The 55778-nt window shown below is 70.5% G+C and carries 61 protein-coding genes and 1 CRISPR repeat array (1 of these 62 only partly in view); of the genes, 35 read left to right on the forward strand and 26 right to left on the reverse strand.

Going from position 1 to position 55778, the window contains the following annotated elements; translation table 11 throughout:
- Positions 1–15: 15 nt before the first annotated feature.
- A CRISPR array of direct repeats spans positions 16–349; the repeat unit is 29 nt; unit sequence CTGCTCCCCGCACCCGCGGGGATGGACCC.
- 203 nt (positions 350–552) lie between these two features.
- Positions 553–924, forward strand: a complete 372-nt coding sequence (locus ABZZ79_RS28730; RefSeq protein WP_356693527.1) for a hypothetical protein — start codon at positions 553–555, stop codon at positions 922–924.
- A gap of 68 nt (positions 925–992) precedes the next feature.
- On the opposite strand, the gene ABZZ79_RS28735 is transcribed toward ABZZ79_RS28730, so the two are convergent.
- The 9 genes from ABZZ79_RS28735 to ABZZ79_RS28775 form a co-directional block, all read right to left on the reverse strand.
- Positions 993–1550, reverse strand: a complete 558-nt coding sequence (locus ABZZ79_RS28735; protein WP_356693529.1) for an XRE family transcriptional regulator — start codon at positions 1548–1550, stop codon at positions 993–995.
- 9 nt (positions 1551–1559) lie between these two features.
- The gene (locus ABZZ79_RS28740) at positions 1560–3815 is read right to left on the reverse strand and encodes a transcriptional regulator (RefSeq protein ID WP_356693531.1); all 2256 of its coding nucleotides are present in this window, start codon (positions 3813–3815) and stop codon (positions 1560–1562) included.
- 433 nt (positions 3816–4248) lie between these two features.
- On the reverse strand, positions 4249–4461 hold the full coding sequence (locus ABZZ79_RS28745; RefSeq protein WP_356693533.1) for a hypothetical protein: 213 nt from the start codon (positions 4459–4461) through the stop codon (positions 4249–4251).
- A gap of 88 nt (positions 4462–4549) precedes the next feature.
- Complete coding sequence (locus ABZZ79_RS28750; protein ID WP_356693534.1) at positions 4550–5257, reverse strand: hypothetical protein; 708 nt, start codon at positions 5255–5257, stop codon at positions 4550–4552.
- Positions 5254–5778, reverse strand: coding sequence for a sigma-70 family RNA polymerase sigma factor (locus ABZZ79_RS28755; RefSeq protein ID WP_356693536.1), 525 nt, complete (start codon positions 5776–5778; stop codon positions 5254–5256). Before ABZZ79_RS28755 ends, ABZZ79_RS28750 begins: the two co-directional genes overlap by 4 nt.
- A 483-nt stretch (positions 5779–6261) precedes the next feature.
- Complete coding sequence (locus ABZZ79_RS28760; RefSeq protein ID WP_356693538.1) at positions 6262–7134, reverse strand: hypothetical protein; 873 nt, start codon at positions 7132–7134, stop codon at positions 6262–6264.
- Between the two features lie 11 nt (positions 7135–7145).
- Positions 7146–8027: a helix-turn-helix transcriptional regulator gene (locus ABZZ79_RS28765; protein ID WP_356693540.1), complete on the reverse strand. Its 882-nt coding sequence runs from the start codon at positions 8025–8027 to the stop codon at positions 7146–7148.
- On the reverse strand, positions 8024–8248 hold the full coding sequence (locus tag ABZZ79_RS28770) for a hypothetical protein (RefSeq protein ID WP_356693542.1): 225 nt from the start codon (positions 8246–8248) through the stop codon (positions 8024–8026). The genes ABZZ79_RS28765 and ABZZ79_RS28770 overlap by 4 nt, the downstream gene beginning before the upstream one ends.
- 402 nt (positions 8249–8650) lie before the next feature.
- Positions 8651–9661, reverse strand: a complete 1011-nt coding sequence (locus ABZZ79_RS28775; RefSeq protein ID WP_356693544.1) for a hypothetical protein — start codon at positions 9659–9661, stop codon at positions 8651–8653.
- A gap of 89 nt (positions 9662–9750) precedes the next feature.
- Here ABZZ79_RS28775 and ABZZ79_RS28780 point away from each other — a divergent pair, with 89 nt between their 5' ends.
- The 10 genes from ABZZ79_RS28780 (at position 9751) to ABZZ79_RS28825 (ending at position 17839) form a co-directional block, all read left to right on the forward strand.
- Complete coding sequence (locus ABZZ79_RS28780) at positions 9751–10155, forward strand: DUF6233 domain-containing protein (RefSeq protein WP_356693546.1); 405 nt, start codon at positions 9751–9753, stop codon at positions 10153–10155.
- Positions 10152–10352 (forward strand): hypothetical protein, encoded by a 201-nt coding sequence (locus ABZZ79_RS28785; protein WP_356693548.1) that lies wholly within the window; start codon positions 10152–10154, stop codon positions 10350–10352. Before ABZZ79_RS28780 ends, ABZZ79_RS28785 begins: the two co-directional genes overlap by 4 nt.
- 147 nt (positions 10353–10499) lie before the next feature.
- Entirely contained in the window at positions 10500–11444 is a 945-nt protein-coding gene (locus ABZZ79_RS28790) for a Ku protein (RefSeq protein WP_356693550.1), read from the forward strand.
- A gap of 144 nt (positions 11445–11588) precedes the next feature.
- Positions 11589–11795 carry a DUF6207 family protein gene (locus ABZZ79_RS28795; RefSeq protein ID WP_356693552.1) on the forward strand — a complete coding sequence of 69 codons (207 nt, stop codon included), beginning with the start codon at positions 11589–11591 and terminating at the stop codon, positions 11793–11795.
- Positions 11796–12452: 657 nt separating this feature from the next.
- A complete protein-coding gene (locus ABZZ79_RS28800) occupies positions 12453–12758 on the forward strand; it encodes an endonuclease domain-containing protein (protein ID WP_356693740.1) in 306 nt (101 codons plus the stop codon).
- Between the two features lie 274 nt (positions 12759–13032).
- The gene (locus ABZZ79_RS28805; RefSeq protein ID WP_356693554.1) at positions 13033–13353 is read left to right on the forward strand and encodes a hypothetical protein; all 321 of its coding nucleotides are present in this window, start codon (positions 13033–13035) and stop codon (positions 13351–13353) included.
- A gap of 345 nt (positions 13354–13698) precedes the next feature.
- Positions 13699–14874, forward strand: a complete 1176-nt coding sequence (locus ABZZ79_RS28810; protein ID WP_356693556.1) for a hypothetical protein — start codon at positions 13699–13701, stop codon at positions 14872–14874.
- A gap of 648 nt (positions 14875–15522) precedes the next feature.
- Complete coding sequence (locus tag ABZZ79_RS28815; RefSeq protein ID WP_356693558.1) at positions 15523–16362, forward strand: hypothetical protein; 840 nt, start codon at positions 15523–15525, stop codon at positions 16360–16362.
- A gap of 59 nt (positions 16363–16421) precedes the next feature.
- Entirely contained in the window at positions 16422–17672 is a 1251-nt protein-coding gene (locus ABZZ79_RS28820) for an IS256 family transposase (protein ID WP_356693560.1), read from the forward strand.
- Positions 17669–17839: a hypothetical protein gene (locus ABZZ79_RS28825; RefSeq protein ID WP_356693562.1), complete on the forward strand. Its 171-nt coding sequence runs from the start codon at positions 17669–17671 to the stop codon at positions 17837–17839. Before ABZZ79_RS28820 ends, ABZZ79_RS28825 begins: the two co-directional genes overlap by 4 nt.
- Positions 17840–17908: 69 nt before the next feature.
- Here ABZZ79_RS28825 and ABZZ79_RS28830 read toward each other — a convergent pair whose 3' ends face one another.
- The gene (locus tag ABZZ79_RS28830) at positions 17909–18913 is read right to left on the reverse strand and encodes an NADP-dependent oxidoreductase (protein ID WP_356693564.1); all 1005 of its coding nucleotides are present in this window, start codon (positions 18911–18913) and stop codon (positions 17909–17911) included.
- 100 nt (positions 18914–19013) lie between these two features.
- Here ABZZ79_RS28830 and ABZZ79_RS28835 point away from each other — a divergent pair, with 100 nt between their 5' ends.
- A complete protein-coding gene (locus tag ABZZ79_RS28835; RefSeq protein WP_356693566.1) occupies positions 19014–20066 on the forward strand; it encodes a LysR family transcriptional regulator in 1053 nt (350 codons plus the stop codon).
- A gap of 321 nt (positions 20067–20387) precedes the next feature.
- The gene (locus tag ABZZ79_RS28840) at positions 20388–20600 is read left to right on the forward strand and encodes a hypothetical protein (RefSeq protein ID WP_356693568.1); all 213 of its coding nucleotides are present in this window, start codon (positions 20388–20390) and stop codon (positions 20598–20600) included.
- A 430-nt stretch (positions 20601–21030) separates the two neighbouring features.
- Here ABZZ79_RS28840 and ABZZ79_RS28845 read toward each other — a convergent pair whose 3' ends face one another.
- Positions 21031–21471: a DnaB-like helicase C-terminal domain-containing protein gene (locus tag ABZZ79_RS28845; RefSeq protein ID WP_356693570.1), complete on the reverse strand. Its 441-nt coding sequence runs from the start codon at positions 21469–21471 to the stop codon at positions 21031–21033.
- Positions 21472–21685: 214 nt separating this feature from the next.
- Between ABZZ79_RS28845 and ABZZ79_RS28850 the strand changes: the two genes are divergently transcribed.
- Entirely contained in the window at positions 21686–22021 is a 336-nt protein-coding gene (locus ABZZ79_RS28850) for a trypco2 family protein (protein WP_356693572.1), read from the forward strand.
- 21 nt (positions 22022–22042) lie between these two features.
- Entirely contained in the window at positions 22043–24790 is a 2748-nt protein-coding gene (locus tag ABZZ79_RS28855; protein WP_356693574.1) for a trypsin-like peptidase domain-containing protein, read from the forward strand.
- A 96-nt stretch (positions 24791–24886) separates the two neighbouring features.
- Here ABZZ79_RS28855 and ABZZ79_RS28860 read toward each other — a convergent pair whose 3' ends face one another.
- The 6 genes from ABZZ79_RS28860 to ABZZ79_RS28885 form a co-directional block, all read right to left on the reverse strand.
- On the reverse strand, positions 24887–25372 hold the full coding sequence (locus ABZZ79_RS28860) for a hypothetical protein (RefSeq protein ID WP_356693576.1): 486 nt from the start codon (positions 25370–25372) through the stop codon (positions 24887–24889).
- Between the two features lie 173 nt (positions 25373–25545).
- A complete protein-coding gene (locus ABZZ79_RS28865; protein WP_356693578.1) occupies positions 25546–26301 on the reverse strand; it encodes a hypothetical protein in 756 nt (251 codons plus the stop codon).
- A 77-nt stretch (positions 26302–26378) separates the two neighbouring features.
- Positions 26379–26555, reverse strand: coding sequence for a hypothetical protein (locus ABZZ79_RS28870; protein ID WP_356693580.1), 177 nt, complete (start codon positions 26553–26555; stop codon positions 26379–26381).
- Positions 26556–26732: 177 nt separating this feature from the next.
- Entirely contained in the window at positions 26733–27485 is a 753-nt protein-coding gene (locus ABZZ79_RS28875; protein WP_356693582.1) for a GntR family transcriptional regulator, read from the reverse strand.
- A gap of 207 nt (positions 27486–27692) precedes the next feature.
- Positions 27693–28817 (reverse strand): hypothetical protein, encoded by a 1125-nt coding sequence (locus tag ABZZ79_RS28880; RefSeq protein WP_356693584.1) that lies wholly within the window; start codon positions 28815–28817, stop codon positions 27693–27695.
- Positions 28818–28826: 9 nt separating this feature from the next.
- Positions 28827–29498 (reverse strand): phosphoglycerate mutase family protein, encoded by a 672-nt coding sequence (locus tag ABZZ79_RS28885; protein WP_356693586.1) that lies wholly within the window; start codon positions 29496–29498, stop codon positions 28827–28829.
- A 48-nt stretch (positions 29499–29546) separates the two neighbouring features.
- On the opposite strand from ABZZ79_RS28885, the gene ABZZ79_RS28890 reads away from it, so the two are divergent.
- The 5 genes from ABZZ79_RS28890 (at position 29547) to ABZZ79_RS28910 (ending at position 33481) form a co-directional block, all read left to right on the forward strand.
- Entirely contained in the window at positions 29547–30491 is a 945-nt protein-coding gene (locus tag ABZZ79_RS28890) for a phosphotransferase (RefSeq protein ID WP_356693588.1), read from the forward strand.
- Positions 30484–31500 (forward strand): hypothetical protein, encoded by a 1017-nt coding sequence (locus tag ABZZ79_RS28895; RefSeq protein ID WP_356693590.1) that lies wholly within the window; start codon positions 30484–30486, stop codon positions 31498–31500. Before ABZZ79_RS28890 ends, ABZZ79_RS28895 begins: the two co-directional genes overlap by 8 nt.
- 25 nt (positions 31501–31525) lie before the next feature.
- Positions 31526–32341 carry a class I SAM-dependent methyltransferase gene (locus ABZZ79_RS28900; protein WP_356693592.1) on the forward strand — a complete coding sequence of 272 codons (816 nt, stop codon included), beginning with the start codon at positions 31526–31528 and terminating at the stop codon, positions 32339–32341.
- Entirely contained in the window at positions 32338–33120 is a 783-nt protein-coding gene (locus ABZZ79_RS28905) for a class I SAM-dependent methyltransferase (protein ID WP_356693594.1), read from the forward strand. The genes ABZZ79_RS28900 and ABZZ79_RS28905 overlap by 4 nt, the downstream gene beginning before the upstream one ends.
- Positions 33121–33313: 193 nt before the next feature.
- Positions 33314–33481 carry a hypothetical protein gene (locus ABZZ79_RS28910; protein ID WP_356693596.1) on the forward strand — a complete coding sequence of 56 codons (168 nt, stop codon included), beginning with the start codon at positions 33314–33316 and terminating at the stop codon, positions 33479–33481.
- A 36-nt stretch (positions 33482–33517) separates the two neighbouring features.
- Here ABZZ79_RS28910 and ABZZ79_RS28915 read toward each other — a convergent pair whose 3' ends face one another.
- The 7 genes from ABZZ79_RS28915 to ABZZ79_RS28945 form a co-directional block, all read right to left on the reverse strand.
- A complete protein-coding gene (locus ABZZ79_RS28915; RefSeq protein ID WP_356693598.1) occupies positions 33518–33784 on the reverse strand; it encodes a hypothetical protein in 267 nt (88 codons plus the stop codon).
- A gap of 162 nt (positions 33785–33946) precedes the next feature.
- The gene (locus tag ABZZ79_RS28920; RefSeq protein WP_356693600.1) at positions 33947–34825 is read right to left on the reverse strand and encodes a hypothetical protein; all 879 of its coding nucleotides are present in this window, start codon (positions 34823–34825) and stop codon (positions 33947–33949) included.
- 105 nt (positions 34826–34930) lie between these two features.
- Complete coding sequence (locus ABZZ79_RS28925) at positions 34931–35764, reverse strand: DUF721 domain-containing protein (RefSeq protein ID WP_356693602.1); 834 nt, start codon at positions 35762–35764, stop codon at positions 34931–34933.
- Positions 35761–37884 (reverse strand): hypothetical protein, encoded by a 2124-nt coding sequence (locus ABZZ79_RS28930; protein ID WP_356693604.1) that lies wholly within the window; start codon positions 37882–37884, stop codon positions 35761–35763. Before ABZZ79_RS28930 ends, ABZZ79_RS28925 begins: the two co-directional genes overlap by 4 nt.
- A 1295-nt stretch (positions 37885–39179) precedes the next feature.
- Complete coding sequence (locus ABZZ79_RS28935; protein WP_356693606.1) at positions 39180–40412, reverse strand: XRE family transcriptional regulator; 1233 nt, start codon at positions 40410–40412, stop codon at positions 39180–39182.
- 240 nt (positions 40413–40652) lie between these two features.
- Positions 40653–41240 (reverse strand): ATP-binding protein, encoded by a 588-nt coding sequence (locus ABZZ79_RS28940; protein ID WP_356693608.1) that lies wholly within the window; start codon positions 41238–41240, stop codon positions 40653–40655.
- The gene (locus ABZZ79_RS28945) at positions 41237–41995 is read right to left on the reverse strand and encodes a GntR family transcriptional regulator (RefSeq protein WP_356693610.1); all 759 of its coding nucleotides are present in this window, start codon (positions 41993–41995) and stop codon (positions 41237–41239) included. Before ABZZ79_RS28945 ends, ABZZ79_RS28940 begins: the two co-directional genes overlap by 4 nt.
- A 352-nt stretch (positions 41996–42347) precedes the next feature.
- Here ABZZ79_RS28945 and ABZZ79_RS28950 point away from each other — a divergent pair, with 352 nt between their 5' ends.
- From ABZZ79_RS28950 to ABZZ79_RS29010, 13 genes are all read left to right on the forward strand, one after another.
- Complete coding sequence (locus ABZZ79_RS28950) at positions 42348–42956, forward strand: hypothetical protein (protein WP_356693612.1); 609 nt, start codon at positions 42348–42350, stop codon at positions 42954–42956.
- Between the two features lie 109 nt (positions 42957–43065).
- On the forward strand, positions 43066–43608 hold the full coding sequence (locus ABZZ79_RS28955) for a hypothetical protein (protein ID WP_356693614.1): 543 nt from the start codon (positions 43066–43068) through the stop codon (positions 43606–43608).
- Positions 43609–43787: 179 nt separating this feature from the next.
- Positions 43788–43952 (forward strand): hypothetical protein, encoded by a 165-nt coding sequence (locus ABZZ79_RS28960; RefSeq protein WP_356693616.1) that lies wholly within the window; start codon positions 43788–43790, stop codon positions 43950–43952.
- Positions 43953–44034: 82 nt separating this feature from the next.
- Entirely contained in the window at positions 44035–44223 is a 189-nt protein-coding gene (locus tag ABZZ79_RS28965) for a hypothetical protein (protein WP_356693618.1), read from the forward strand.
- Positions 44224–44384: 161 nt separating this feature from the next.
- A complete protein-coding gene (locus tag ABZZ79_RS28970; protein ID WP_356693620.1) occupies positions 44385–44699 on the forward strand; it encodes a WhiB family transcriptional regulator in 315 nt (104 codons plus the stop codon).
- Positions 44700–44810: 111 nt separating this feature from the next.
- Positions 44811–45170 (forward strand): hypothetical protein, encoded by a 360-nt coding sequence (locus ABZZ79_RS28975; RefSeq protein WP_356693622.1) that lies wholly within the window; start codon positions 44811–44813, stop codon positions 45168–45170.
- 239 nt (positions 45171–45409) lie between these two features.
- Positions 45410–47314, forward strand: coding sequence for a DUF2637 domain-containing protein (locus tag ABZZ79_RS28980; RefSeq protein ID WP_356693624.1), 1905 nt, complete (start codon positions 45410–45412; stop codon positions 47312–47314).
- A 114-nt stretch (positions 47315–47428) separates the two neighbouring features.
- Positions 47429–47908 (forward strand): hypothetical protein, encoded by a 480-nt coding sequence (locus tag ABZZ79_RS28985; protein ID WP_356693626.1) that lies wholly within the window; start codon positions 47429–47431, stop codon positions 47906–47908.
- Positions 47905–48213, forward strand: a complete 309-nt coding sequence (locus tag ABZZ79_RS28990) for a hypothetical protein (protein WP_356693628.1) — start codon at positions 47905–47907, stop codon at positions 48211–48213. Before ABZZ79_RS28985 ends, ABZZ79_RS28990 begins: the two co-directional genes overlap by 4 nt.
- A gap of 129 nt (positions 48214–48342) precedes the next feature.
- The gene (locus ABZZ79_RS28995) at positions 48343–50511 is read left to right on the forward strand and encodes an ATP/GTP-binding protein (protein ID WP_356693630.1); all 2169 of its coding nucleotides are present in this window, start codon (positions 48343–48345) and stop codon (positions 50509–50511) included.
- Positions 50512–50532: 21 nt separating this feature from the next.
- Positions 50533–50952, forward strand: coding sequence for a conjugal transfer protein TraB (locus ABZZ79_RS29000; RefSeq protein ID WP_356693632.1), 420 nt, complete (start codon positions 50533–50535; stop codon positions 50950–50952).
- Between the two features lie 81 nt (positions 50953–51033).
- Positions 51034–53175, forward strand: a complete 2142-nt coding sequence (locus ABZZ79_RS29005) for a chromosome segregation protein ParM (protein WP_356693634.1) — start codon at positions 51034–51036, stop codon at positions 53173–53175.
- An 80-nt stretch (positions 53176–53255) separates the two neighbouring features.
- The gene (locus ABZZ79_RS29010; RefSeq protein ID WP_356693636.1) at positions 53256–53444 is read left to right on the forward strand and encodes a hypothetical protein; all 189 of its coding nucleotides are present in this window, start codon (positions 53256–53258) and stop codon (positions 53442–53444) included.
- Here the strand turns inward: ABZZ79_RS29010 and ABZZ79_RS29015 are convergent, their stop codons facing one another.
- A complete protein-coding gene (locus ABZZ79_RS29015) occupies positions 53445–53606 on the reverse strand; it encodes a hypothetical protein (protein ID WP_356693638.1) in 162 nt (53 codons plus the stop codon).
- Between the two features lie 151 nt (positions 53607–53757).
- Here ABZZ79_RS29015 and ABZZ79_RS29020 point away from each other — a divergent pair, with 151 nt between their 5' ends.
- Complete coding sequence (locus ABZZ79_RS29020) at positions 53758–54309, forward strand: hypothetical protein (protein WP_356693640.1); 552 nt, start codon at positions 53758–53760, stop codon at positions 54307–54309.
- 117 nt (positions 54310–54426) lie between these two features.
- Positions 54427–55221 (forward strand): hypothetical protein, encoded by a 795-nt coding sequence (locus ABZZ79_RS29025; RefSeq protein WP_356693642.1) that lies wholly within the window; start codon positions 54427–54429, stop codon positions 55219–55221.
- Between the two features lie 354 nt (positions 55222–55575).
- Here ABZZ79_RS29025 and ABZZ79_RS29030 read toward each other — a convergent pair whose 3' ends face one another.
- On the reverse strand, positions 55576–55778 hold the 3' portion of the coding sequence (locus tag ABZZ79_RS29030; protein ID WP_356693644.1) for a hypothetical protein. It continues 364 nt past the right edge of the window; only the last 203 of its 567 coding nucleotides appear in the window; its start codon lies beyond the right edge, outside the window — the gene reads right to left on this strand; the stop codon is at positions 55576–55578.

Here is a 55778-nt window from a genome sequence, read left to right on the forward strand (position 1 = left end):
CGCAGGTCACCGAGACTGCTCCCCGCACCCGCGGGGATGGACCCCGCGCCCTGCTCGACCTGCAGGGCAACCGGGTCTGCTCCCCGCACCCGCGGGGATGGACCCAGCATCCACGTACGCGGCAAGTAGGCCACCGGCTGCTCCCCGCACCCGCGGGGATGGACCCTGGTGAAAGACCCGGACTTCGACGACCCGAGCCTGCTCCCCGCACCCGCGGGGATGGACCCGCGTTCTGACTGCCGCTGCTGTACGCGGTCAGCTGCTCCCCGCACCCGCAGGGATGGACCCGGCCCGCCCCGACGACAGGCCCCGTGAAGGACCTGCTCCCCACACCCGCGGGGAGGACCCTGGTCGAGGTCGAGGAACGTCATCGCGTCCTTCTGCTCCCCGCACTGTGACTGAGCGCTGCAGGTGGCGAGTTTCGCCAACTGAAGCGCTCAGCGTGCCGTGCCTCCCCCGGCGGGCATGGTGGGACGGCGGCGTCCCAGCCCCTGGCAGTTTGCTGCGGCGCCGTGACATCGTCAGCAGGTGACCGACGCTGCTGATGGGGCAATGACCTTGAGACGGCCGGACGACCGCGCTGCGTCCGCCCTGCGCTTCGCGACGGAACTCGTCGCGTGGGTGGCCACCCCCTGGGCCCTGGCCAGCCACTCATCGCTGCTTGCCGCCCTGTCCGTGCTGGCCCTGATCGGCCTTCCGACGTTGTTCTCCACTCCTGGGGACAAGGCCAACGTGATCATCGCGGTGCCGGGCTGGGTCACGATCCTGCTGGTGCTGCTCCAGCTCGCTGCGGCCGTGGTCTTCTCGTGGCTGGCCTGGCCCGCCTGGGCGGCGGCCCCCGCGACTCTGCTGGCCGCCGCCACCCTTGTCACGGAGCGTCGGCGCTGGCGGTGGCTGGTCTCCGCGAACCGACTCGCCGACTGAAGCGCTCACCCGCCAACTGGGGCGCTCAGTCACACATCCAGCGGTTCGGGCCCTTGCTGCTGGGAGATCTACAGGTCGAACTCGAGGTGCTCGATGTCCGTGAACCGGACCTCCTCCAGGGAGCCGGCGCGGCGGCCGCCGTCCTGGAAGTACACCTCCTTGAGGGCTTCGGCCGCGATCTCCTGCAGTCGGGCGTCGCTGACGCCGGCCTCCTGGGCGTCGAAGAGGCGGGCGGCGTAGGGCGGGGGCAGGGCGACGGTCAGGTGCCGGATGCGGTCCTGGTCCGTGGACCCGATCGGCGCGGTGTAGCCCATGCGGGCGCGGGTGTCGATGACGATGCCGCCCGTGCTCGCTGCCTTCGCCTTGGCCTTCGCCCGGACCTGCGGCTGCCACCGTTTCTTCACCTCGCGCTCCAGGCGCGCGGCGAGGTCCGGGCGGGGCTTCTTGAGCTGGTCCTTCACGTACCGCTCGACGGTGCGCTGGGAGACCCGCAGCATCTGGGCGACCGCCTTGGTGCTCTTGAGCTGCTTGACCAGGTAGCGCATCTGCGCGCCGGCCGACTTCGGTGCCGGGCGGGTGAACGCCTTCTGCACCGCGGCCTCCAGGCCGTCCCCGAACAGGCTCATCGCCTACTCCTACTCTCCGTTGTCGACGTCGGTGACGGTGCCGTCCTTGATGTACCGGGCCAAGTTGAGTTCCGGCGCGTTGAACCGCTCCCGGACCTCCTCGCCCCACAGGACCTCCTGAGTGCCCTCGTGCTTGACCAGGCCGGGGTTGATGCCGAGCTTGAAACCGCCGGGCAGCGGCTTGCCCTCCCGGTAGGGCAGAAAGTCCAGCGGGCTCTCGCCGTTGGCCGCGTAGACGACGCAGTCGGACAGGATCGCCACCGGGTACTGGCCGGTGAACGCCGCGTGCTTGACGATCTTGCGGTGCAGGTTGATCCGGGTGCGGGAGATGACCGCCGCCCGGATGTCCGGCCGCCACGTCGGGCGGGACAGCGCGCGCCACGGCTCGCCCGGCCGCCAGCCCTCCCCGCGCGGGCGCTCGCGCAGCTTGCCCAGACCGCCCTTCACCGTCGCCTTGACCGCTGAGACGACGATCGCCAGGTCCGGGTCACGGCTCTTGCAGCCGTCCATCGCCGCCAGGAAGTCCGCCGGCTCCATGTCCGCGTGCACGCCGAGGTCGGCCATCGTGGCGAGGTAGGCGTCGCGCAGCCGGTTGTACCAGCCGTCCAGGTAGCGGCCGTTCTGGTAGCGGACGTACGCCTCGAGCGGGCGCGCCTCGTAGCCGAGCTCCACCGCGTAGGCCACGGTCGGCGTCGCGTACCAGGCCGGCCCTTCGGGGCGCTCTCCCTTCGGCGTGAACGGGGAGGGCAGCAGCGAGCCGTCCAGCTCCACCCACTCCTTGCCGACCTTCACGCGGGACAGGTCGACATGGCTCAGGTCCACCAGCCACGAGCCGGGCAGCTTCGGGTCGAAGACCGGGTTCGTGACGTGCGTCGGCGCTCCGAGGCCGACGTTCAGGCCGTTCGCTCCGGCGGCGAAGGCCATGTTGACGTCGATGCCGACCAGGTGGCGCAGGGTGCACTCGGCATCGGTCATCTGCCGTGCCCAGTCGTACGCCTCCTCGAACAGCTTCTCCGCCGGGCCGCGCACGTGGAAGCGGGGCAGGTCCTTGAGCAGCGGGTGACCGTCCGGGGCCTCGCACGGTGCGCAGTCCACCGGGTCCTTGCCGAGTGAGCCGGGGTTGTGCTCGGAGTGCCGCTTGCCGTCGGCGTCGGGCTCGGAGGCGCGGGTCGGCGGGTGCAGCGCGGTCATCAGCTCCAGGCCGGTCACGGCGGTCGATCCGCGCGGCGTCATCACCCGGGACGCGTACACGCCCAGGAGCCGGGCGAGTTCGGCCGGCCCCAGCTGCCCGGCCGCGCCCCAGTGCCGGGTGTCCAGCGCGTTCCACGACGGGATGCACAGCTGCACGCAGGCCCGCTCCGAACCGGTCGCGGGGCGGTAAATCCGCGCCCACGGGCCGAAGCCGCGCTTCGTCAGCTGCCACTGCGCGCGGGTCAGCTGCTTGATGACCTTGTGGCCCTCCGGGATGCGCCCCGCGAGCCTCTCCTCCTCCGTGAGAGCGGCCGGGAGGCCGTAGCGCTCCAGCGCGGCCCCGGTGAGCACGAGCAGCGGATCGGCGTCCTTGCCAGGGCCGGAGAGCTTCGGCGCCCCGAGCTTCGCCTCCTTCAGCGTCCAGTCCACCAGGGACGGAAGAGACTTGGCGGGCACGTCCAGGACCAGGCCGCCGGTGCAGTACGCCCGCACCTGCCCGTCGGCGTCGACGTCCAGGACCGCCAGCGGGCCGTTCTCGAACCGCGGTTCGGCGCCGCCCGCCGGGGTACCGGCCGGGGCAGCCTTCCGCGCGCCCGGACGGCGCGACGTCGACGACGGCCTGGCGGTGCTCGCCGGGCGCCGCGACGATGCGGCGGGCTGTACGGGGAACGCCTGGTCAATGGCGTCGTCCGGAACCGGTGGCATATCGGCTACCGGGGCGGGAGTGGGCGGCCTCAGGCTTTCGACCATTTCGTCGATCGCAGCGTCCGGCACTGTCGGCAGTTCGCCTGCCGGGTCGGGCGCTCCGGTGAACGTGGCGGGCACCGGGGCCGGGTAGAGCTCCGCGAGCTGCTTGAGCAGTCGCGCGTACGCCTCACGCTCCGGGCCTCGCGGCTCGGTCGGCTTCTTCGTCGACTCCCAGGCGGACACCGTGGCCCGACGCACCTTCAGCGCGCCGGCGACGTCGTCCAGCGTCAGGCCGTGCGCCGTGCGCAGCCGCTTGCGCTCCTCCGCCGACGGCAGAGCAGAGCGGGACGCGACCAGCGCGTCGACCGCATCGAACATCTCGGACATGGAACACCTCCTGACCCACACTCTACCCCATGAACCGTAAGCTTCGCGTACATCTACCGTACAAACACCGTACGAGCCCTCTTGAGGGTGAGGCGACGTTTCATGCTGACGTCCTCACTCTCAGGCTCACTCTGCAGCCCATCTACCTGGGGAAACAGGCTGTGAGGCTCAAGAGAGCGAACCGAGTTGCTACGAACGCCGGGGTGGGTGTTTTGCGGAGGCAGGCTTCTGGGTGCGCCTACGTCAGAACAGGATGGGGTGGGCAAAGAGCAGCCGGTCTGCTTGGTCGCAGCAATGGCTGTCTCACCCGCATTGCCGGGCAGGCGCCTAGCTCCCAAGGCCGCACGACTGCCCGCCCCCAGAAGCCGCCCGCCGCCCCTGAGGGGCCGCACCAAGAGGCTGCGGCCCGCCGAGTGTCTGAGGTCCGTAGGAGTCAGATCTGCTGTTGGATCAGGTAGAAGCCGAGACCGATGGTGCCGGCGCCGGTGGCGTATGCGGCGCCGCGCAGGGCGTTGTAGATGAGGGCGCTGCGTCGGCGGGCGATCCAGCGGCGGCCGCGGCGGAGCCGGGAGGGCTTCTGGGTGGTGCTGGTGCGGCGGATGCGCGGGGTCTGGTCCGCGGTGCGGGTGTGGCGGCTAGTCTTCACGTAGGTGCTCCGTTCTTCGGGGTGCTGGTGTGGTCCGGCGGGGGCTGGGCGGCCTAGGAACCTTCGGCCCCGCGCCGGACTTCTGCGTTCAGGGGCGGCCGGCGAGTTCGTGGATGCGGTCGGTCAGGCGGGCGTCGGGGCGGCAGACCAGGCCGTCGGCGGTGTGATGGTCGGCCAGCTGGTCGACGTCGGCCTCCAGTCCGCCGGTCAGGACTGCCCGGCTGGCGTCGCGGCGGGCGGAGTCGTTGGTGAAGTGCTCCAGCGCTTTGAGGAACGCCTGGGTGTCGACTTCGCGATCTCGGGGCGCGTCCGGGCAGAACAGAGCGGTCACCTGCCGCTTCCAGAACCTCGCCTCGCGCTCGTCGCCCAGAGCAAGGTGGTCGAGGTAGAGGCAGTACGCCGCGCCGCTGGACCCGGCGCCGGCGGCGAAGCACCACCAGAAGCGGGCGCTTTCAGGGTGGTGGGCGAGGTAGAGCATGCAGGCGAAGACCTGGACGCCCTCGATGTCGACGCCGTCGGTCCAGCCGTCGAACTGCGCGACGGTGCCGTCGCCGCCGAGCAGCGCGGTCAGCTCCTCCATGTGGGCGGCCGCGCCGGCCTGGGTGACCACGACCCGGGTCATGACGCCGAGCCGGCGCCGGGCGCTGGGGTGGCCTCCGAGGGGTGCTGCGGGGGAGGGGAGGTGGGCGGTGGCGCGGGCGATGCGGCGCAGCCCGGCGCCGACGTCGAAGGCGCGGCGGGGTTCGCAGACGCCGTTGTCGGCGTCGGCGAAGAGCTGCTCCCAGGTGTCGCTCACTGGGCGTCCTCCTTCTTGATCGGCCGTGTGGCGCGGCGGTGGATGGGGGCGAGGCGTTCCTGGGCTTTGCGGATGTGGTGGGTGACGGTGCCGGGCGTGAGGCCCATGTACCAGGCGATCTCCTTGGTGTCGTACCGGCCGATGAACCGCAGGACGATCGCGTCGAACTGGCGCGGGGGCAGCTTGGCGAGGGCCGGGTAGAGGCCGATGCCGCTGTCGCGCGCGGCGAGTTCCTCGCGGCAGCCGCCGATCAGTTCGTCGATGATGGCACGGCGCAGGATCTGCCAGGTCTGTGTCTGCAGGTCGGGCTCGGTGAGCAGGGTGTCCCAGCGGGTGCGGATCTCCACGTAGGCGCGGTGGACGGCCTTCTCCGCCCGTTCGTTGGTCAGCAGGATCTTCAGCGCAAAGTCGTGGAACGTCTCCTGGTTGGTGAGGTAGTGGGCCTCGAACTCCATGGGGAGCTGGAACGGGGCCTCCTCGACCACAGGCATGCGGCCGTCCTCACGAACGTTGTCGGTCATGGGGTGTCTTCGGTCCTCTTCGTTGAGGGCTGACGGAAAGAGCGGCTCCCGGGGCACCGCTAGGGATCACTCAACCGGCCCAATCGGCCGAACACGCATGCGCGGCCTCACGAATTTCACGCGGTGTGGTCGACTCAGTGCTCAAAGTGATCGTCAGGGCGGTAGATGCCCCCTCTGACCTGCGTCGACAGTCACTCAAAGGCGCAGCGCATGCGCACTGCGTGATCGACGTCACAAGGGGACGCTCCCGATGCGTGAGCGGCTTCTCGCCACCATCGAGTGAATTTCGCCAAACCCCACACGTTGATAGACGAGTTGCGCTCCGGGGGTCCGCCCCGCTTTTCGGCCCGGCGGCCCCATTTCTCTAGGCCGCACTGTCAGACCAGCGGCACACGGGCTCTGCGGGAGTTGTCGCGGCCCCGTGCAGCGTGCGAAGCGGAACACGGGGCCGCGCGATCCCGCTGTCACGTCCCAGCCGGGTAGTCAGACCATGCGCTGAGCCTGGGTGGATCCGCCTGCCCAGCGACGCGGAAGAGTGACCGGTATAGCACTTTCACCGCTGCGCGCCCTGAGCGGCCGCGTCCCGGGGGCGTTCGGTGTGCCGGTAGCGGTCTGCTGGCGCCTGGGCAGGACACAGCTGAGTAGGCGGCTGGCGCGCGCCCAAGGTGGGGTGGAGGAGAGGATGTAGGCGATGCGTGCGGCGAAGGTGGCTTCGGGGATGGGGATTTCGATGTCGGGGTGACGGCGGTAGCCGCGGGTGACGGCCAGGGCGACGTAGCTGGCGAGTTCCTCGGCGCGCCGCGTGCGGGCCGGGTTGGTGCGGGCCGCCAGGAGGCTGAAGACGCGCAGGACGGTGGGGATGCCGGCGTCGAAGCGGAAGCGGGTGAGGGGCGGGGTGATGCCGGTGACGGTGATCGTGTCGCATTCCACTGCTTCTTCTTCCAGGCCGCTCTGGGCGTACCAGAAGCCGGCGGCATGGTCTTCGCCGCGGGCGGTGTGGTGCAGGGAGAGGCAGTAGGCGGCGGCCGGGTGCGGTGCTGCGGCGGCGAACTGCCACCAGAAGCGTGCGCCGTCTGCGATGCCGGCGAGGTGGAGCGCGCAGCCCAGGAGCCAGGCGCCGTGCGGTTCGGGGATCTTGTCGGTGACGAACTCGAGGTCGTTGGGGCCTACGGTGGCGACGATGGCTTCGCACAGGTTGTTCAGGCAGTCGGCGACGGCCGGTTCGGTGTCCCGCGCGGCTGGGTCGTGGACACCGGGGCCGGCGCAGGGCGTGTCGGGATAGGGGACGGTGTCTTCGGGGACGCCGGGGTAGGGGTTGAGGCGGGCGCGGGCGAGGAGAGTGTCGATGGGGGGCATGAGGGGCGGGTTCACTCCTGAGTGAGGTCGGGGAGCAGGTGCTCGAGGGCGGCTCGGGCGTGGTGGTCGGTGGCGTGGGTGATGACCTTGCTCAGGCCGACGATGCCGGGGATGGCATGGGCGGGGACGGCGCACAGGTAGCGCAGGACGGTGATGTCCATCTGGTCGTCGGGCAGGCGGCCGATGGCGTCGAACAGGCGCGTAAGTTCGCTCAGGGCGACGAGGTGGCCTGGCATGTCGTCGTGGACCTTGTTGGCGGCGAACGCCGCGGCCCGCAGGTCGGGACGCCCGCGATGGTGGTGCACGCGCGCCATGACCCGCTCGCGCAGCAGCAGCCAGGCGAAGCGGGGAAGGCTGTCGCTGGCGACGGCCTCGTTCCAGGACACCCACAGGAGGTCGAAGGTCTCGGCAACGGCGAGGGCAGCGCGACGATCGGCGAGGAGGAAGGCGCGGGCGTAGGCGGTGTAGGCCTCGCGGACGGAGTCGGTGAACGCCTCGTAGGGCAGGGGCGCAGGCTCGGCCTGGAGGGCGACCTGCTGGATGCTGCGGTCGATCCAGCCGTCCGGCTTCCCGGCTTCCTCAGCGCCCGCGATCCACAGCCGGAACATCGGTTCCAGGGGCAGACCGAGCGCGCGGATGACACTCGAGGTGATCTCCCAGGCGGGGTAGTAGCCGTTGCCGCGCAGGAGTTCGCTGATGCGGGTCTTGGAGAAGCCGGCCCGCTGGGCGAGATCGTCGAGCGTGATGCCGCAGGCGCGCTGGAAGGCGCGCAGCGGCTCGAGCCAGGCGCGGTGGGACAGGCCTGCCGCGGCGGCGATCGGGGCGGGCGGGCGGCCGCGCCTGGCGGACGTGTCTGGTGGGAGCGGCTCGTCGGCGTCCAGGGGCCAGGTCATCGGGGCGGCTCCTGTCCGCCGCCCTCTGATGCCGGGCTGGGGGTGTCGGCGGGGCGTGGGCCGTCGGGGGCGGTGAGGACCTGGACGATCTGCTGCACGAGCAGGCCCAGCGAGGGCACGACGACGGCGACCGCCGTCTCGTAGCCCAGCACGGCCATGACCGTGCTCCATGTGAGGACCACCGCCAGGACGGCGACGGTCATCACCTTCTTACATGCCATGAAATCTGTTTTCTCCTGCGATAGCTCCACGTGCCCCCGCACCACAACAGCCTTGTCTGACAACGGTGCTGAGGCGTCGTCAGGAAGGCGAGCTCAGCATGGACCGGCCCGCAGGACGTACGCCACGCGATCAAGCGGTTGCGGAACAATGCGGGGCGTTAGCCACCCCTCGCCAGACCCCGCCACCCGGAACACGGGCCTAAATAGCCGCCGATTCAACCATTTGGGGGGGGGAACACCACCTCCGGCACCGCTCGGCCGCTCGGGGCGCAATGATGGAAAACGAGGGCGCCACATCGACGCCGCACCACCGTGCGGCCCCCTGTGCTGAAGTAACACCCAAGAAGGGGGCCGCACGGCCAACCCACAGGCTGCTGAACACCCGTCGGCCCCTTACGCGGATCAGGACGCACGCAGCAAGGCGGCCGCGGGGCCGATCACACCGGGGCCGTACTTGGAGCGGATGCAGTCGACGGTGTGCTCGGCGACCAGCCGGGCTTCCCGGCTGCTGTCCAGACTGATCTGCTCAGCCACCTGGTCCGCCCCTATGAGGTCCTCGGCCGTGAGAACCAAGCCGGTGAGGCGGCCGCGCTGCAGGCCCGCGGCGTCGAGCAGCCGGTAGGCAATGATGCGCAGGTCCTCGTCATGCCCTGATGCCGCGGGCAGCCGCCGGGTCTTCTCCCAGCTGCTGCCACCGGCGAACCTCAGCGTGAGGGTCACAGCGCGAGCGGCCTGGTCCCGGTGGCGCAGGAGGTGCCCGAGCCGGACGACCAGGTCCAGGAGAGCCGCCCGGACCGAGGCCCCCGCCAGGGTGTGCCGCTCGAAGCGGCACCGGACCGCAGCGGTCGCGGGCAGGGCGCGGGGGACAACGGGGCGGGGGTCGATGCCGCGGGCGCGGTCGGCGGCGAGACGGCCGGCGCGGCCGCCGAGGAGGCGCTGCACGGTGGAGGGCGGCGCGGCGGCGAGCAGGCCGACGCAGTGGATGCCGTACTCATGGAGCAGTTCGGCATGGCGGGGGCCGATGCCGTGCAGGGCCTCCACCGGCAGCGGCGCCAGCCAGCCGGCGGCCTCGCCGGGGGCCACGGCCAGGACGCCGCCAGGGGTTGGGACCTGGCCGGAGGCTGTGGCCGCGACGGTGACCGTCGGGCCGACGCCCACCCGCACGTCGACACCGAGGCGCGACAGGGTGCGTACGCGCAGCACCTCTCCCAGGCGTCGGCCGTCCATGCCGTGGTAGCGCAGGGCGCCCTTCAGCTCCACCAGGGCAGCGGTGGGAGGCAGGGACTGCACCACGGGCGACAGTTCGTGCAGCAGCTCCAGCACCTGCCGGTATGTCTCCTCCGGCAGGCGGTCCGGGCAGCGCACATGCATCACCGTCGGCACCCGGCCCGCCAGCTCCGCGTCCGTGGTCATCGCGCTCACCTCCCACCCACCACGTTATCGAACAGAAAATCGAACATGCGAGTGCGCCGCAAGTGATCGTTGAGCATAGAATCAAAAATGTGTTCGATGACCTGCCGCCCGACCTGGACCGCCTGCGCACTCTGCGGGTGTGGCACGCGCTGTGGCTGCGGCGCATCGACACGAAGATCGCGTCCCTTGAGCAGCGGCAGGCGGAAGAGGAGCATGGCCGCCGGGTGCGGCCCGAGCCGCCGGAGTGGATCGTCGAACTCGGCATCGGCAGCGGCCGCCCGCCCGTGCAGGTCCATGCCGGTACCTGCCACATGGCGGGCAGGCGCCGCCAGCCCATCGGCCGCGACGAAGCCCGCCGGCTCCTGGCGACCGGGCTGCGGGCCTGCACCCACTGCGAGCCCGACACCCAGCTGCGCATCACCGGCTTATCCCGCGCCCCGCCCATGACCCCCACCGCAAGGACGCTCCACGCAGAACGAGGACCACCGCGATGACCACTGCCCCGCCGCCCGTGAACGAGCCGGACCCCTCCGCCCTGACCTGTCCCGGCGACCAGGTGGGCCCCTGCGCGGCCTGCCAGCGAAAGACCCACAAATACGGCCGCGGCGGCACACCGCTCTGCCAGTGGTGCATGGAACCGGCCCTGGCCAAGTGGGGCCCCAACGCGCGCTACGTCAGCACACGCACCTAGCCAGGCCCAGTCGCCGACCGCTCCGACCGGACAAGCTGGTGTCCCGCGCCGCTGGTCACGGACGGGCTGCTGAGGCGTACGGGGTAGTGCATGAGCTGCGTGGCGGTCATAGCCTGGAGCTGCTCGGGGCTACTGCGGAGGTCTGCCATGCCCCGGACGATCTGGAGCGGCGCTATCAGCTTTGGCCTGGTCAACGTGCCGATCAATGTGCAGTCGGCCACCGAGGACCACTCCGTGCGGTTCCACCAGTACCACCGTGAGGACATGGGCCGTGTCCGGGTCCGCAAGTTCTGCGAGATCGAGGACCGCGAGGTGGCCAGCGCCGAGATCGGCAAGGGCTACGAGCTGACGAAAACACAGGTCATCCCCGTCACCGACGAGGACCTGCAGAACCTGCCGCTGCCGACCGCGAAGGCGATCGAGATCGTGGCCTTCGTTCCGCTGGAGTCGGTCGACCCGATCCGGATCGCCGAGGGCTACTATCTCGCCCCGGCCCAGCCGGTGGCGGCGAAGCCGTACAAACTGCTCGCCGAGGCCCTCGGCCGCTCCGCGAAGGTGGCCGTCGCGAAATACGCGTGGAGCGGCCGCGAACGCCTCGGCCTGCTCCGGGTACGGGAAGGAGCGATCGTGCTGCACGCGATGCGCTGGCCCGACGAGATCCGCGATCCCGGCGAGCTGTACCCCGACCCGGTGGAACTCTCGGACGACGAGATCGACGGCGCGCTCGCCCTGATGGACACCCTGACGATCGAAGACCTCGAGTCCGAAGACTTCCACGACGAGTACACCGAAGCCCTCGAGCAGATCATCGAAGCCAAACGCCAGGACAAGCCGCTGCCCGAAGCGCCCGAGCCGGAGGAGCCGGGCGCGGTACTGGACCTGATGGCCGCGCTGAACGAATCCGTGCAGAAAGCGAAGGCCTCCCGCGGCGAAGGCCACGCCGACGTGCACGAGCTGCCCGCCAGGAAGACCGCGAGGAAGACTCCGGCGAAGAAGACGGCAGCGACGAAGCAGCCCGCGGCCAAAAAGACGGGCGCGGGCAAGAGTGCGGCGAAGAAGACCACCAGCCGAAAGCCCCGCCGCAGCGCCTGACAGGCACAAGGGCGCGGCAGTGAGTTGTCGCCCCGCCCCCAGGGCCAATGCTTGTCGGCGGCGGCACGCCTGCATCACTGCCCGGCCGGGTGAATCCGCCGTGCTGCACGCAACCTGCCGGCCGCCGGGCGCGTAGTGCCAGGCATGAGGCCGATCACCGAAGCGCATGTCGCACAGCCGGGGCTGGTCGTCGTGGAGATCGCAGCCGCCGACGACGACACCGCCTTCGCCTTCCAGGACCAGCTCGCTGCCCGTTGGGCCACCGCAGCAGCAGAACGCACCACTCGGAATCCCGGCGAGCCCGGCGTCCGGCTGCGCTGCTACCTCGACATGCGCCAGAACCCGCACTGACAGCAAACCCCGCAACTGGCCGTTCGCTCCCGCTCCTGGCGCTTACCGAAGAGCGCAGCCGCAGCACTGGCGAGTTCCACAAGGCGCTCTCCTCGGGGAAACCGAGCAGCCACTGGCCATTCCTTCCGCCGACGCCACTATCAGGTCCGAACCCAGAGCAAACTGACCGCGCCGCTTCCGATGCCGTACGCCGATGGGGTGGTCATCTCGGTCATCGGGGCCTCCTACCGGCTTCCGTAGCCAGCGCTTTTGCGGCTCCGGAAATTGCTCCACCGAGCTGAACTGCTGTCAAAACGCTGCTCTGTGAGGTGTCCTCCACCAGGTCGCGGTTGTTCCAGTCAGCACATCCGACTACCAGGACCGTCACGGGCCGCAGGATGCTGGGCGCACAGTCCTTGACGGGGCAGCTAGAGCCGAGGACTTCACGGATCCGACGCAAGGTTTCCGGCGCTCGCTCCAGCGCGGCGTCGCGGTCGGCAACGATGTCCGCCACAGTCACCAGCTGTCCCGTCTCCTCCAGGAGCTGGAACGGGAGCACGTACTGACCCTGCTGTCGACCCCGGTACCGTCGGGCGGGCCGACCGCTGCCAGGGCGGGCGCTACGAACTGCGACACCTGTGGCCGTCGCCCCCGGCTCGCACGGCCTCCATCCGGCGCCTGCGCGCCGCACTGGTCGACAACCTCGGCCCCGACTGCCACGGCTGCGGCCTGTACCCCGGAGCCATGGTCGACCACGACCACCTGACCGGCCTCGTACGGGGACTGCTGTGCGCCTCCTGTAACCGCGTGATGGATGAATGTCCCCATCTCACCGCCTGCCCCAGAGCCGACTACCTCGCTGCACCTCCGGCGGCCGGACTCGTCCTCATCTACCCGGCCAGTGAGCAGTGGCGCCCCAAGGAGTCCACACGGCAGCGGGTGATCAGTGAGCTGGGCTTCGACCCCTTCGAAGGGCTGAGATGAGTCGGAGGACCTCGAGGGGCCCGCGCTTAGGATCGTTCCTGACGAAGAATCGAACGGCTCGAACGGTCCGGATTGGCTCCTTCGTGCCGCCCTCTTCTTCTCTCCCGCCGTATCGCCGATCACCCCGACCTTCATGGATGCGATTGGGACGACGACCCTGCCCACTTCACTCCCGTGGCGGTAGCAATCAAATGGGCATCATGGTGGAGTACTGCTCGGTAGGCGCTCCGCGCCTCGTGCGAGGTCAGGCAACCCCCGGCGTCCTGGAGCATCCATGAAGGCGAAGCCGAAGATCGGGCCGGCTCACGACACCGCCCTTTTCAATGACATCCAGGCAGTGTTCGAGAAGTACCCGGATGTCGCAAAAAACTACTCCATCGGGTATATCGGTGGGGTAGTTGACGTCATGGGTGTTGACCTTGATCGCCAGGTTGGGGTGTCGACCGTTCGGGACGGTGAGATTGTCACCAAGTACGTTGACCGATCGCCCGGTCCTCGCTCGGGGCCGCCCGAAGAAGCAGGGTGCTTCAGATGGGTGTGGAGGGCTGGTGAATGGGTGTGTGTCGCGTACATCGTCGTGCCACCCCCGACCTAAGGTCTGTGTGACGTTGTGATCAGCCAGCGGCTTTCGCCCGATCCCGCCCGTGCTCGTTGTACGCCTGCTGCATCTGCTTGCTCAGTTCGTTCATGACCTGAGAACGCGGGGCCGCCCAGTGGTGGGCCTGCGAAGACGACTCCGGCGCCGCCACCGACCGGCTCGACGGCGCCTTCTGGTGGCCCGCTGGCACTGGCACCGTACGCATCGAACACTGGCCGCACGGCGTCTACCTGACCTGGGACCAGCACGACGGGTGGCGCCTCATCCGGGACGCCTTTGGGTGCTGTATGAGCAGGGGGTCTGTTCACGTAACTCCTGCTGCCTGCGCCCGTTGGGTGAGGCATGCCAGCATCAGCGTCGAACGCGTCCTGCGCCAGTACAGTCCCGGGCGGCACGCCCCAGCAGCTCCCCTTCCTCCTGAGTCCAAAGCAGGGTGAAGCGGCCCGCGCCCTGCTCGACTATGTTGCGGCGCTGGCCCTGCCCGGTCCCGATGCGCAGCTCCTGGCGGCGTTGGTGGCCATCCGGGCAGCGCGCGGCGGCGTCGGTAACATCACCGGCCAGGATCTCGCCTCACTTCGGCTGGGCGACGCCCACGAAGCCGTGAACGCCTTGCGGGGCTTGGGATGGCAGCTGGCGGACACGGTCTTCAGCACTGACCCCACCGCGCCTCCGACTCCCGTCACCGTCCCGGAACTGACCCGCAACGGCGACCATCCCCTGCCGCTCGGAAAGCAGACCCGCTCACGCGTATCGGGGTGGACCACGAAGTCGCTGTCGGCCAAACCGGTCAAGAAACTCCCGCCCGCCGCCCGCCTGGCCGGCCTGTTCCTCGCCGCCCACGGCACCTCCCGCCTCCTCGGCTCCCTCCCGGCCCACCTGCCCGCAGCCTGCAGGGCGGAGCTCCCGAAGCTCCTGGAGAAAGGCTTCCTCGCCGAGCTGTCCGGTGATCGATACCGTCTCGACCCCCAGGTACGCCACCTTTCAGGTCTGCGCCCGCCCACCGAGGAGGAGCGGGCGCACACCGACGCCGCCAAGGCGGCACGCGGGTTCCGCTTCGACGCCGACGCGTGGTTTCGGTGGAAGGAAGCGGCCACTCCCGGCCTGCGGCGGCATGTGGAGAGCATCGAGTCCTGCGGCGTGTGTGGATTCGCCCCAGAGCGGGTGGCGGAGGCGTTCACGACCCCCAGCCGTGCCCAGTTCATGTCCAAGCAGACCAAGACTCTGTACGGACAGTGGAAAGCCGAGCACCCCGACCGCGGCCCGCAGGTCGCCGCGTTCACGGTGGCCTTCCGTGCCGAGCACGGCCATGGCCCCTCGTTCCGGCAGGTCGGAGACGGCATGGGGTGGGACGTGCCCCACCAGCTCCGGTGGTTCATCGTGCAGCGTCTTCTGGCGAACGACTGGCTCACGAGCACCGGGACCGTCCCCTGGACCCTCCGCCCCGGAACGGCAGCGCAGGAGCAAGGCATCACCCTGCCCCGTCCCCGCACCGCCCCCGTCGTCGCCCAGCGTTCCTGACCGCGCCCGCCCGCTTGCACCGGCTACGGCCTTGCTGACTACCCGAGCCGTTACTCAGGTCACCGATCCCGCCCTCGCCCTCAGCAGCGCACCCGGCGCGAGCCAAGCCCCTCGCCGGTCCGCACGGTTCAACGCGCTGAAACGGAACCTGCACGACTGGGGATAACCGCGCGCTCCGTCTGATCGCCCAGCGGAGCATGCCCGGCCGGGCCGAGTTCGCGCCCCCCATTCGGGTGACCCCGTCCCAGTGTTGTCCGTCCTGCGCCGCGGCTCTACCGCATCATGGGCGGACATGGCCCGAGGCGGGCCACGTTCCGACCGCCGCCCGATCCGGCGTACCGGAACGCAAGGAGCGTGGAATTGCACCGGCCTGCACCACCGAGATCAGGACCAGCAGCTCGTCAGTGTTCATTGGCGTGCCAGGATCGGGCCGCGGCGCGCCGGGAAGGCACTGCCGTGAGCCGCCACGCTTCGTCCCGCAAACTCCGCTACTGGGCTGAGTGCACCGGGCAATCTCGCCGAGTCGGCCTTCGCACCAGCCACCCAGTCCCCTCGGCCGCACCAACACAGGCACTGCTCGAAGGCCGCCTCCTGGAGCAACTGGGCACAGCTCCGGATCTATGCGCGCATCCGTTCGGCATCGCCTCAGTGACCAACGCCGGTACGTCCCTCACCCTGCACCTCGATCCCTACCTGGGCCAGGAGCGGTACTCCTTTCCCGAGCACTGTCTGGGTCGTCTGCTACCTGCGGCTCCAGCCCCCGGCAGCGGCGACGATCTGCCCGGGATCCCCGGCCTTCGGGTGAGCGGCATCGAGGCATGCGACCGGCAACTGCGGCTGCACATGCTGGACAGCCTCGGGCAACCAGCGGGTCTCGTGCTCGCTCTGCCCAGTGGACCGTCGGAGGGCTGGGTGGAAGTCGAGCGCCGGCACCGGCACTGGTGCGAAGGCAACGGCCTGCGACCGCTCTGGACGGCCCCAAGTCTCGATCCCGTCGAATCCGCCTACCTCTCCGCCTGTCCCAGTCTCGAACGCTCCCGAGCCAGGCGGGCCGCGGTGGGAAGCGCCTTGTTGCGGCGCATCGCTCTCTTCCACACCGTCACCGCCTTCTACCGCATCCAGTGCTGGGACGACGGCGACACCTGGAAAATCGACGCGCGCACCGCCCACCCCCGGGCCGTCTGGCACGACCAGCTCATGCAGCGGCTATGCCACCCCAAGTGGGGTCTAACGGTGAACGTGTCGCACCGGTTCTGCCGCTGCGCCGAACCGGACGCCCCCTACCAGTGGAACCACACCTGCTCCTTCTACTTCGACGGCCACACCACCGGCAAAGACGACCCTCTCTACCTGCGCATCCACGCCAGCCCCGAAGGACGCGACTACGACCGGCAGATCAAGACTCTCCGCCAGGTCGGAGCGAGCAATGCTCAGGACTTGTGGATCAGCTCCTCTGGAGGATGCGCGAGGGCGTACCTTCCCGAGTGAGTGATCGTCAAGTCACCGAGTAGGCCCGCGCTGTGAACGCGGGTCGGGAAGGTACGCCCGTGCTCAGCGTAGTCAACGAAGACGGCACGACCGAGGCCGGTTCCCTGATCGACGAGATCGTCCGCGACGGCGCTCGGCGGATGCTGGCCGCCGCCCTGGAGGCGGAGGTGGACCAGTACATAGCCGAGCTGGCCGGTCAGCGTGACGAGGCCGGCCGCCGGCTGGTGGTGCGCAATGGCCGCCACCGGCCGCGGACGGTGACCACGTCTGCCGGGCCCATCGAGGTGGCCGCCCCGCGCGTGAACGACAAGCGGGTCGACGAGGAGACGGGTGAACGTCAGCGGTTCTCCTCGAAGATCCTCGCGCCGTGGTGCCGGAAGTCCCCGAAGATCAGCGAGGTGTTGCCGCTGCTCTATCTCCACGGCCTGTCGTCGGGCGACTTCGTGCCTGCGATGGAGCAGTTCCTGGGCTCCTCGGCCGGGCTGTCGCCGGCTACGGTGACCCGGCTGACGAAGCAGTGGACCGCCGATCACGCGGCTTTCCAGCGTCGTGACCTGGCCGATTCCGATTATGTCTACATGTGGGCCGATGGCGTCCACCCCAAGATCCGCTTGTCCGAGGCGCACTCCTGCCTCCTGGTCCTGATGGGCGTCCGCGTCGACGGCGCCAAGGAGCTGATCGCGATCGCCGAGGGCCTGCGCGAGTCCACCGAGTCCTGGGCGGACCTGCTGCGTGACTGCCGACGGCGCGGGATGCGCGACCCGATGCTCGTGGTCGGCGACGGCGCGATGGGGTTGTGGAGGGCACTGGCAGAAGTGTTTCCGCAGGCCAGGCACCAGAGGTGTTGGGTTCACAAAACCCGGAACATCACGAACGTGCTGCCGAAGTCTGCACAGCCCAGGGCGAAGAAGGCTCTGCAGGAGATCTACAACGCCGAGGACCGTGCGCACGCAGAGAAGGCGGTCACCGCGTTCGAGAGGGCGTATGGCGCGAAGTGGCCCAAGGCCGTCGCGAAGATCACCGACGATGCGGAGGAACTGCTGGCGTTCTACGACTTCCCCGCCGAGCACTGGATCCATCTGAGGACCACGAACCCCATCGAGTCGACTTTCTCCACCGTGAAGCTTCGGACCAAGGTCACCCGCGGGGCCGGCAGCCCGGCAGCCGCCCTGGCGATGGTGTTCAAGCTGGTCGAGTCCGCCCAGGCCCGCTGGCGCGCGATTACCGGGGCCTCCCTCGTCGCCCTGGTCCGCTCCGGGGCCAAGTTTGAGAACGGCGTCCTGGTCGAGCGGTCCGAGGTGGCCGCATGAAGGACATGTTCGCTGCACGCGAAGCCCTGACCGACCGCGAACCGGACCGGCGGGACGCCGCAGCGATGCTCGGCGATCTTCTACGCGGCACCGGCCTGGACGCCGATACGGCCCGCCTGACCGTCAACGAGCCCGCCACCAGGGTCCGGGAATCCGCTCTGATCTGACCTGGCATGCCTGGCTTCGGTGCGCGGCCGCCGAAGTGATGCGGCACGCGCGCGACGGCCGGACCAGGCCTACGCGTGGTCCCGCACGATGATCTTTCCGGTGTTTTTGCCGTGCAGCATGCCCAGGAATGCATCCACGATGTGCTCGAACCCGTCCACCACCGTCTGGTCCAGCGCTAGCCGGCCGCTCTGCAGATGGGGGACCGCGAACTCGTACAGCTCGTCCTGCAGGTCGCGGTAGTTGCTGACCAGGAAGCCCTCCATGCGGAGGCTCTTCTCCACGATGTCCGAGTAGTTGAAGTGCGGCGGGGGCGCGTCCGGGGTGTTGTAGCGGCTGATGGTGCCGATCCGGACGATGCGCCCGAACTCGCGCAGTGCGCCCACCGCGGCGGCCAGTTGTTCGCCGCCGACGTTGTCGACGAAGACGTCGATGCCGTCCGGTGCAGCCTTGGCGAGCAGTTCAGCAGCGAGGCCGTCATGGTAGTCGAACGCCGCGTCGTAGCCCACCTCCCGGGTCAGGTGGTCGACCTTGGCCGCCGAGCCCGCGCTGCCCACGAGTCGGCCGGCGCCCAGCAGCCGGGCGAACCGGCCAGTGGCCGTGCCGACGCCGCCGGCTGCGGCGGAGACGAAGAGGTCGTCGCCCTCGCGGAGCCGGGCGATGCGGGTGAGGCCCACGTAGGCGGTCAGTCCGGTGCCGCCGAGGACGCTCAGGTACGCCGTCAGGGGGACCCCGTCGAAGCGGGGGAGTTTGCGGATCGCCTCGGGTCGGACCACGGAGTGCGTGCGCCAGCCCTGCCGGTGGAACACGATCTCGCCCTCGGGCAGCTCCGGCGTCCGCGAAGCGACGACGCGCCCGAGTGTCCGGCCCTCGAGCGGTGTGTGGAGCGCGAAGCCGCCGGGCACGTCGTCCATCATCTCGCGGTGGTACGGGTCGACGGACCAGTAGAGGTTCTCCACGAGCACGGTGCCGACCGCAGGATCGGGAATCGCGGACTCGACGAAGGCGAAATCCTTGGTGGTGGGGAAACCGTGGGGGCGGGCGGTCTGCTGGACGGTGATCGCGTTCTCGGTCATGACGGGACCGTAGGACGGGAATGGAGCCCTCGGGCAGGCGGTTGGGCTCATGTGACGCCCTGTTCCATGAGCAGTTCTCATACCTCGAGGTGAACGCCCTGTGGCCCGCACGACCGACACCGATCTCGCTCCGCACGAACTGCGCATCCTGGTGGCGGTTGCGGACGCCGGCGGCTTCTCGGCCGGGGCCGAGGCACTCGGCCTAACACAGTCCGCGGTCTCTCACTCGGTGCGCGGCAGCGAGCGCAAGATCGGCGCCGTTCTGTTCGAACGCGGCCGCAGCGGTGCGAGACCCACTCCGGCGGGGGAGAAGGCTGTGGCGCATGCGCGCCGTACCCTGCGGCTGCTGGCCGTGCTCGTCGCCGAGGCGCGGCAAGCCGCCCGGTCCGAGGCGACGCAGGGGCCGGAGGGCCCGCTGCGGATCGCAGCCTTCCGCAGCACCGCGTTGCACCTGCTGCCGCCGGTCCTGCAGCGGCTGCGCGCGCGGTATCCCGGGATCGAGCCGCAGGTGCGGATCGTCCGCGAGCTCGGGCGCGGCACGGCTGGCGAGGTGGCCGACGGGCGGTCGGATCTCGCCATTGCCACCTTGGACGGAGCGCAGCTGCCGGCGGGACTGGTGGCGAGCGGACTCTTCGAAGAGAGCTACTCCCTGGTGCATCCGGCCGGACACCCGGCTCCGCGCTCGCTGCCGCTGGTCGACTGGGTCGAGAACTGCGGCTCTTACACCCGCGCCTGGTGGGGCGCGCAGGACTGGATCCCGAGGGCCACGATCGAGGCCGAGGACGACGGAGCAGTGCTCTCGCTCGTGAGCGGGGGGCACGGAATGGCGATTATGCCCGCGCTCTCCCTGGTCGGAGCAACGGACTCGATCGAGATCACCGATCTCGGTCCGGAGCGCCCGACGCGCCGTGTCGGCTATGTGACCACCCCGGAGCTCGCCGGCTCCGCCGTCGTGCGCGCTCTGGTGCGGGAGCTGCGGGCCGCCGGCTCCGCCATCTGGCGGGCAGCGGGCAGCCAGGTCAAGGCACTGCTGCCAAATCTGAACGCGGTCAGCGAGGCGTTCAACCACCACAGCCTGCCCCTTGACCTCGTCAAACCGCTGGCGGCTGCCGTGCCGTCGATGGAACCCGAACTTCGCAGGCACGCGATCTAGATCCTCGGGCCACGCACGACCCCAAGGCCCTCCCGGCGATCGAGCCCTCCTCAACCACCCCCAACCAGGTCGCGCGCGAGGAAGCACGCCTCGCCGCAGCCGAGATCACCGCATCAAACCCAGAAGACACCATCCACAAGTCTTGACGATTACTCGGTCGGGAGCACCAGAAGCCTGGATGGCCCGGGCCTTTCCCCGGCAAGCAGTCCAGCACCACAACCAGCAGTATCGAGCGGAACAACTGCGGTAGCCGCAGGTTCATTCACGACCGAGGGAAGACCGTGTATGCCTGGACCGGACCTACCGCCTCCGGCGGCACCCATGACCACGGAAGCATTGCTCTCCCGGTGGCCCACCAGCGCGCAGAAGGTGGAGCTCCTCCACGGCGTGCTCATCTTCGTCGGCGACTTCGACGAGCGTGACCTGGAGACAGCGAGGCGTACCTACCCAGGCCGCCGCCCGGTGCTGAACACCGACGGCGGCCTGGAAGTGCATCCGGCAGGAATGGGTGCTCCCACGCCCCTGCTCGCATGAGCAACGGGAGAATCGACCAGCAGTTCCTCATGGCCCTGGTTGCTAGCCGAGAAGCCATCGGTACTCAGACGCTCCGGTCCCGGCGCGTCTGGGATGACCCGGCTCCACCACGCCCTGATCTCTGCTGTGTCCGTTTCCATTGGAAACGGACACGGAGTTGATCTGCTCGAACCCGTCTGGTGAGGCTTGAGACGAAGTCCTGTAGGGTCTCGCGGCCCGTGGCACAGGCCGAGCTTCTGACCAGCGGCTTTCAAGCTGTCTCACGGCGATGGCACACGGTCCAGTCTCATGAGACGTGGCACATCCTCAGCACGCTTGTGCGGAGGGCAGGGCTGCGATGCGCTGACCTGCAGAGTCTCAGTTCGATGCCGCGTTCGATGCCAAGATCGTGAGACTGTGCCACGGTTCGTGAGACCCCACAAGTCCGAGGTCAGGTCTGCTGCATGTCGACGAACCGCCCGTAGTGGCCCTGGAACGCGGTGGTGATCACCGCCGTGGGCCCCTGTCGGTGTTTTGCCACGTAGAAATCGGCTTCGCCGGCCCGCGGGGTATCCAGGGTGTAGGCGTCCTCCCGGTGGAGTAGCAGGATGGTATCCGCGGCGAACGTGATGGCTCCGGACTCGCGGAGGTCGTCCAGCTTGGGGAGGCGGTCATACCGCTGCTCGGGGTTGCGGTTCAGGTGACTGGTGGCGACGACAGCGATGTTCAGCTCCCGGGCGAGGGTCTTCAGGTCTCGTACGACGTCACCGACTTCGCGTTCGCGGAGGTCGCTGCGCTTCGCCGGACGGATGTCCTGGATGCCGTCGACGGCGAGGAGCGCCACACCGTGTTCCTCGACGAGTTCACGGGCCTCGGTTTCAAGGGTGGCCATAGTGAGGCGGCCGGGGGTCTTGACGGCCCCGCCCTGGAGTGCACCTGATGGGCGGGGCTGTCCAGGGTTCTCGCCAACCGCGTCAGGGTCCTGACCCGCGCCGACCTGCTCATAAGCCATGGCTAGTGGGCGGTGATCTTCGGCGACAAACCGTCTTCCGTGACCGAGAACCGCCCGGCAGACTGGGCCGCTGGTGAAGTGACCAGGGGGATACATGGAGTTCGAGCCCACCGAGCTGTCCGAAGCCATCAAGGCGGTTCGCGCCGGACTGGCCGCAGCGCAGCAGGACGGGGACGGCTCCCCGATCCGGTTCACGGTCAAGGACATCGTGCTGGATCTCGGCATCGAACTGCGGCAGAGCGCATCGGCAGGCGGCGGGGTGAAGGCGTTCGTGGTCTCCGCGGATGCCCGCGGCGAACGCGCGAGTACAGCGACGCACCGGATGACCGTCACCCTCCAGGTCGAGACGGGCCCGGGCGGGCGTGACGTACTCATCGGCGACGCGGGCCGCGGCCTAGACCCGGTACCCGCTCCCCCGGCTGGCATGTAGGCCCGGAGCAGGGGCAGCCCGGTGGAAGTACGGACCGTTGAAGTCGTCAACCCCCGCGTCCCGATGTTCGGTTCGGGCGCCCTGGTCGCGCCGGGGCTGGTCCTGACCGCCTACCACGTCGCCTGCCCGGGCGGCGACCGGGAGCCCGTCACCGTCCGGGACAAGATCGGCCGAGCCGCCGAAGCCACCGTCGCGTGGGCGGACGCCGACCTGGACGCCGTCCTGCTGCAGACCCACCGCGCCGTGCTGGGTGCCGGCCTCCCCGTCGCCCGTTGGGGCGAGCTGACCTGCGACTATCCGGACGCGCGGCCGGTGTGCTCCATGACCGGCTTCCCCCGGGCCATGCGCAGGCCGCACCCCACGCTCCCGGACGCGTTCGTCGGCGAGCTGCTGGCAGTCGACGGGAACATCAAGCCGGCCACCGGCTCCCGGCGCGGCTACTACGGCTTCGAGCTGATCAACACGTCGCTGGAATCCGCCGAGTTATGGCAGGGCATGTCCGGCGCAGGAGCCTTCTGCAACGACCGGCTCGTGGGCGTGGCCACCTTCGCCTCCGACTTCCAGCACGGCGGCCTGCTCCACCTGATGCCCGCCGCCCGCCTGTTCGCCTCCCCCGGGTTCACCGACACCGTCACCGCCGTGACCGGCATGACCCCCCAGCTGCAACCCGCCGACCTGAGAGTCCTGCTCGACGACGTCCCCGACCCCCAGCTGTCCACCTCCTACCTGCTCAAAGCACAGTCCGCCGTCGTGCCGCTGACCGGCATGACGACCCAGCTCGACGCCCTCGAAGCCTGGTGCCGTACGAGCCGCCCCACCGACGTCACCGCCGTCACCGGGATCGCCGGCATCGGCAAGACCCGGCTGATCACCGAACTGATGCGCCGCCTGGGCCAGCCCCGCCCCGGCAACCCCACGGCCCGCGGATGGACCGGCGGCTTCCTCGCCGACACCCCACTCCAGCAGCCACCCCACTACCGCATGCTCGCCACCAGCAAATACCCGCTGCTCCTCGCCGTCGACTACGCGGAGACCCGCCGCGACCAGGTCGACCAAGTCCTCGCCGTCCTCGCCGCCCGCAGCACCAGCCAGCCCCTGCGCGTCCTGCTCCTGGCCCGCGGCCGCGACACCTGGTGGCCCTCCCTCCGCCGCGCCCACCAGGGCAGCACCGTGATGAGCACCGGCGCCACCATCGACGTCGACCCGGCCGACGCGCTCGCCGAAACCACCACCGAGGACGCCTTCGACACCGCCAAGCACGCCTTCACCCAGCGGATCCACGCGCTGCAAAGCGCCGGCCTCGGCGACGACTGGGCCGCCTCTCCCCTGCGCCCGGACAGCCCCGGCCCCATGTTCACCGCGGCCGCCAAACCAGCCGACGACACGGTGATCTCCCTGCACATGGCCGCTCTCGCCGACGTCCTCGCCACCCTCAACGACGACTTCGCCCGCTACGACAACCCCATGGACGTGCTGATCGCCCATGAGGTGAGCTACTGGCGCCGAATCGTGGAAGCCCGCGGCGAGTACTTCGACGAGAACCTGATGCGCACCCTCGTCGCCGTCCAGGCCGTGACCGGTGCCAAGAAGCTCAACAACGCCCAGGCCGCCGTCACCGCGGGCTTCGACGTCCATCACAGCGGCTTTCCCGACGCCGCCCCGAACGACCGGCGCCTGCTGGCTGCGTACGAGGACATCCTCACCGCCGCCTACCCCTCCGTCGACGGAGCTCACTGGGGTTCCATGGGTCCCGACCTGCTCGGCACCGCCCTCGTGGCAGAAGTCGAAGAGAAGAGCGGAGGGCAGTTCATCGAACGTCTGCTCCCCCATCCCTACCTCGAAGAAGACCAACAGCACCGGGCCCTGACCGTCCTGGCCCGCGCCGTCCCCAACCAGCCCGCCCTCGCCGCCGGCGCAGCCCGGGCAGTGGCTGCCGCACCGGACACACTCCTGCCCCTGGCAGCCAGAACCGTCACCGCCGAACTCGACCCGGAGATCGCGCGACCGTGGCTGCTCAGCCTGCAGGACGCACTCGCCGAACAGGCACAGCAACCGGATGCCGATCCGGACACCTGCGCCTGGGCCGCCGAGCTGGTCAGCGCATCCCTCACCCACCTCGAGACCGGCTTCGACGACTACTTCAACTCCCCCGACTGGGTGCCACCGCACAAGCCGGAGACCGAGGACGACCTGGAGGACGACTTCGACGAACCCGTCGACGAGGAGCCGGACTGGGATCCGGATGACGACGCCGACGCGGAAGAAGACCGGGAGAGCGCTGGCGGAGAGGACGATCCTGCCGAACCGTCCGTCGATCCGGCCGGGACAACCGAGGCCCCCGCGCCCCGGCCCACCGTGATCGTCCGCACGATCACAAGCCGGGCCGCTCGGACTGCCCTCACCGCCGCCGCCATCGTGCACCTGGGCTTCGTGGCCTTCGTGACCGGCAGCGTCGCCTACTTCTCCGACTACTCCAGCGAACCGACCTTCTGGGGCCTACCGCCGCTGATCATCTCCGCCCACCTGTTCATCGGCAGCTTCTACGGTCACCGGAAGCTGCCCATCGCCTTCGCCACCCTGGCCGCCCCGCCCCTGTTCCTCTTCATGACCGTGGCCGTGGGGATGATGTTTAGCGACCTGCACGGGGTGGACGTCAACCCGGTCCTGATGGCTCTGGTGTGGGCCGGCGCCTTCTCGCCCGGCATGCTCGCCCTCACGTACGCCTTCCGGGCCTGGTTCGGCCAGATCCGGTTCACCGACGACACGTAGCACCACAGTTCCGGGATGCCACCTGCCCTGTGGAAGGGCGTCGGCCATGTCCTGCGCGGAAGGCGGCACCGATCTGTGTGGACGGCAGTCGCGACGTCAGGCGAAATCCCACATACCGCGGTGGTTCAGGAGCAGGACACCTTCCCGGTGAGCTTCGCGGACCACGTCAACTCCTTCCGCGGCATGGTCGATCGGACCCACCGCATCGAGCTGTTCAATCTCGCGGGCCTGCTCTGCCGTGATGGTGCCGGCCTGGTCGGCAAGCGCGGCGGCAACGTGGAGGGTCATGTCCAAGATCTGGCTGATCTGCTGCGCACTACACATGGCGGGCCCTGTGAACGGATCGTCCATTAGGAACGCGTCGCGGCGGATGGCCTGCTCAAGCTTCAGGTCGGCCATGGTCAGCGGCCTTTCATACGCGTCGAACAGCCATTGGGCGCCCTCCTCGCCAAACTCGTCGACGAGCAGTTCCTCGGGACAGGCAAGGTCGTAATCGGGGTGCTTCCTCGGGGTGGCAGCGGCACCTCGTGAACGGCCGCTCTTGGCCGGGCGGCGCGGTGTCCGACGGCGCTTCTTCGGCATCCGGCGTCCCTTCTGAGTCAGGCAGCGGTGGCGGTCACCCTGCAGGATTCCTTCGGTACGGACAGCTGCGGGGCTTGGCTTGGGCCGCGCCCGGACTGATGTCGAGCACCATCTCTAGCCTGTCAGGGCACGGACCGCACACGACGCGCGCGATTACGCAGATCCGACCTCGCTTACGCCGCCTCCACCGCAGCCTTGACCAAGGCCGGACGCGCCATGACCGCTCGCATGCGGGCAGCATGCAATTCGCCCAGGCGCCGAGGGAGCAGGAACTCGGCGGCACGACGGCCCGCCGCGTCCGCAGCCTGCTCGGCAGCCTCTTCGTCACCGCGGCCACGACGTCGAAGGCACGCCTCGTACACCGCGTCGGCCTCCGCCACCGCCTCCGGCGAGCGCTCAAGTCGGCGCAGCGCCGCCGCCCGCCGCTCGTCCCTGATCCGCTGCGCCACCTCGGGCGCAGTGAACGCGACCCACGCCGGATCGGCGTCCGGGCCGCAGGCCCGCTCGCATACCAACGCCAACATGGCGCGGGTGTCCGTCTCACAGTGAGGGGTGAGCTCGGCGACCGCAGCGCCGTCCGACAGGTCCGCCCGCACGACGACGGCCAGGTCGACGGCCTCCTGCACCAGCATCTCGGAACGCCGCCGGTAGGAGCACCCCGGGCACAGGCCCGCGCACTCGGGCAACCCACAGTCCACACACGGCGCCTGCCTGCGGGCGTGCTCGGCCTCCTCCGCGAGGGCACGGCGCCGCGCGATCGCCTCCTGGCGTTGCTCGGCCTCCCGAGCAGCCCGGGCACGCCGGGATCGGGCACGCGCCTCCTCCAGGACGGTCTCCTCGCGCAGGCGCCGCTCAACCTCACCCCGGCGCGCGGCCGGATCGCCGTACGGCATCTCTGCCTCGACCTGGGCCGCGATCCGGGCACGCAATGTGCGCCGGTTGTGGACAATGTTCCCGCAGGTCGGGCACTCCGAGCCCGTGTCCAGCCGGATGCCGTCGTCACACCTCAGATCCGGGCAACAGAGCGCTGAACGAGCCCCCGACCGAGCAGCCAGCCCATCGGATCACGCACCAATGCCTCTCCACCGGTCGCATGGTTATCGGTGAAGTCGTCCCACGGGGTGGCCAGAGGACCGAAGAACATGTCGTCCATCGACGTCAGCTGCGGCAGGTCCGCGGTCACGGCCGCGAACATGGCGGCGGACCTGCCGCAGCTTTGCGCTGCTTGGCCTGCTTCGCATGCCTGGCCGCCCGCTTCTGCTGCGCTCTCTTTCCCATCATGCCCGCCTGTGTCGAAGTTGCTGCTGTATCAACCGGTACACGCGGCAAATGGTTCGTCACGTCGCCCGTCGGTTGCTCATCAGCCGATGATGTCGAGGGTGACGCGGTGGTGGAGTTGTGCCGAGGTGATCGTCACGAACACCGTCTCGCCCTGGGAGTTGCGGGTGATGCCGACGATCCGGAAGCCGGGCGCCCCGGCCGGGATGCCCAGGGCGGCGCAGACGGTCTCGTCCATCGGCTCGGCGGTGATGACCGACTCGGTGCGTGCGATGTCCCAGCCGAGCCAGTCCGCGACGCGAACGCCAGCCGGTGCCTTCGGTGACGTCTCCCCGGCGGGGGTGAGCATCGGCGGGGTGCCTTCATACCCGTCGGGCACCTTGGCCGCGATCTCGTAGGGCATCACCGTCATCTTGTGCTGCACGGGCACACCGTCGACCGACCGGATGCGGGTGCGCTCGACGACGGTCGTGCCCTCGGCGATGCCCCACGCCGTCATCTGGGCCGGGGCGTCGAGCTGGCGCACCAGCGTCGTCTCCTCCGTCGCGGTCCCCCGGGCAGTCGGCTTCCACGCGTGGGCGACCGACAGATCCGGGGGCGTGAAGGTGCCCAGGTGGGCATCGGACTGCTTGGACGCCGCCACGCGGGTTCCACTGCGGGCATCGGTGCGGACCAGGCCGAGCGCGCCCAGTGCGGCGTAGGCGGCGGATACGGTCTGCTGGCTCACTCCGTGTTCTGCCGCAAGGTCTCGCACGGTCGGGAGCTTGCTCCCGTGCGGGTACTCCCCTTCGATGATCTTCTGCCGTAGCTGCGCTGCGATCGTGCTGGCGTCCATGGGTGTCCTCCGGCTCGGCGGCGTTCCCTGGCTCGCGCCCTGATTCTGTGTCAAGCCAGGACTTCAACTGTATTGACAGCTGGGGTTGCTGAGAACCGGTCACCACTGACAGGGCAGATGCGAACTGTATTGACAGCATATCGGGGCGTCCCTACTTTCGAGGAACACCATCGCTCTCAAGGGCGACGCCGCCGGGCCGGGCCAGGTTCACCGCCGCCAGCCGACGGCGTCCCGGCCGGGGAAGGCGGGAAGCAGATGTGTCACCGTACGCGCGTCCATCAGCCAGCCCATGTCCCCGCTGCGCACCGCACGCCGCACGTCGCCGGTACGGCCTTCGGTCTCCGGGCCGGAAGGGGCCACGGAGACCTTCCGGAAGAATTTCACCAGCGCGGGCAGCTTGCCGGGGTGGATGCCGCCCCGCTCGCGCAGCGCGTACAGCGGCAGGAACCACTCCTCGAACAGCGCGCGTTGCGCCTCGCACAGGCGGTGGACCTCGTAGAGCCGGCCGAGCAGCGAGTCGCCGTAGGGCACCTTGCCGTGGACGGCGTAGCCCAGCCGGATGCCGCCGTGGTTCCTGAACGGCAGGCCGTAGGCGGCGACGTGCGCGGTGGCGGTCTCGGTGGCCAGCATGACGGCGCGCTCGGCGCCGTGCCGCTCGGCCGCGGCCAGGACCGCGACGTGAAGAGCGGCACGGGGGTCGAGGACCGTCCCGGCCAGTCCGAACGGCGCCAGGCTGATCCCGTGCGCGCGGGTGCGGGAGAGGACGAGCTGGTCGGGGACGTTGCGGGCGATGTTCTCCAGGTGCGCCAGGCGCCGCCCGTGGACATCGTCCGGGCCCAGGACCGGGGCGCCGGCGGGGCGGCGTGCTGTCAGCTGGGGCGTGACCTTCTTAACCAGGTCGGTGCTGCCGCACGCCTTGCAGGCGGGCGAGCCGATGCCCGTCATATGGGCGCAGGACGAGCAGACCACGGTGGCTGTCCTCTCCACGCTCAGGACGCCCGTCTCCAGCCGGTCACGGATCATGTCGTGGGCGAGGCGGGCGACTGCCGGGTCCGCGTCGGTGACCACTCCCACGGCGGGCAGCACGCCCTCGGGGTACTTCGCGCGGATGCGGGCCTGCTCGTGCTGATGCCGGTTCGCGCCGGCGGCGAGCTCCGCCTGGTGGCGCAGGTCGCCTTCGAGGGTGACCGTGTTCCACAGGTGCGGGGCCGCGGGCTCGCCGAGGAGCGTGTTCAGGGCGGCGGCCGCGCGGATGCCGACGGCCTTGCCGGGCTTGTCGGCGAAGGTGAAGTCGCCGTTCTGGACGGGGCCGTTGAAGAAGGCGATGCGCACGGTCTCTCCTTATGCGGGAGGCTCGATGACCTGCTCCAGCTCGTATCCGCCTGCGGCCGCCCGGTAGACGAGCACGGCGGCGTTGGGCAGCTTGCGGGCGCGCGATTCCTCGACGACCTCGGTCACCGGGCGCTGCTCCAGGACGGCGCGCAGACCGAGGATCGTGGTGTGGTGGGTGAAGGCGACCACGCTGCGGCCGGCCTCGACGGCGCCGGACGAGAGCAGCGTCAGGAACGCGCTCACCCGCCCGTGGACGCCGACGGCCAGGGACTCGCCGCCCTCACCGGGCGGGGTCCACAGGTGCTTGCGGTGGCGGCGGTCGTCCGCGCCGTCGGGGAAGGTGGCGAACAGCTCCCGCATCGTCATGTAGGTGGCGTCGGCGTAGTGCTGCTCGTTCAGCAGCCCCGTGACCTCCGCCGCGATCCCCGGCATCGCGAGCTCGGCGGTGTCCCGGGCCCGCCGGTACTGCGAGACGAACAGCGCCGGCCCGTCTCCCACCACTGTCGGCAGGGTCTCGCCCAGCCACGCCGTCTGGCGAAAGCCCCGGACCGTCAACCCGATGACATCCCGCGACAGGGCGTGCGCCGCTGCGCCCGCCCACGGGCGGGGGTCCTGGTAGAAGCCGTTGTACTTATCGGCGTTCTCGACAGACTCCGCGTGCCGTACCACCGCCAGTCTCATGCCGCCGAACGATAAGCCCCAATACCTCCCGAGAAAAGAGGAAAAGCGATGGAAGATGAGTGGACGTTCGTCAAGAAGCGGACTGCGGCCGAAGGCGCCGTCTGGGTGAACCAGGACCGCTCCCGCTACCGGCGCACCGGGGACCGGCAGCTGGAGAGCGAGGCGATGTTCCAGCAGCGGATCGCCACCCTGGGATACCCCGTCCCGGCCGTCCTGGAGACCGGCTCCGACGGCACGGAGTTCTTCTTCGTGGAGCCCTCGCTCGGGCCGGCCTCGCTGCACGACGCGGCCTGGAACGCCATCGGCGGCGCCTACAGGCAGATGCCCGACACGGTCGTCGACGAGGCCGCTGCCGTCGGCGCCCAACTGCTCGCCGCCCAGGCCAAGCACGCCAAGCCGGCCACCCGCGACGCACTCAACACCTGGGTGACCGAGGCGGGGTGGACGGTCAACGTCTTCGCCGAGAACCCCGACCTCGACACCCCCCACACCCGCGCCGTGCTGGAGACCGCGCTGGACCGGCTCGCCCACACGCCCATGTGCTGGGCCCACTACGACTACGGTCTGCCCAACGCCTTCCCCGCAGGCATCATCGACTGGCAGCACCACGGCCTCGCCCCGGTCGGCTACGACACCTACCCGGCCCTGGAGATCATCGCCTTCAAGGGCGGCACCAAGGGCTACTACGCCACCCCCACCCAGCGCGAGCGGTACACGGCCGCGCTCGACGAAGCCGCCCTGCACGTCCCGGGGACCAGGCCGAGCCGGCACCTGGGCGAGTTCCTGCTCATCAAGGCCCTGTTCTTCCTCGCGCTCATGAAGCCGGCCGACCTCACGAACACCGACAAAGTCCTGAAGTGGAACTACCGCCGCACCCTGTTCACGATGGGAGCCGAGCAGTATGAGCGCACCGGTCATATCGACACCGCCGCCTTCCCCAGCCTCGACGACTTCGCCGCTCAGCCTGAGCACTGCCGTACCGGCGGTGCGTGACCGGGACTACCTCCTGGACCGCCACGGCGTGGTCTTCAAAGTCATCGGCGACGTCCACCCGCCCACCCACTACCTCGGGTACGTGAAGTACTACCCGGACGACAAGGGCGACCGGCAGTTATTCGGGCGCACCTACCGGCAGAACACGGTCGTCTCCAAGGCGTTCGGCATCCTCGCAGACCGGCCCGAGTGCTACCTCTACTCCGACACGATCGGCTGCGTCATCACCGGCGTGCCCCGCCACGACGTCACCCGGCACTACTCGTGCCGCCACGCCCTGGCCGCCCTGCACCAGGCGCCGGAACTGCTCGGTGACTTAGCCGTCGCCCGGGACCTGAAGGCCCTCATCGACCGCGTCGTCGACCTGGGGGCGCAGAACGTGATCGGTGTGACCGGCTCTTTCCTCGTCGGCTGCTTCAACGCGCGCTCCGACATCGACCTCGTCTGCTACGGACGCCGCGGCTACGAAGCCGCCCGCGACCTCTTCTGCGATCGCGACCTCGTCCGCCCGTACGAAGGCGACGCGCTCACCCGGCTCTACCTGCGCCGCGCCAAGTACATGACGGGCAGCTCCTTCGACGTCCTGATGCGGCAGGAGACCCGCAAGCTGCAGGGACTGACGGCCGGGGCCGACGCCCACATCAACTGCGAGCCGCTGCGCGAGGACGGCGACCGCACCTTCACCGACGTCACCACCAAGGAGGTCGGCGCCATCAGCGTCGTCGCCACCATCACCGACGACGTCCAGGGCCTGGCCACGCCGGCTCTGTACGGGATCGGCGTGGACACCGTCATCCAGTCCACCGTCGACGACCCCGAGATCTTCGCCCGCCGCATCACTCATATGCGCTCCTACCTGGGCGCCTACACGGGGGCGTTCCGCACCGGTGACACCGTCTACCTGTCGGGCAAGCTCGTCCACACCACCGATGGGCCCCGCTCCGGCTTCGGCATCGAGCTCACCCCCTGGACCGCCGCCGAGTCCTACCTCGCCACCCTCGCCCGGTAACCCTGCCCGCGAAGGAAGGCCCGCCGTGACAGCTGACCCGACCGCGCTGTTCGCATCGGCAGCGGAGCACTACGTCCGCTTCCGCCCCTGGTACCCCGACGAGCTCTTCGCGCTCCTGACCGAGCGGTTCGGCCTCGACGGCACCCAGACGGCCATGGACCTGGGCTGCGGCCCGGGCATGTCCGCCCTGCCGCTGGCGCCCCACGTCGCCCGCCTCTACGCCATCGATCCCGAGCCCGGGATGCTCGCCGCCGGCGCCCGCCTCGCCGAGCAACGGGGCGCCGGGAACATCGAGTGGATCAACGGCGACCCCACCCAGATCACCACCCTGGACCTGCCCCCGATCGACCTGTGCGTCATGGCCAAGTCGTTCCACTGGTTCGACCGGCCCCGCCTCCTGGCCGACCTCGACCAGCTCATCACCCCCGGCGGCGGCATCGCCATCGCCTCCGCCGGCCCGCCCGGCACCACGCCCCTGCCCGCCTGGGCGCCCGTCATCGCCCAGGTCCGCACCGCCTGCCTCGGGCCCGTACGCCGCGCCGGCACTGGCACCTACCCCGAACCCGAAGACCGCTTCACCGACACCCTCCAGCGCTCGCCGTTCTCCCGCGTCGAGCTCACGTCCCTGGACCAGCACGTGACGCGCGACCTCGACCAGCTCGTCGGACTGCAGCTGTCCAACTCCTACTCCACCCCCGCCCTCCTCGGAGACCGCCTGGACGCCTTCACCCGCGACCTGCGCCAGGCCCTCCTCGACCACGACCCCTCGGGCCTCTACCACGAGGTGATCCGCACCGAAGTCCTCATCGCCACCCGCCCCGGAAGGAGCACCACCCCGTGACGACCTTCGCCTCCGCCGCACACCACTACGCCGCCTTCCGCCCCCACTACCCCGAGGAGTTCTTCACGCTCCTGGTCGACCGCTTCGCCCTCGACGGCACCCAGACGGTCCTCGACCTCGGCTGCGGACCGGGCACCATCACCCTCCCCCTCGCCACACGGACCGGCCACGTCCACGCGATCGACGTCGAACCCGCCATGATCCGCGAAGGCCGCAAGGCCGCCGCCGCGCACGGCGCCGGGAACATCACCTGGGCGTGCGGCGACGCCGCCGGCCTCACCGGCATGGGCCTGCCCCCGCTCCACCTGTGCACGATGGGCAAGTCCTTCCAGTGGATGAACCAGGACCAGGTCCTGGCCGACCTCAACACCCTCATCCGCGACGGAGGCGGGATCGCTCTCGTCTCCACCGGCCCCCGGGCCAGCGCGCCCAGGCCGGCGTGGCTCGACATCATCGAGAGCGTCTGCACCGACGTCATCGGACCCGGCTACCGCCAGGAGCACAATCCCGCCGCCCACCCCGCCGAAGGCCGGGACAACGCCCTCACCCGCTCCGCGTTCTCCCGCATCGAGACCGCCCGCTGGGACCAGACCTTCACCCGCACCCTGGACGAACTCGTCGGCCTGCAGTCCTCCTTCTCCTACTCCAGCCCCGCCGTCCTCGGCACCCGGCAGACCGCCTTCGAAGAACGCCTGCGCCGCGAGCTCACCGCGTTCAACCCGAACGGCACCTTCGAGAACACCGTCCCCATCGAAGCCGTCATCGCCACCAGGCCGTAGCCGTCCGTCCGCTTGAAGCACCACCGGCCTGCCCCCGCCACCCCCGCCGCCCCTGCGGCACACGGCTCGGCAGGCCAGCCCGCGGCGAGGAGCGGTCGGTATGCCACGCTGAAGGTGCCCGGCGGGGTCGCGCCCGTGAAGCCGACGCCGCCCCGCCGAGCACCGGCGCCCCGATCAGCACAGGAGGCCCGCCGTGGACAGCACCGATCTCGCGAGCAAGGACGTCGAGTACGAGGTCGTACTCCGCTTCCGTCCGGGCGGGCCGGCCATCTTCGGCGTTTGGTCCAGGCCCGAGTCGGCGGACGCGAAGTTCCTGGAGTGGCTCGGGACGCATGGACACCCGGCGCCGTCCTTACCCTGACCGCCACCATGGGCGGCGCGAGGCGCCCGGTGCTGCTCATGCCTGCCCCCAGGTGAGGTGCCCGAGGACCAGGTGGTGGGTGCCCGACAGGCGCTGGGCCTCGTCGACGAGCCGGTTGCTGAACAGGCGCCTGGCCGACCTCTCGCCGTACCGGTCGATGTGGTCGAACACGACGTCGTGGTCCTTCATCGCCCGCACTCGCCAGGCGCGGACCTGGTCGGGCGCGAGGTCCTCGAGGACGAGCTCCTGCTCCTGGTCGTCGACCTCGCAGCGGCCGGGCACCACGGCCGACAGGTCCGCCACTGGACTTCCGTCCGCCCGACGATGACGACTCTCGCGGGCCAAAGGGCGTACGGCAAGAGGGCAGGGCCCGGCGGGATCCGCCGGGCCCTGTTGCCCATTTACCGGTGTGCGCTGCCCCGGCTCCTGTCGCCCACGCCGTTCCTGCAACCGGCTGGGGCGTGCTCAGCCGGGTCGATGCGGGGTGCCGAACTCCTGGTCGGTAAGAGTCCCGAGCACGGGCTGCGGAGCGACAGGAGCGGCGTAGGGGTCTCCGCAAAAGGGGCCGGCATCTATGTCAGGGGTGACCCAGGTACCGGTCCACCGCGGGTGGCGGTCGGTGATGGGGCTGCCGCACTGCGCGCAGAGCACCGCTGGGACGTCGTGTTGGCGCAGTAGGCGGGCGAGTTCGGCCCGCTGGAGCTCGGGGACGTGGTCGTAGTAGTCGAGCACGCCGGACATGGCCTGGGAGGTGTTCCAGGTGGCGGTGTCGACGGTGTCCTCCCAGGTGGTGTCCGGGCCGACGGCGTGGAGGAGACGCCATCCGAACACCGGCATGCCGGGCCCGTGCAGTTCCGGCTGCTCGTGGAAGGGCTGCGGAACGGAGGCGGTGTAGTCGGGGCGGACCTTGCGGATCTCGGCCTCCAGGACTGGACGGAGCGCCCTGTGAAGGTCGTGCAGGGCGGCGAGCACTCCGGCTACCATCCGGTCCCGGCCCTGCTCCCCGGCCTGGTGCCAGGCGCACAGCAGAATTCCCTCAAGAGGGCCGCCGACGACGACGGCCTGTTCGACGACTGCGGTGTCATCGTCGGCCAGGAGGACACGGTGGCGCATCGTCGACCCGTCGATGCTGCCCGTCCACTCCACGCGCTCGCCGGCCTGCACGGCCTTCACCGCGTCTACGGGAGCGGGAAACCGTTCGCCGAGGTCATCGAGCAAGTCGATGTCCCTCTCCGGGGTGTCGTCCCAGTCCACCAGTTCCAAACGTGCGGGCTGGGCTGGAGCGGTCCGCACCGAGGCCCGTTTCTGGGGCGCCTTGCGGTCCTGCTTGCGCTTCTTCGGCATCCTCGTCAGTCTCCTTCACCGTCACGTGGCGTTCGATCCTTGCAGTCGACGGCGGCCCTCAGGCCCTGATCCCCCTACCCGGCGACAACAGCCCGCTGCTTCTGGTCACGCCGTACGCTCCAACGCGACTGCTGCGCCTTCGGCTTGTCCCGCAGCGGTGCTGTCCTGCCGGGCTGCTCGCTCGGTACGGGCCCGGCGCAGCGCAAGGGTGCGGGTGGCCTCGGCTTCACGGCGGCGCTGGATGCGGCCCGCTTCGATCGGGGCCGACTGGTCGTCCGAGGACACCTCCGGCTCCGGGAACGCGTGGCGGCTCAGCTCGCGCATCGCCCGGTTCTGGCGTTCGACTGCCTGCGCGATGCCCTGGTCCACCCGCCGCGCGGGCGCGACGGACTGGTGCGCGGCGAGCGCCTGGCGGTAGCCCTCGGACGCCAACCCGCGGGTTTTCACCGGACCGTTGGGCGCGGCCGCCGGGGCGACAGCGTCCGGTTCGGACACAGGCACCGACCCGGGGGCGAGGATCCGCAGGCCGCGCACGACCGTACGGCCCGCCGACTCGTTCGCCGCCTGGACGACGCGGGCCTGCTCCAGGCGCAGCTTCGTCGCCCAGGCCGCCGACTCCGGGCACACGGTGAGCCGGCCGGAGTCGGCGTCGTACCCGACCGCGGCGACGTGCCCGGCGAACTCGGGGGCGATGGCCTCCCATCGCTCCCGCAGGGACGCGCCGGCAGCCGGGAGCTCCCAAGCCCGCTCGTTCACCAGCATGCCGATCGCGGCACCGAGCCCCAGCGGTTCCCGCCCGCCGTGTCGCACCACGGACGACGTGGTGCGCGGCTTCGCCTTCGCCGTACGGCCGTTGCCGCCGTTCTTCCGCGCCGTCTCCAGTGCGGCCCGCAACGCGACCCGGGCCAGGTCGACCCCTGACAGCTCGCCGCCGCTCATGACCGCTCCCAGGTGGTGTAGCCGAGGTTCAGGTGCCCGAGGCGGGACATCCGGGTCACCTGCGAGACGAACGCCCTCGTGAACAGCCGCTGCGCCGACACCTCGCCGTACCGGTCGATGTGGTCGAACACCAGCTGGTGGTCCTTCGCGGCGCGATTGCGCCAGTCCAGGATCTGCTCGCGGGTCAGTTCCTCGAGGACCAGCGGCGCCTGGTCGACGACGTCGTCCTGCGGCTCCAGTACGACGGCGGGTGCCGGGCGGGGAGCGGGCAGCACGACCGGGGCCGACGGCGCGGCCGGCTCATCGATGGCGGGGCGCACGACTGCGGCTTCGGCACGGTCCTTGGAGGCCGCCGTCTTCCGGGCCCGGACCTGCTCCCACCGGTGCTCGCGGGCCCACGCCTGGGCGGTCACGGTCTCGTGCAGCTGCCGCTCGGTCGCCGTGCGGCGCTCCTCCGGCGAGGCGTACGGCATCGCGGCGTCGACGGCGGCCGCGACCGCCTGACGCCGGTCACGGCTGTCGAACCGCCGGTCCTCGCACCGCGGGCACTCACGGCCCGAGTTGAGCAGCACGCCCTCGTCGCACAGCTTTTCGCCGCACTCCTGACGCTGGGGGAGGGCACGGCTGACCAGCCAGCCCACCGGGTTCGTGATCGGCGCGCCCAGACGCATCTGCTCCTCCAGGCGCCGGGTGAGGCGGTCGGCGAGGATCTGCGGCGCGTCGACGCGGCCCGCGAACCCCTCCACCAGGAGCAGCTCGGTGCGAGTCGCGGACTCCACCAGCTTCCGGGCGCCCCGACGCTCCAGGCGCTCCCACACCAGCCGGACCGGCTCCAAGATCACCCGCAGGTCTTCCGGCGGCAGCGGCACCCTCCCCTGCTGCTGCCTGTTCTGACCCGCACCGTCCGCGGCCCGCACCGAAGCGTCGGCCACCGGACCGCAGTTGCCCTCATCGCTGATCGACGGGGACTTCTCACGCTGTTCCCCGCGAAGCGGGCCACCGTCACCGTCGTCCACCAGCAGCTGGACAGCGGCAGCGGCTTCCGGTGCCTGGTCCTCGCACGTGCCCGCGCGCTCCGGCCGAGTACCGGTCCCACCACGGCCTTCGCCGGAAAACCCACCAGAGAGCTCGAGAGACCCACCAGCAGTAACCCCAGAAGCGTGAGAGGCGTGAAGGTGTGCAGCAACGGCGAGGTCTGCCGTATCGGCCTTCTGGCCCTGCCCGGCACCCGACACCCCAGTAACCGCAAGGGTCCCAGTGTCCTCGTCAGTCTCAAGATCTCCGGATGCAGTAACAGCGAGCTCTGAAAACACGGCGTCGACAGCCTCGCGGGCCTCCCGTACGAGCAGACCGTGCGCCTGGGCGACCGGCAGCAGCCGCACCCGGCTGCGCGCGTTCATCTGGGACGCCGTCTCGCGCCGGTCCACCGTCACCGTGCCCCGCTCCTCCAGCCGAGCCAGGACCTTCGCCCCGCCCGACGGCGAGCAGCCCAGCAGCCGGCCGACCGTCGCCGCCGGACGGCCCCGCTCGGTGTCCACCGACCCCGGGCACAGCTTCAGCCAACCCTTGGAATTCGTCGACAGCACCATCAGCAGCAGCCCGAGCCGGTCCGTGGCCGCCCCGCGCCCCGTGCGGTCCGCAAGCATCCCGGCCGGGGTCACCCGCCCGTCCTTGTGCGTCCAGCCCGGCGCGAACAAGACCTCGATCAGCTTGAGCAGCACCGCCAGCTCCACCCGCGACAGCGCCAGGACGTGCCGCCGGTCCCCGGCCTGCTGCGCCCGGTACATCGGGATCACCCAGCACTCCAGGCCCGTCGCCCGCCCGGCCGCACTCGCCGTCTCGTTCGACCCGAGCACGCCGCGCTCGCGCAGTTCCGGCAGCACCGTGTGCGCGACCCGGGACTTCCCCAGCCCGAGCCACCGGCCCAGCTCTGCGGTAGTGATCTCCGTGCTGTAATCGGCAGCAACCCGGGCCTTCGCCAGCAGCACCACCGACGCCAGCCGCGTGGCGTCACACGCCCCGTCCAGCGGCGGGGCCGACACCAGCGCACGCACCGCCGCGAGCAGCCGGGCCCGCATCGTCTCCGACAACTGGAGCGGGTTGCCCAGCTCCAGAGGCACGACCGGACCGGCCTGAGCCGGAACCGACCGCAGCCGACGCCGCGACGCCCCGCCGACGAACTCCGCCCGAGGGCGCGGGAGCACAGCGGCCGATGCCGCCACGGCGCTCACCGGACCACCCGGTCGAACGAGATAGAGATCATTCCGGCAGCCTTGCGCGGAATGCCTGTGGACAGAGGCCAGGAAGCGGCGAGACCTCCGATCCCTCCCGCCTGATGGGCAGGAACTTCGGATCGCGCTCCGTCACACGGGACGACCCCCTGGGACATCGCGGCGGCCGACGCCGTCAGGAGGTCATGGGTCCCCCTCTCGGTATAGGTGTGCCGGACCGGGGTCCGTGTGACACTCCGATGTGAAGAATCTTCGCGACTAATGCCGTGAACAGGGCAAACAGGGTCAGCGAATCCCGTCACGCGGGAAGCCTGGGGGGCTCGAACCGGTGTGAATCGGGCACGGTCGAGCTGACAAGGGGAGGCGAGGTCGTGCACTATGGCGGGGACACCATCTTCCATATGCGAGCCGGACCACCCCGCAACGCGGGACGGACCGACGAGTGGATGGGAGAAGCCACGCCCCCTCCGTGAGGAGCAGGCAGGGCACCGAACCGAAACGCCGCGAGGTGGATCGGAAGGGGGGAGATTTCTCCTCTCGTCTCGGTGGTTGTGAACCGCAGGGCCCCCGTCAAAGGGCCCCGCGGTTTGGTGGGGCGTCGACCGTTGTCAGCGGTCGGGGTCTTGCTGGTGGCCCTTGTCAAAGGGGCCGACCCGCTTGTCGAAGGCGGGGTTTTGCTGAGAAGGAAGTGGCTCGATGAGCCGAGGCTCGGAACCGGTGTCAAGTCCGGGACCGAGCAGCCGAGCCGGGGTGTCAAGCCCGGTCGGCGCGAAGGGCCGCGCGAGGCCGAAGTGGATTGTCAGTCCACAAAATGGCGCGCGCGGCCGATGGCCTAGGTCATCCCGACCCCCTCGATATCGAAGGTGGAGTCGGCATGCCGGAAAGCGCACCCGGAGGCGTGATCGCGATGGTGGAACGGCGCAGCTGCGCGTGAAGTTCCACAGGTGCGGGTATCTTCATCCCGCGATCACCTCCCAACCAGGTGCTCGCCCAAACGGAGCTTCGCCCCGTTCGAGAGCCCCCAGTGGACCAGGCCCGGTCCCGGGGGCTTTCGCCGTTGTCGATCACTTCTGCGCACAGCCTAACTGCATTACCGGACAGAACTGTGGGGCGAATTCGCGCGGCATCCGATGCGAGCCTGCCTGACGGAAAGCGCGCGGTTAGGTGCCCGGCATACGGAAAATTCACTGTCCACCCCGCAGTTCGCGGAGATGGGTGACGAACTCCTGCGCCTCGGAGGCGTGTCCGTAGTGCGTCTGGAGGGCCTGCCCCAGGTCGGCGGCCACCATCGCGAGCGACGGCAACGACTTCCGCTCCCCCGTCAGGGCCCGCTCCCCGTAGGCGAGCGCAGTGTCCAGGTCACCCTCGCGCGCGGCGACCACCCCGAGCGTGACGCGGGCCTCCGCGATCCGCATGGGCGACCGCTCCGTCCCGTCGAAATCCGTGCCCGCCCGGATGACCTCATTGGCCAGCTGCTCTGCAAGCCGGTTCTCGCCCGACTTCCTGAGCGCGTCCATGCGGTAGAAGTCGTATTTCGCGGGGTCGACCACGAAATGGTTCTCGATGTTCTCGGGGTAAGGCAGGAGTTCGAGGATCTGGCGTCCCTTGTCGAGCGCGACTTCGGTCTGCGACCGGTCACCCAGCCTCGCCCACGCCTTGGCCTTCTGCGCGTACAGCTGCGCGGCGACGCTCTCGGTCGGCGCCACGGCGATGCCGGCCTCTGCGGCCGCGATGACGCCGCGGTAGTCGCCCCGGGTCAGCGCGAACCATGCCCGCATCTCGTGCGCCCAGCCCTGCACGCTCAGCTCCCCGGCCTCCTGACCGAGCATCAGCGCGGCCTGCCGGGTGGCCTCCGCGTCGCGGGGCCGGCCGGAGTCGTACTCGACACAGCCCACCAGGAGCGACAGCCGCCCGGCGAGCGCGATGATCTCGCGGTGCTGCGCCAGGCTGACTCGCTGGTGCTGGAGGCCGACGAGGCGGGCGAGCCAGGCTTTGCCCTCCAGGAGCAGCTGGTCGGCGGGCATGTACGCGTACTCGCAGCACAGCCGGTCCGCCGTGATCCGCAGCGCGTCCAGCGTGGCGACGTCGACGTCCGAGGCCCGCAGCCGCGCGATGATGTCCACGGTGTCCATGCCGCTGACCTGCAAGATCTCCGCGCGGCCGTCACGGCGAGACCGCTCGGGGAAGAATGCTCCGGTCGTCGTGTTGAACACCGCGGCGATGGCAGACCGGTACTTCACCGGCTGCGCGTCGCCGGCCTCCCACCTCTTCCACTGCCGCAACAGGTCCTGCTCGCTTACGACCTGGTCCTCCGGCAGCCGGACCATCAGCGCACGCACCGCGTCGGTCTGCGACCAATCCCGAGCAGCGCGCTCCTCCACCATCCGGCGAGCCCAGTCAGGACGCTCGTCAGCCATCGCGATCCCCTTCCCCGTACGGTCCAGCGACGCAGCCTGCGCCCCGACAGGGTGGGTGATGCCCGCGGAGCGGAAGCCGGCCCTTGTGCGGCCGAGCATGGCACGGCCCCTTGATCGCGCGGAGGTGACAAGTGGCGGTGACATTCCGAATGTCACCGGTTGCTGTCACTTTCCGCGGCCGCCGTACCCGAGCACGGTCATGGTCATTCAGTGCCGGCAGAGGTGAGCGGGAGGTAGAGGTCAATGCGGGCCGCCATCCACGGAGGGACGTGCACGACGGAGCGCGGCCAGCACATTCTCTGGGTGGCCGCCGTACACGATGTGCGGCTCATCGTCGCTCGGAGGGCAGAAACGCCCCGCATGCCTGAGCAGATCCTCCTCGCTGAACGCGATGCTGTTCGCGTCGACCAGCGACCGCTCATTGCGCTTACGGATCCGGTCCCAGCGCACCTCGTGCGGCACAGGCAGATAGACGAGAACGGGCTTGCCGCCGACCTCCATCACGGTCGCTGCCCACTGGGCACGCTCTTCCCGAGTCCAGAAGCCATGGTCGACCACGACCTCGTGTCCGGCCGCCAGGAGTTCCTGGAGCTCAACGGCGATGTCCCTGAGTACGGGCGCCTCCCGGACTCGGAACTGCCCCCGGGGGAAGTCCCTGCCGTAGTGGCCGTAGCGGCGGAACATCTCCTCGTCCGGGCAGAGGCGCCGGAACCCGGCCTCCTCCAGGGCGCGGGCGAGGGTCGTTTTGCCAGCGCCCTGCAGACCGGTCATGAGGATCGCGCGAGGCGCGGGGCCCGGTCGGCCGGCGATGGTCTCGTGAGTGGTCACCGCTGCACCACCGACGTCGTGCGACGAGTGCGCCCAGGGGCCCCCAGGTCCACGCCGTACTCCAGCAGCTCGCCGTCGGCGTCCAGGAAGCGCGCGGTCAGCACAAGGATCGCTGCGACTGTGTCGGTCTCCAGCTCCAGGAGCTCGAGGTCGCGGGCGGTTGCGATGCGCGCCGTTTCCTCATCCACACGCTGCACGACGTGGCGCCCAGTTGCTTCGGCGATGAGGTCCAGCGACAGCCCGCCCTTGAGGCGCTCGCTGCGCGCGAGCTCGGGCAGCACCTGGGCGAACTCCGCCGGGATCCAGGACGTTGAGTGGGAGACGATCCCGTGAGCATCTCGGTAGACACGGCTTCGACGAATCACGTCCTCACCAGGCTCGATGCCGAGTGCATCCGCGACGTCCTCGGGGGCCGGCACCATGCCCGCAGTGTGGCCGGAGGACTTCTCCCCCACGCCCCACGACGACTTCGTCGTACTGCTCCGATCGTGGCGCTCCGATCCGGATGCGAGCGACACGGGACGCGCCATGACCTCGGTGCCGACGCCCGGGATGCCGTTGACCAGCTTCTCGCCTCGCAGCAGCTTCATGGCGCGGTCGGCCGTTGCGGTGCTGACCTGCCACTGATCTGCCAGGGCACGGATGCTGGGCAGCAGGTCGCCCGGCGCCAGCTCACCGGAGCTGATGAGGGTGCGGTAGTGACCCGCGATGCGCGCGTATGGCGGCCGATTGTCGGCCCGCGGTCGCCCTGGCATGTCGCCTCGCTTCCTTCTCTTCCGTCTAGGTGCCTCACTATACCGCTTGACACCTGAGGGTACCTGAGGCAACCTGATGTAGGTAGGACGGTGATCCCCCGGAACACCGCGTAGTCGCACCACCGCAGTAGTCGTCCGCCCTTCGGGGCGGCGGGGTAGTCGTCCTCGGGTTCGCCCGGGACGCGAGAGCACCATCGAACTCCCCCGGAGCCTGACGGCACGACGACTGCGTGTACGTCGCAGCGCTGTGCGCTGTCTGTCCTGCGGGACGCCGGCCTTGCGCCGTGCGGCCTGGAGGGCGGAGAGAGCATCGCGACCCGCGCCCCCGCCACTCCGTCCATGAGGAGTTCCGATGTCTGCTTCGACCCTTGAGTACACCGCCCGTCCCCGCCGGGGCCGGACCCGCTCCCGCACCCTCAACTCCCGCCCGGCGCTGGCCCTTTCCGCCCTCAAGCCCCACCAGTACGACCTGCGACCCGCCTGCGCGTCGCTGGTCTGCCCCGACTGCGAGACGTGGGTGCCGATCACTGGCCTCGGGACCAAGACGACCAAGGTCGTGCCGCACGACGCCGGCCGCGCGTTCGAGGCCCCGGCCGTTCGCTGCCGCCTGGGCAGCAACCGCCTGGTCACGGTCGACGTGTCGGTGAAGAAGTGGCAGGAGCGCCTGGAGGACGGTCACGCGGAGACCGGACACCGCCGCCGGACCACCGTGCGGCGCAAGCCCAAAGTCGCGGTCGCCCCGGCCGTCAGCCAGATCGCCGCACAGAAGCAGGCGCCGGCGGACGACCAGCGTGGCAACGGCCGGCCCCTGTGGCGGCTGCGCAAGGAACAGTGGGCGGCGACCGAGTCCGCGGTTCGCGACGCCGACACCCGCCGCGCGCAGCTGCCCGCCGGTGCCGCGCCGCTGGGTGCCCCGCCGGTGCCGCTCAAGCCGCTGCGTCCCGAGCGTCGCGCGAGCTGACCTGCTCCGGACGAACGACCACGGCCCCGGCCTCCCCTCGCGGGGTGGCCGGGGCCGTGGCTGCTCGTACGACCAGCCGAGCCGATCAGGAACTTGAAAGGACAGCCGCATGAAGCTGCCGTTTGTACGACGCGCGACCGCCGATGCGTTACGCACCCAGCTCGCCCGCGCCGAGAAGACGGTCGTCGCCCAGGCCGCGAGCGTCGAGGCGAGGGATGGCGAGGTACGGCGCCTGACCAGTGAACTGAATGACGCTCGCCTCGCTCGGAAGGCGGCGCTGTACGCGTACGAGATCGCCAACTCCCGGGCGGATCGTGCCGAGGATCAGGTCGTCGAGCTGGAGGCTCGCCTTCGGGCTGCTCAGGTGCAGCCGGATGAGGGCGAGGCCGGCACGGCCGGGCCTCGGATGGGGGACAAGGACTACGCCTTCGCCCTCCTCAACCTCGTGTTTCCGCAGTTCGCCGACGTCATCGCGCGGAACGACGGTGTCCTCCCGGACGACCACTACGAGGCTCTGTCGAACTACGTGAACAGTGCTCCGCAGTACGGCCTCAGCGAGGCAGAGGTTGAGGAGCTCCGAGTCCAGCACGGCCTTCCCGCTCCGATCTTCCAGCGGGCGAAGGACTTCGCGCCTCGTGCAGGCGCCGTCTGACTCGGTTGTTGCACGAACGATCAGGGCCCCGGCCACCCCGACGAAACCGGGGTGGCCGGGGCCCTGGCTGCTCGTACAAGCAGTCAGCTCCCCGTTTGGGGAGTGATCGCGACAGCCCTTGGGATTGCGGCCCGACGGGCTGTCCAGGACCTGACTGGAGGACCCTGATGCAGCACAGCATGACACGCACCGCGGCGCGGCCGCAGGCGGGGATCATCGACGACATCGAGCGCGAGGACGACTCCCGGGGCTACGAGCCCGAGGACGTCGCCCGCGTCGACGTCGCCCTGGTCCTCGTTCCCATCACCGCCCCGGCGCAGGCCAGTTGGGAGGTGGCGGCGTGATCACCAGCCTGACTGACGCCGAGCGCGAGGCGCTCTCGCAGAAGAACCGGGAGCAGAACCAGCGGTCGGAGAGGCACCAGAAGTGAGTGCCCGACCGACCGATGACCTGTACGTCCGCTACATGAAGGCGTTCGAGGACTCCACCACCCACCTCGGTGGCTGCGAGGTCTGCCAGGCCGAGAAGCCGTGCGAGGTCGGGACACCGATCCACGAACGGTTCGCTCGCCTCCAGGACGCCTACCTCGCACGACAGAAGCAGCAGCGCCGCTGACCTCCGGCATTGCCCGTCGTCCCCGCGCCTTCCCGGGCGGGGCCGGCGGAGAGCGCCGGGAGCTCCCGCCCGCTCCGGCCATCCGGCCGCCACGACACACGACAGCCCCGGGGTGGCCGCCCCGGGGCTGACTTCTGCACTGGACCTTCTGGGAGGCCCCGATGAATCGCAGCTACATCGTAAACGCCAGCTACGCCCCCTCCGCCGACCTGCCGGTCAACACCAACTGGCGGGACCGCAGCGCGTGCCGCGAGGAGGACCCCGAGCTGTTCTTCCCCATCGGCAACACCGGCCCGGCGCTGCTGCAGATCGAGGAGGCCAAGGCCGTCTGCCGTCGCTGCCCCGTGATGGAGACCTGCCTCCGGTGGGCGCTGGAGCACGGCGAGGACGGCGGCGTCTGGGGCGGTCTGAGCGAGGACGAGCGCCGCGCCATGAAGCGCCGCGCCGCCCGCCAGCGGGCCCGCAACGCCTCCTGATCCGGTCTGCAGGCTGCCTGATCCGCCCGCACCGACCGCCGACCACGGCGGCCGGGACGGGCGGTGAAGGGGAGCCGGACAGCCCGGACCGAACAGTCGAGGGAGGCCCTCATGGCCACGACGATGACCCCGCTCCAGCCCGGCACGGAAGCCGCCGCCCAGGCGTGCGCGTTCGCGATCTTCGGCAGCGACATCCCGCCGGTCGACCCCGAGGACTACGACGGCAGCTGGCGCGCCACCCTCCACGTCATCGCGGAGGAGTGGGTCGGCGAGGGCCGTGTCGAGCGGCACGCCGCCCGCACCGCGACCGCGATCAACGACCTGCTGAACACCCAGAAGCTGTTCGGCGAGGGATCGCCCGAGGCGCGCACCGCCGGCACCGCGCTCACGCCGCTGATCGACAAGTGCCGGATCTACGGCATCACCACCGACGACCTCCGCCGCCACGGCGCGCAGCTCCACACGAGCTGACTTCGCGCCCGCCCGGCGGGAGCCGATCCCAGTTTCGAGCCTGCCTCACGCCGCTTCGCGAGCACGGCCGCCCGCCCCCCGGACCGCCGGCCTTTTCGGGCGTGCGGAGCGGGTAGAGCCGGTGTCCAGTTCGCAAGCAACCATCCGCACTACGGGCCGTTTCGGGAGCGCCTCAGCGCGTTTCGGGAGCAGCCCCCGCCGTTTCGCGCACACCTGAACGACCCCTCTCGGAGGCCCTCATGACGATCACCGACTGGCCGCGAACCGCGGCTGAACCCGACCCCGACACGGCTTCACCGGCCGCCGTTTCGGGAACGTCCACGCCGGTTTCGCAGACGGCCGACGTCGTTTCGGAGACGGCGGAGTTCGTTTCGGAGACGGCAAGCGGAACCGGAACGAAGCCCTCCCCGGGGAGGCTGACCGGTACCCAGAAGTGGGCGGCCGGGGCGATCGTGATCGCCGCGCTCGTCCTCGCGGGCATCGGCCTGTACCTGTCCTTCGAGCATGTCGCGGTCTTCGCCTACGAGCGGCTCCGCTTCGGCTCGCTGGGCAAGGGCCAGATGTTCGCGGTCGGCGTCGACGTCGGCATCATGGTCATGATCGCCGTAGACCTGCTGATGGCCTGGCTCAAGCGCCCCATCAGCTGGATCCGCTACCCGGTGTGGCTGCTGACGGCAGTCACGGTCGTCCTCAACGCCGCGTCCGGCGCTCCCCGGGACCGGGCGTGGGCGCTGATGGACTACGTCGCCGCCGGCGCCCATGGCGTCGTGCCGGTCCTCTTCATCATGGTGGTGGAGCTGGGCCGCGACGCGATCGACCGCGTGGTCCGCCCTGACCAGGCCGAACGCGACTCGATCCCGTGGCTGCGGTGGGTGCTCGCCCCCGTGGCGACGGCCCGGATCTTCCGCCGGATGCGGCTGTGGGGCGTCACCTCCTACCCGGAGATGATCCGCCGCGACCAGGAGCTCATCGCCTACGAGCAGTGGCTCAAGCGCAAGTACGAGGGCGACATCTCCCAGGCCACCGAGGACGAGCTGCTGCCGATGAAGATGGCCCCCTACGGCTACACCGTCGCCCAGGCGCTGGCCATGCCCGATGAGCAGGAACAGGCAGCTGCCGAGCGTGAGGAGGAGGCGGAGCGCCGCCGCCTGGACGCGGAGACGCGCAGCGAGGTCGCCAAGGCGGAGTCCGCAGCCGAGCGGCTGCGCGCCAAGGGCAAGGTGGAGCTGGTCCAGGCGGAGGTCGACGGACAGACCGGCCGGGCCCGCGCGCACGCCCGAGCCCAGGTCAGCGCCGCAGAGCGGGCCGCTGAGCTGGAGCTGCAGGCCCTCGACAACGCCGTGGTCGCCGAGGCCCGCGCCCGCGAGGCCGAGGCGGAGCGCCAGGCCGCCGAGGAGCGCAAGGCGGCGGCCGAGGCGGACCTGGCGAAGGCCGAGCTCGAGCGCAAGGCCGCCGAGCAGCGCAGGGCGGCGGCCGAGGCGGACAAGGTCGCGGCGGCGGAGGCCGGCGCGATCGAGACCGAGCGGATCGCTCAGGCGCGCAAGGCGGCGGCCGCCGCCGACCTGGACGCGGCCGAGCTGGAGCACCAGGCGGCGCAGAAGCGGAAGGAAGCGGCGGAGGCCGACCGGGTCGCCGCGGCGGAGGCACAGGCCATCGAGACCCAGGCCATCGCCGAGGCCCGCAAGGCCGCTGCCGAAGCGGACCGGCGTGCTGCCGAAACGGAGAAGGCCGCCGCCGAAACGCGGCGCGCCGCTGCCGAAGCCGACCGCAAGAAGGCGGAGGAGGACCGCCTTCGGGAGGCCGCTCTCGCCGACATCGCGCGCTCCCAGAAGGAGGCCGCCGAAGCCGAGCGGGCCGCTGCCGAAACGCGGCGGGCCGCCGCCGAAATCGAGCGGGCTGCTGCCGAAGCCGAGGACGCCGCGAAGCTGACGCCGCGCGAGCGGGCCGCCCGCAAGGTCGCCCGGATGGCGTTCGCGGCCGGCGCGGTGTTCGTCGGCCTGGACGCCGACGGGATGCACCGCGAGCTGTGCCGGGTCGTCACGATCGCCGACGTCCAGCGCGAGTTCGACGTGTCGTCCACCGACACCGCCTCCAAGTACCGCCAGGAGGCCGTCGCGCTCATCGCCGACGGCTACCGCCCCTGATCCACCGTCCGGCACACACCAGTGAGGGCCAGCCCGCGCTAATCGGGCTGGCCCTCGCTGCGACTGCCGGAAGCAGTCACAGCCCCACCAGTACACCAGGAGGGAATCCCCGCCGTGAACAGCAACAACGACCCGAACTACTCCCCCCTGCGCGACGTCGCGCAGAGCCCGGAGGCCACCGCCCGGTACCTGGCCGACGTCCAGCGGGTCCTGCTGGACATCGGCAAGAACCTGGAGACCCTCTCGATCGAGACCCAGGTGCACCTGCGCGACACCCACGTGGAGGGCGACCGCTGGTACCACGCCAGGCTGCGCGCCATGCCCGTCGAAAGGGCCCTCGGAAACGTCCTCAAGAACCTGAAGAACCTCACCGAGGGCCTGGAAAAGAGCGCCTACAAGCGCCGGGCCCACGACGAGGCCGTGGTGAATACGGCCAAGGAAAGGAAGGAAAAGGAGCTGGAAAAGCACCGTGAGAAGAACCCGCCGGTCCTCCAGGCCGCACCGAACCCGCCGCAGCAGGGTGCGCAGCCGCATAATTCCGGCTACAGTGGTCCCACGTCGATTTACGACCTCGGTAAGAGGGAGTCGGCGTGACGCGCCCCCTCAGCAGCGTCGAACGCTCCATTCAAGGGCGGAACGGCTGGCTGCAGGAAGAAGAGCGCAAGGCGATCGAAAGTCGCGGCGAGACCGGCCGGATGGAATTCTGGCTCCGCGTCACCCGGACTGAAATCACCAGGGAAGTCAAATCCGGTCGTGACGATGTCCTCACCGCATTCACGCTGGTCTGCCGTCTCTTCAAGCTGGTGCTGGAGAAGCGGCAGGCGGGCGACCCGCGGCTGTTCGACCACCTCATGCAGTACGCGGACACCGTCCTGAAGCAGCACGGCCCGCGTCACTGAGCGTCACCCACGAAGGCCCCGCCGGGCTCCGGCGGGGCCTCGCGCGCGTAAAGCGTGCACACGTGCACGTGCACGCGCGTGCACACGAGACCCCACTGTCTGTCAAGTCCCCAGGAGGGGAGGTGCCCCGTGTCCGACGAGTCCGACGAGACCGGCGGCGGAACCCTGGTCCACGGTCCGTGGAGCGGTGATTCCACCTACGAGCTGCCGCTGATCCCGGATTTCATCGACACAATTCCGCCGCCGGAAGAGGTCCCGGAGGCTCCCCCGGAAACCCCGGAGGAGACCACCATGGAACTTCCCGCAGTTCCGGCGGCCCCGGACCCCGTACTGGCGATGCGTTCCGAAGGAATCGCCCCGCCGGTAGTCGAGGAATCCGAAGGTGAATACGAGGAAGGCGAATACGAACAGCGCCGCTCTCTCGCCGACCGCCTCGGTGACTGGCTGGAATTCCGGCTGGAAATGGCGCGAGCCAATCACGAAAGCGAGACGCCTTTCCGCGAGGCTGAAATAGCGCGGAAGGTGGCGCTGCTGGAGGGCCGCACCGCGCAGGAAGTCGCGATGATGGAGCAGAACGGAAAGCTTCACGCCGCGCTGATGAAAGCGAAGGGCGACAAGGCGGCGGCGCGCGGAAAGGCCGACGCCGACCGCACGAAGGCGTCCGGCTCGGCGTCCGGCTCCGGGATGGGGGCGGACAAGGGCCGCTCGAAGGCCGGCGGCGGGGGCGGCTCCTCGCGCGGCGGAGGCGGCAGCGGGCCCTCCCGCACCAACTCCGGCGCCGGGCCGAACCGGACCGGGCCGTCGCGCGGCACCAACTCCGGCGGCCCTGGCGGCCGTTCGGGGTCCGGCTCGACTGGGGGCGGCGGAGGCGGCAAGGGCGGCGCGAAGGGCTCCGAACGGGGCTCCGGCGGCTCCGGCCGGAACGGCAACTCCAAGGCCGACAGCGGCGGTCCGGCGTCCAGCCCCCGTGCCGAGCGGGCCCGCGGCCGCCAGGAGCGCGCCGGGACCCGGCAGACCGGGCGGCAGGAGCGGCGCACCACCGGGCACGCCGCCGGTGTCGCGGACCGGTCCAAGGACCGCGACCAGGCCCGCGCACAGAAGCAGCAGGCGTGGGAGGACCGCCGCGCGAAGCGGCAGGAGCGGGCGAAGGCGAGGCAGGCGAGGCGGGAAGCCGCAGCGTCGGCCGACCCGGGCCGCACCACGCTGGGCCAGGCCCTCGGCGAGGAAGCCCAGCGCCGCTTCGGCAAGCGCCGCGCCGACGCGAAGGCCGCCGCCGACGCGAAGGACGGCAAGGCCGGCACGGAGAAGGTCAGCCTGACCAAGGAGAAGGACTCCAAGGGCAAGGACTCGGAGGACTCCAAGGCAAAGGGCGCCGACGGCAAGGACTCCAAGACCGCCAAGGACGGCCCTGACGGGGCCTCCAGCGCCGCGAAGGACGGCAAGGCGGGCGACGAGCCGGACAAGGACTCCAAGGCCGGTGACGGGGCGTCTGACGGTGCGAGGAAGCGCCGCCGGTTCCGGCGCCGGCGCACCGCCAGCACGGGCCGGGCCGGACGGCGCGGACGTACCCGCCGCACCGGTCGCACCGGCCGGGCGGGACGCGGTCGTACGGGACGCTCCGGACGGTCCGGCCGTCCGGCGGACAGCCCGTTCGGAGCGGAGGAGTCGACCCCGACGGTGGAGTGGCCCGACCGTCCCACCCGCCCGCCGCGCACCGACGCCAAGGGCGAGGACGACATCGTCGACGCGGACATCGTCCCCGACGAGCCCGCAGGCGTAACGACCGGCGCGCGGGGCCTGCCGCCCGCGCCGGAACGGCACACCGCACGGCCCGGCACCAGCCGGCCGACCAGCACGGAAGGGAGCAGCGTGAGCAGCTCGGAGGTCAGCAGGCCGTCCGGCGCGGGCACCTTGGGCGCCCAGCACCGAACGGACATCACGTTCGACGACTACCTGATGGAGATGGCGAACATCGCCATCCAGGCCGCCTCCGACCAGGAGCGGGCCGAAGCCCTCGCGGAGGCCCTCGACAAGGTCGCCGACGCCCTGCGGGACATGGCCACCGACCTGATCGGCGACCACAACGTCACCACCGAGGTCACCGAGCTGATCTCGGACCTGGCCGACGCCGCGGCCCGCATGAAGCAGCAGGCCGAACGGTGCGCGACCGAGTGCGGTCTCGCCCTGGAGGCCGCCAAGCTCGCGGCCGCGATGGTCGCCCGCATCTACGGCGAGGACATGGCCGCGAAGGAAGACGCGGGCCTGAAGTACGTGTCGGCCGCCGCCCACCACGACTAAGCAGAGGGAGGAAACCCGCTGATGAGCAGCGATCTCGCACCCCGCCCCAGCGCGGCGGTGCCCGCGCCGGCCGACGGCGACAACCGATACAAGGCCGTCCAGGCCAAGCTCGACGCCCTCGGGCGCGCGCTCGACGACGCCGGGCTCGGCCTGGAGGAACTCGTGCGCAGCATCAAGAGGAACGCCAAGCGTGCAGAGGACGCGGCCCGCGACGTCGACAACGCCGAACTGGACCCGAAGTTCGTGGAGCTGACCAGCAACGTCGGCGTCGCCCTCGGGGGCGCCGGGGCGCAGGTCAAGAAGCTGCACGACACCGCACAGGAGACCGCCGACCTCACCCACGAGACCAAGCGCACCCACTCCAAGCTCTACGGCGCGCTGGACGACATCCGCTCCAACCGGCGCGAGAAGACGCCCAGGCCCGGGTTCTTCAACCGCTGACCCCGCTCCCCCACCCACCCCCGCCACGGGCGGCCCCGCGAACTGCGGGGCCGCCCGTGGCTGTTCCCGAAGGAGAAGCCGGTGACCACGCCGCGCAGTGTCGCGCTCGAACGCCTCGCCTACACCCTCGCCGCGCCCGTGCTGGCCGTGGCCCCGAACCTCTACCCCGACAGCCCCGTCAACCAGGTCGTGCAGCTCGCCGGCGCGGCCGGGATCGGCGGCTGGGTGCTCGCCGCCAAGAGCGATGAGCCCGGCGCCGGACGCAAGATTCTGCGCTGGTCCCCGCTGGTCCTGGCCGCCGCCGTCGACGTCGCCGCCGGGCACACAGGCGGCTTCGGCCCGTACTGGACGGACGGGCTGCTCGCCGCCGGATGGGCGGCGGCCGGCTGCCTCGTGATGCCGTTCTCCCGGCACACCCGCCGCCGCCACCGCCCCGCCCTCGCCGCCCCGGCCCTGCGGCCGGCGCCCGCCGAAGCCCCCGAGCAGTCGGTGGCGCAGCCGGACGACGGAGCCGACCTGCTCACCCGCGACGCCCGGATGCTGTGGGAGCAGGCCGGGATGCCCGGCCGCACCCACATCGTCAAGGCCACCCGGCACCCCGGCATGCGGCACGACATGACGATCCTGCTGCGCGCCTCGGAGACCGGACGCCCGATCACCGGCCTCACCGAGGCCGCGGTCGCCGCCCCGTTCGCCGTGCCGTCCAGCGACGTCGTGCTGTCGGAGGTCGCCATCCAGCCCGGCCGCCAGGGCGGCCCCGGCTGGATGGAGGCCCGCATCACCCCCGACGCCAACGCCCGGCGCCGCAGCAAGCCGACCGCGCAGGAGCGCTGGACCGACCGGGTCGGCGGGCCCAAGGGCGGCGCCCCCGGCTCCGAGCTGGTCCACAAGACCCGCGACGAGATGCGCGGCGTGACCTTCTACCGGGCGAAGATGGCCGACTCCACCGAGACCCCGCGCATCGACCTGGCCAAGGTCTGCCGCGCGCTGGGCCTGCCCGAGGACGACTCCTGCGTGTTCGTCCTCATCGACGGCGCGGAGTTCCTCATCAGCGCGTTCGATGAGCCGCCGCTGTCCGCGATCTTCCCCGCTACCCGCGAGCTGCTCACCCCGGACGCCAAGGGCATGTACGTGTGCGGGTTCACCATCACCGGCCAGCCGGTGAAGACGATGGTGTACCAGCACGACAAGAACGCCCCGGCCCACGGTCTGACCCTCGGGGTGTCCCGCTCCGGCAAGACGCAGTACTTTGCGATCAACATGGCTGCCCAGTCGCTGGACGGCCAGGTGGTGTGGCTGTCCACCGTCCGCAAGGACGAGAAGACCACTGTGCTGGGCCGGTACATCGACCGGCAGGGCTCGAACGCGCTGTGGATGGCGCGGCAGCTGCGGGCGGCGAAGGCGCTGTGCGAGATCAGGGCGGAGATGCCCTGGCCGCACGACGGCCAGCCGCACGACTACAAGCCGGGTGACACCCGCTGCCCGTACCGGCAGCTCAACGTGTACGCGGATGAGTTCATGACCGCCGCGCAGGACGGGGACTTCGGCGAGTTCATCCAGAAGGACGGCGAGGACCTCACGGTCACCGGGCTCAAGTACGGGATCGGCTTCAACCCGGCCGGACAGAGCCCGTTCGCGCACAACGGGTTCTCCACGGAGATGAAGGACAACCTGCGGCAGAACAGCCGGCCGGTCATCTTCAACATGGGTTCGCCCGGCGCCACCCGCAAGGCGGCGGAGGGCACCATGGAGAACGCCTACGACGTGCCGACCATCCCGGCCCGCTACTCCCGCACCGAGGGTTCCGCGATCGAGCGGGCCATGCGCGGCGAGGCCGACCCGGAGAACGGCGTCTCCACCGGCGGCGTCGCGGTCATCGTCCTCGACAACGGCCGCGCCGTGCTCATGCGGTCGCTGTACGCGGACTTCGACACCGACCTCGCGCACCTCTTCCCCGACGAGGTCAACCGGCTCACCGACTACGAGATCAGCGAGCTGGAGAAGCGCGGCCTGTGGTTCGACTGGAACGAGCCCGTGCGGCCCGGCGAGTTCTGGCCCGAGCCCGACGAGGACGACGAAGGCGAGGGACGCTCCCGCCGCCGAGGCGGCGGCGGAGGCAAGGGCGGCGGCGGGCGAGGCCCCAAGGGCGGCGGCCGCCGCTCCGAGCAGGTCGCCTCTCCCCGCCAGGCGCTGGAGGCCATCAAGAGCCTCACCGACGCCTGATCACACCCACCCATCCCCGGGGCCGGCCCGCCCGAGCGCGGCCGGCCCCACCCAACCCATGTGAAGGAGCACCACCCGCCGTGGCCCTCTCCATCTCCGCCGCCGTGCTGCTGGGCATCATCGTCGTCGTCCTGGTCAAGGGCGGATACGTCCGGGTCGGCTCCGCGCTGGCCTGCACGCTGTTCGGCTTCACCCTCGCCGCGACCGGCCTGGCCCCGACCATCAACAGCGGTCTCGCCTCGTTCGCCGGACTGATCTCCAGCTTCTGACTACGCCTCGGTCCACGGCGGGTCGGGGGTGTAGTTGAGTCCGTCGCAGAAGCGGCAGTCCCACTCCGCGGGCACCTCCCACTTGTCGACCCAGAAGCCGACCTGCTTGCCCACGAAAAAGTTGTCCCCGCCGCACCACCCGCACTCGAAGACGAACTCCACCGGTCCCCTTCCCCGCGCCTGTTGGATCGAGGATGCCCGGGACACGGGTGCGGTGACACCCAAACGCCCACTCCCCTGCTGCAAACGCCGAAGGGCGCCGCCGGAGAACGACCCCGGCGACGCCCTTCGGCGTCCCCTGCCTGGAGCCCCGATGTCCCATGCCTCGCTCTCCCCCGCCATAGACCACCCCGCCCCGACCACGCAGGCCGCCGCGCCGCCGACGGACCTGACCCTCGAGGAACGCCTCACCCTCGTGAAAGCGGCGATGACCGCGCGCCTGGACGAAGCGGCCGTCGCCTACGAGGTCAACACGGCGCACATCGACCTCGAGCCCGTGGACCTGGCCGACGTCGTCACCGGCCCCGTCGACACCGGGACGGCCCCGCTGCCGGACCTGTACCCGACCCCCGTCGCGGCCCTTCTGCAGCGCGCCCACCACCGGCTGCTCACCGGCGGCTGGTGCAAGGACGTTCTGGTCGACGAGGACGGCGCCCGCTGCATGCTCGGGGCCATCCGGATCGAGGCCCGCGGCGACAGCGGCCTGGAAGCCAACGCGGCCGCCGTGCTCCTGGACGCGATCCGCCGCAAGTTCGGCGACGACGTCGACTCCGTGCCCTCCTTCAACGACGCGCACGGCACGGGCCGCATCCCGATCCGCATGGTCGACCAGGCCGCGCACCTCGCCGCCGCCCGCGGCCTCTGACCCCCTGCTCCGGACCACCTGCCTCGCACCCGAACCCACACGGTCGGGTGCGGGCCAGGCCGTCCGGCCTGCGCACCACTGCCCACACACGAACCCGAGCGAGGGAGTCGCCCCGCCATGCAGTCCGACGACAAGCCCACCAACGGCCAGCACAACACGAGCATCTTCGACCTGCTCAACCAGCTGCCCGAACCGCCGACCATCGACCTGGACAATGACCCCGGCAAGGAGCGCTTCGCCCGGCTGCGCGCCGGGTGGGACGCCTCCTGGGAGCAGGACGGCTTCCTGTACGAGCGGTGGGAGGACGTCCGGCACGCGCGGTTCGCCGGCTGGCACGGGATGGCCAACTGGATCAAGGCGGTGCTCAGCCTGGCCACCGTGTGCGCGGTCATCATCTTGCTGGACGGCGCCGGCGACATCATCTCCGCCGTGGCCCACCGGACCGCCTCCGCCACCCCCGAGACCCACCTGGCGTCCGAGACTTCCAACAGCTTCTGGGCAGTGATCGACACTCCGGTCCGCTCCTACCTCGCCCAGCACACCGGCGGCCTCGCCGTCAGCGGATCCGCGGTCTACGCCTTCTGGCAGGCGGTGGGCCTGTTCGGACTGGTCGGCGGCTTCTTCCACAGCACCGGCGCCCGCATCACCCACACCATCTGGGGCGCGGCAACCATCGGCATGGTCTGGTCCGCCTCCCCCGCCGACGGCCGCACCGTCGCCACCGGGATCGCCGTCCTCGCCTGGACCATCGCCTCCGTCTTCGCCCTGCGCGGTCTGAGCCTGCGCCCGGTCATCCACACCGCCTTCCAGCCGCACATCGACATCCGCCCCGAGGTCCACATCCCGCCGCAGCCCACCTCCGTCCACGACGACCTGGACGAGCCGGACAGCGTCCATCCGCTCCAGCGCTGACCCAAGCACTGCTCCCGCCCTTCTGCTGGCGCCCCAGCCGACCAAGGCGCGGCGCCCGACTGCTCCGGGCCGCCGCACGCTGAAGACCTGACGCTCTGCCTGGTCCTCGCCCGCCCGTGCCCCGGGGCAGGGCGAGGGCCGGACAGGCCGCCCGGCCGAACGCACCACCCGCTACGCCCCGCCGACACCACCACGACGTCGGCGGGGCGCAGCGCTGTTCACCGACGACTGGAGGAGATCACTCGTGCTCATCCCCCGCCCGCGCCGCCGGATCGGCCGGCCCCGCCCGCAGCGTTCGGCCCCCGCTACCCGCAGCGCCCCGACCGGCTGCCCGGTGCCTGGAGCCGCTGATGCCTAATAGGGACTGTCCTGCGTCACGCCGATGCTCCGGCGCATGGTGCGGCGCATCTGCGTGAGCTGCTCCCAGAGCCCCGTGATCTGATGGTGTGCTCTGTCCAGGGACTCGTTGTCCTCCAAGCCTGACGGGATCCCGCCGTCCAGACGCTTGAGGACCCCATAGATGCGGTTGAGCTGGCGGTGGACACCGTCGATGACGG

Source organism: Streptomyces sp. NPDC006458 (assembly GCF_040612135.1).
Taxonomy (GTDB): domain Bacteria; phylum Actinomycetota; class Actinomycetes; order Streptomycetales; family Streptomycetaceae; genus Streptomyces.

Excerpts from the sequence above, each read along its gene's own strand:
- ABZZ79_RS28860 (WP_356693576.1), bottom strand. The coding sequence starts at position 25,372 with ATGCCGAAGAAGCGCCGTCGGACACCGCGCCGCCCGGCCAAGAGCGGC.
- ABZZ79_RS28770 (WP_356693542.1), bottom strand. The coding sequence starts at position 8,248 with ATGGCATGTAAGAAGGTGATGACCGTCGCCGTCCTGGCGGTGGTCCTC.
- ABZZ79_RS28805 (WP_356693554.1), top strand. The coding sequence starts at position 13,033 with ATGAAGGCGAAGCCGAAGATCGGGCCGGCTCACGACACCGCCCTTTTC.
- ABZZ79_RS28775 (WP_356693544.1), bottom strand. The coding sequence starts at position 9,661 with ATGACCACGGACGCGGAGCTGGCGGGCCGGGTGCCGACGGTGATGCAT.
- ABZZ79_RS28920 (WP_356693600.1), bottom strand. The coding sequence starts at position 34,825 with ATGCCGAAGAAGCGCAAGCAGGACCGCAAGGCGCCCCAGAAACGGGCC.
- ABZZ79_RS28795 (WP_356693552.1), top strand. The coding sequence starts at position 11,589 with ATGAGGCCGATCACCGAAGCGCATGTCGCACAGCCGGGGCTGGTCGTC.
- ABZZ79_RS28980 (WP_356693624.1), top strand. The coding sequence starts at position 45,410 with ATGACGATCACCGACTGGCCGCGAACCGCGGCTGAACCCGACCCCGAC.
- ABZZ79_RS28890 (WP_356693588.1), top strand. The coding sequence starts at position 29,547 with ATGGAAGATGAGTGGACGTTCGTCAAGAAGCGGACTGCGGCCGAAGGC.
- ABZZ79_RS28755 (WP_356693536.1), bottom strand. The coding sequence starts at position 5,778 with ATGACCGACAACGTTCGTGAGGACGGCCGCATGCCTGTGGTCGAGGAG.
- ABZZ79_RS28735 (WP_356693529.1), bottom strand. The coding sequence starts at position 1,550 with ATGAGCCTGTTCGGGGACGGCCTGGAGGCCGCGGTGCAGAAGGCGTTC.
- ABZZ79_RS28830 (WP_356693564.1), bottom strand. The coding sequence starts at position 18,913 with ATGACCGAGAACGCGATCACCGTCCAGCAGACCGCCCGCCCCCACGGT.
- ABZZ79_RS28790 (WP_356693550.1), top strand. The coding sequence starts at position 10,500 with ATGCCCCGGACGATCTGGAGCGGCGCTATCAGCTTTGGCCTGGTCAAC.
- ABZZ79_RS29020 (WP_356693640.1), top strand. The coding sequence starts at position 53,758 with ATGTCCCATGCCTCGCTCTCCCCCGCCATAGACCACCCCGCCCCGACC.
- ABZZ79_RS29025 (WP_356693642.1), top strand. The coding sequence starts at position 54,427 with ATGCAGTCCGACGACAAGCCCACCAACGGCCAGCACAACACGAGCATC.
- ABZZ79_RS28970 (WP_356693620.1), top strand. The coding sequence starts at position 44,385 with ATGAATCGCAGCTACATCGTAAACGCCAGCTACGCCCCCTCCGCCGAC.
- ABZZ79_RS28730 (WP_356693527.1), top strand. The coding sequence starts at position 553 with ATGACCTTGAGACGGCCGGACGACCGCGCTGCGTCCGCCCTGCGCTTC.
- ABZZ79_RS28945 (WP_356693610.1), bottom strand. The coding sequence starts at position 41,995 with ATGCCAGGGCGACCGCGGGCCGACAATCGGCCGCCATACGCGCGCATC.
- ABZZ79_RS28825 (WP_356693562.1), top strand. The coding sequence starts at position 17,669 with ATGAAGGACATGTTCGCTGCACGCGAAGCCCTGACCGACCGCGAACCG.
- ABZZ79_RS28765 (WP_356693540.1), bottom strand. The coding sequence starts at position 8,027 with ATGACCTGGCCCCTGGACGCCGACGAGCCGCTCCCACCAGACACGTCC.
- ABZZ79_RS28960 (WP_356693616.1), top strand. The coding sequence starts at position 43,788 with ATGACACGCACCGCGGCGCGGCCGCAGGCGGGGATCATCGACGACATC.
- ABZZ79_RS28840 (WP_356693568.1), top strand. The coding sequence starts at position 20,388 with ATGACCACGGAAGCATTGCTCTCCCGGTGGCCCACCAGCGCGCAGAAG.
- ABZZ79_RS28850 (WP_356693572.1), top strand. The coding sequence starts at position 21,686 with ATGGAGTTCGAGCCCACCGAGCTGTCCGAAGCCATCAAGGCGGTTCGC.
- ABZZ79_RS28925 (WP_356693602.1), bottom strand. The coding sequence starts at position 35,764 with ATGAGCGGCGGCGAGCTGTCAGGGGTCGACCTGGCCCGGGTCGCGTTG.
- ABZZ79_RS28950 (WP_356693612.1), top strand. The coding sequence starts at position 42,348 with ATGTCTGCTTCGACCCTTGAGTACACCGCCCGTCCCCGCCGGGGCCGG.
- ABZZ79_RS28845 (WP_356693570.1), bottom strand. The coding sequence starts at position 21,471 with ATGGCCACCCTTGAAACCGAGGCCCGTGAACTCGTCGAGGAACACGGT.
- ABZZ79_RS28875 (WP_356693582.1), bottom strand. The coding sequence starts at position 27,485 with ATGGACGCCAGCACGATCGCAGCGCAGCTACGGCAGAAGATCATCGAA.
- ABZZ79_RS28955 (WP_356693614.1), top strand. The coding sequence starts at position 43,066 with ATGAAGCTGCCGTTTGTACGACGCGCGACCGCCGATGCGTTACGCACC.
- ABZZ79_RS28810 (WP_356693556.1), top strand. The coding sequence starts at position 13,699 with ATGCCAGCATCAGCGTCGAACGCGTCCTGCGCCAGTACAGTCCCGGGC.
- ABZZ79_RS28740 (WP_356693531.1), bottom strand. The coding sequence starts at position 3,815 with ATGTCCGAGATGTTCGATGCGGTCGACGCGCTGGTCGCGTCCCGCTCT.
- ABZZ79_RS28760 (WP_356693538.1), bottom strand. The coding sequence starts at position 7,134 with ATGCCCCCCATCGACACTCTCCTCGCCCGCGCCCGCCTCAACCCCTAC.
- ABZZ79_RS28975 (WP_356693622.1), top strand. The coding sequence starts at position 44,811 with ATGGCCACGACGATGACCCCGCTCCAGCCCGGCACGGAAGCCGCCGCC.
- ABZZ79_RS28885 (WP_356693586.1), bottom strand. The coding sequence starts at position 29,498 with ATGAGACTGGCGGTGGTACGGCACGCGGAGTCTGTCGAGAACGCCGAT.
- ABZZ79_RS28785 (WP_356693548.1), top strand. The coding sequence starts at position 10,152 with ATGACCACTGCCCCGCCGCCCGTGAACGAGCCGGACCCCTCCGCCCTG.
- ABZZ79_RS28935 (WP_356693606.1), bottom strand. The coding sequence starts at position 40,412 with ATGGCTGACGAGCGTCCTGACTGGGCTCGCCGGATGGTGGAGGAGCGC.
- ABZZ79_RS29000 (WP_356693632.1), top strand. The coding sequence starts at position 50,533 with ATGAGCAGCGATCTCGCACCCCGCCCCAGCGCGGCGGTGCCCGCGCCG.